At 64.2% G+C, this 54187-nt stretch carries 60 protein-coding genes (2 of these 60 only partly in view); 25 read left to right on the top strand and 35 right to left on the bottom strand.

The window, feature by feature from the left end:
• On the top strand, positions 1–277 hold the 3' portion of the coding sequence (locus AC1D10_RS31000) for a YHS domain-containing (seleno)protein (protein ID WP_477278607.1). 236 nt of this gene lie to the left of the window's left edge; the window shows 277 of its 513 coding nt (coding positions 237–513); the start codon falls outside the window, past its left edge; it ends in the stop codon at positions 275–277.
• Between the two features lie 42 nt (positions 278–319).
• On the opposite strand, the gene AC1D10_RS30995 is transcribed toward AC1D10_RS31000, so the two are convergent.
• The 3 genes from AC1D10_RS30995 to AC1D10_RS30985 form a co-directional block, all read right to left on the bottom strand.
• Positions 320–2509 carry a tetratricopeptide repeat protein gene (locus tag AC1D10_RS30995; RefSeq protein WP_477278606.1) on the bottom strand — a complete coding sequence of 730 codons (2190 nt, stop codon included), beginning with the start codon at positions 2507–2509 and terminating at the stop codon, positions 320–322.
• Between the two features lie 398 nt (positions 2510–2907).
• Positions 2908–4896: an AI-2E family transporter gene (locus AC1D10_RS30990; protein ID WP_477278605.1), complete on the bottom strand. Its 1989-nt coding sequence runs from the start codon at positions 4894–4896 to the stop codon at positions 2908–2910.
• Between the two features lie 104 nt (positions 4897–5000).
• Complete coding sequence (locus AC1D10_RS30985; RefSeq protein WP_477278604.1) at positions 5001–5933, bottom strand: LysR family transcriptional regulator; 933 nt, start codon at positions 5931–5933, stop codon at positions 5001–5003.
• Between the two features lie 135 nt (positions 5934–6068).
• Between AC1D10_RS30985 and AC1D10_RS30980 the strand changes: the two genes are divergently transcribed.
• Complete coding sequence (locus tag AC1D10_RS30980; protein ID WP_477278603.1) at positions 6069–6785, top strand: SDR family NAD(P)-dependent oxidoreductase; 717 nt, start codon at positions 6069–6071, stop codon at positions 6783–6785.
• A 30-nt stretch (positions 6786–6815) separates the two neighbouring features.
• Here AC1D10_RS30980 and AC1D10_RS30975 read toward each other — a convergent pair whose 3' ends face one another.
• Both AC1D10_RS30975 and AC1D10_RS30970 read right to left on the bottom strand, forming a co-directional pair.
• A complete protein-coding gene (locus AC1D10_RS30975) occupies positions 6816–7181 on the bottom strand; it encodes a DUF1048 domain-containing protein (protein WP_477278602.1) in 366 nt (121 codons plus the stop codon).
• Positions 7182–7183: 2 nt separating this feature from the next.
• Positions 7184–7513 carry a PadR family transcriptional regulator gene (locus AC1D10_RS30970; RefSeq protein ID WP_477278601.1) on the bottom strand — a complete coding sequence of 110 codons (330 nt, stop codon included), beginning with the start codon at positions 7511–7513 and terminating at the stop codon, positions 7184–7186.
• A 619-nt stretch (positions 7514–8132) separates the two neighbouring features.
• Between AC1D10_RS30970 and AC1D10_RS30965 the strand changes: the two genes are divergently transcribed.
• Both AC1D10_RS30965 and AC1D10_RS30960 read left to right on the top strand, forming a co-directional pair.
• Positions 8133–8252 carry a DUF982 domain-containing protein gene (locus tag AC1D10_RS30965; RefSeq protein WP_477278600.1) on the top strand — a complete coding sequence of 40 codons (120 nt, stop codon included), beginning with the start codon at positions 8133–8135 and terminating at the stop codon, positions 8250–8252.
• A 154-nt stretch (positions 8253–8406) separates the two neighbouring features.
• Positions 8407–8640, top strand: a complete 234-nt coding sequence (locus AC1D10_RS30960) for a DUF378 domain-containing protein (RefSeq protein WP_477278599.1) — start codon at positions 8407–8409, stop codon at positions 8638–8640.
• A gap of 114 nt (positions 8641–8754) precedes the next feature.
• Here AC1D10_RS30960 and AC1D10_RS30955 read toward each other — a convergent pair whose 3' ends face one another.
• The 4 genes from AC1D10_RS30955 to AC1D10_RS30940 all read right to left on the bottom strand — a co-directional run bounded on the left by AC1D10_RS30955 (position 8755) and on the right by AC1D10_RS30940 (position 11545).
• On the bottom strand, positions 8755–9285 hold the full coding sequence (locus tag AC1D10_RS30955) for a P-loop NTPase family protein (protein WP_477278598.1): 531 nt from the start codon (positions 9283–9285) through the stop codon (positions 8755–8757).
• A 63-nt stretch (positions 9286–9348) separates the two neighbouring features.
• Positions 9349–10422: a D-alanine--D-alanine ligase family protein gene (locus AC1D10_RS30950; protein WP_477278597.1), complete on the bottom strand. Its 1074-nt coding sequence runs from the start codon at positions 10420–10422 to the stop codon at positions 9349–9351.
• A 23-nt stretch (positions 10423–10445) separates the two neighbouring features.
• Complete coding sequence (locus AC1D10_RS30945; RefSeq protein WP_477278596.1) at positions 10446–11063, bottom strand: C39 family peptidase; 618 nt, start codon at positions 11061–11063, stop codon at positions 10446–10448.
• A 62-nt stretch (positions 11064–11125) separates the two neighbouring features.
• A complete protein-coding gene (locus AC1D10_RS30940; protein ID WP_477278595.1) occupies positions 11126–11545 on the bottom strand; it encodes a VOC family protein in 420 nt (139 codons plus the stop codon).
• A gap of 370 nt (positions 11546–11915) precedes the next feature.
• On the opposite strand from AC1D10_RS30940, the gene AC1D10_RS30935 reads away from it, so the two are divergent.
• Positions 11916–12170: a hypothetical protein gene (locus AC1D10_RS30935; protein ID WP_477278594.1), complete on the top strand. Its 255-nt coding sequence runs from the start codon at positions 11916–11918 to the stop codon at positions 12168–12170.
• A gap of 22 nt (positions 12171–12192) precedes the next feature.
• Here AC1D10_RS30935 and AC1D10_RS30930 read toward each other — a convergent pair whose 3' ends face one another.
• From AC1D10_RS30930 to AC1D10_RS30920, 3 genes are all read right to left on the bottom strand, one after another.
• Positions 12193–13392, bottom strand: coding sequence for an aminotransferase-like domain-containing protein (locus tag AC1D10_RS30930; RefSeq protein ID WP_477278656.1), 1200 nt, complete (start codon positions 13390–13392; stop codon positions 12193–12195).
• 143 nt (positions 13393–13535) lie between these two features.
• On the bottom strand, positions 13536–13988 hold the full coding sequence (locus AC1D10_RS30925) for an N-acetyltransferase family protein (RefSeq protein WP_477278655.1): 453 nt from the start codon (positions 13986–13988) through the stop codon (positions 13536–13538).
• Positions 13989–14105: 117 nt separating this feature from the next.
• Positions 14106–14582, bottom strand: coding sequence for a hypothetical protein (locus tag AC1D10_RS30920; RefSeq protein ID WP_477278593.1), 477 nt, complete (start codon positions 14580–14582; stop codon positions 14106–14108).
• 127 nt (positions 14583–14709) lie between these two features.
• Between AC1D10_RS30920 and AC1D10_RS30915 the strand changes: the two genes are divergently transcribed.
• Positions 14710–15306 carry a DUF922 domain-containing Zn-dependent protease gene (locus AC1D10_RS30915; protein WP_477278592.1) on the top strand — a complete coding sequence of 199 codons (597 nt, stop codon included), beginning with the start codon at positions 14710–14712 and terminating at the stop codon, positions 15304–15306.
• A 92-nt stretch (positions 15307–15398) separates the two neighbouring features.
• Here AC1D10_RS30915 and AC1D10_RS30910 read toward each other — a convergent pair whose 3' ends face one another.
• Complete coding sequence (locus tag AC1D10_RS30910) at positions 15399–15932, bottom strand: RBBP9/YdeN family alpha/beta hydrolase (RefSeq protein ID WP_477278591.1); 534 nt, start codon at positions 15930–15932, stop codon at positions 15399–15401.
• A gap of 108 nt (positions 15933–16040) precedes the next feature.
• On the opposite strand from AC1D10_RS30910, the gene AC1D10_RS30905 reads away from it, so the two are divergent.
• Positions 16041–16520, top strand: a complete 480-nt coding sequence (locus AC1D10_RS30905) for an Lrp/AsnC family transcriptional regulator (protein ID WP_477278590.1) — start codon at positions 16041–16043, stop codon at positions 16518–16520.
• A gap of 40 nt (positions 16521–16560) precedes the next feature.
• Here AC1D10_RS30905 and AC1D10_RS30900 read toward each other — a convergent pair whose 3' ends face one another.
• Entirely contained in the window at positions 16561–18093 is a 1533-nt protein-coding gene (locus AC1D10_RS30900; RefSeq protein WP_477278589.1) for an acid phosphatase, read from the bottom strand.
• Between the two features lie 246 nt (positions 18094–18339).
• Here AC1D10_RS30900 and AC1D10_RS30895 point away from each other — a divergent pair, with 246 nt between their 5' ends.
• Positions 18340–19545: a cytochrome-c peroxidase gene (locus tag AC1D10_RS30895; protein WP_477278654.1), complete on the top strand. Its 1206-nt coding sequence runs from the start codon at positions 18340–18342 to the stop codon at positions 19543–19545.
• Positions 19546–19738: 193 nt separating this feature from the next.
• Here the strand turns inward: AC1D10_RS30895 and AC1D10_RS30890 are convergent, their stop codons facing one another.
• Genes AC1D10_RS30890 through AC1D10_RS30880 form a run of 3 tightly spaced genes read right to left on the bottom strand, consistent with a single transcriptional unit; the run spans position 19739 to position 22010 of the window.
• Positions 19739–20797 (bottom strand): Gfo/Idh/MocA family protein, encoded by a 1059-nt coding sequence (locus AC1D10_RS30890; protein ID WP_477278588.1) that lies wholly within the window; start codon positions 20795–20797, stop codon positions 19739–19741.
• A 35-nt stretch (positions 20798–20832) separates the two neighbouring features.
• Positions 20833–21282, bottom strand: a complete 450-nt coding sequence (locus AC1D10_RS30885; protein WP_477278587.1) for a hypothetical protein — start codon at positions 21280–21282, stop codon at positions 20833–20835.
• 23 nt (positions 21283–21305) lie between these two features.
• On the bottom strand, positions 21306–22010 hold the full coding sequence (locus tag AC1D10_RS30880) for an SDR family oxidoreductase (RefSeq protein WP_477278586.1): 705 nt from the start codon (positions 22008–22010) through the stop codon (positions 21306–21308).
• A gap of 126 nt (positions 22011–22136) precedes the next feature.
• Between AC1D10_RS30880 and gcvA the strand changes: the two genes are divergently transcribed.
• Positions 22137–23036 carry a transcriptional regulator GcvA gene (gene gcvA / locus AC1D10_RS30875; RefSeq protein WP_477278585.1) on the top strand — a complete coding sequence of 300 codons (900 nt, stop codon included), beginning with the start codon at positions 22137–22139 and terminating at the stop codon, positions 23034–23036.
• A gap of 39 nt (positions 23037–23075) precedes the next feature.
• Here gcvA and AC1D10_RS30870 read toward each other — a convergent pair whose 3' ends face one another.
• The 3 genes from AC1D10_RS30870 to AC1D10_RS30860 form a co-directional block, all read right to left on the bottom strand.
• Positions 23076–23933, bottom strand: a complete 858-nt coding sequence (locus tag AC1D10_RS30870; RefSeq protein ID WP_477278584.1) for a sigma-70 family RNA polymerase sigma factor — start codon at positions 23931–23933, stop codon at positions 23076–23078.
• A gap of 204 nt (positions 23934–24137) precedes the next feature.
• Entirely contained in the window at positions 24138–24452 is a 315-nt protein-coding gene (locus tag AC1D10_RS30865; RefSeq protein ID WP_477278583.1) for an EthD family reductase, read from the bottom strand.
• Between the two features lie 189 nt (positions 24453–24641).
• Complete coding sequence (locus AC1D10_RS30860; RefSeq protein ID WP_477278582.1) at positions 24642–25103, bottom strand: Lrp/AsnC ligand binding domain-containing protein; 462 nt, start codon at positions 25101–25103, stop codon at positions 24642–24644.
• Between the two features lie 132 nt (positions 25104–25235).
• Here AC1D10_RS30860 and AC1D10_RS30855 point away from each other — a divergent pair, with 132 nt between their 5' ends.
• Positions 25236–26231, top strand: a complete 996-nt coding sequence (locus AC1D10_RS30855; protein WP_477278581.1) for an ornithine cyclodeaminase family protein — start codon at positions 25236–25238, stop codon at positions 26229–26231.
• Between the two features lie 156 nt (positions 26232–26387).
• On the opposite strand, the gene AC1D10_RS30850 is transcribed toward AC1D10_RS30855, so the two are convergent.
• Entirely contained in the window at positions 26388–26936 is a 549-nt protein-coding gene (locus tag AC1D10_RS30850) for a cytochrome b (protein ID WP_477278580.1), read from the bottom strand.
• A 70-nt stretch (positions 26937–27006) separates the two neighbouring features.
• Positions 27007–27474 (bottom strand): MarR family winged helix-turn-helix transcriptional regulator, encoded by a 468-nt coding sequence (locus tag AC1D10_RS30845; protein ID WP_477278579.1) that lies wholly within the window; start codon positions 27472–27474, stop codon positions 27007–27009.
• Positions 27475–27599: 125 nt separating this feature from the next.
• Between AC1D10_RS30845 and AC1D10_RS30840 the strand changes: the two genes are divergently transcribed.
• Complete coding sequence (locus AC1D10_RS30840) at positions 27600–28415, top strand: p-hydroxycinnamoyl CoA hydratase/lyase (protein WP_477278578.1); 816 nt, start codon at positions 27600–27602, stop codon at positions 28413–28415.
• A gap of 31 nt (positions 28416–28446) precedes the next feature.
• The gene (locus AC1D10_RS30835; RefSeq protein ID WP_477278577.1) at positions 28447–29967 is read left to right on the top strand and encodes an AMP-binding protein; all 1521 of its coding nucleotides are present in this window, start codon (positions 28447–28449) and stop codon (positions 29965–29967) included.
• 28 nt (positions 29968–29995) lie between these two features.
• On the opposite strand, the gene AC1D10_RS30830 is transcribed toward AC1D10_RS30835, so the two are convergent.
• On the bottom strand, positions 29996–30718 hold the full coding sequence (locus AC1D10_RS30830) for a 3-keto-5-aminohexanoate cleavage protein (protein ID WP_477278576.1): 723 nt from the start codon (positions 30716–30718) through the stop codon (positions 29996–29998).
• A 186-nt stretch (positions 30719–30904) separates the two neighbouring features.
• On the opposite strand from AC1D10_RS30830, the gene AC1D10_RS30825 reads away from it, so the two are divergent.
• The gene (locus tag AC1D10_RS30825) at positions 30905–31099 is read left to right on the top strand and encodes a hypothetical protein (protein WP_477278575.1); all 195 of its coding nucleotides are present in this window, start codon (positions 30905–30907) and stop codon (positions 31097–31099) included.
• 57 nt (positions 31100–31156) lie between these two features.
• On the opposite strand, the gene AC1D10_RS30820 is transcribed toward AC1D10_RS30825, so the two are convergent.
• On the bottom strand, positions 31157–33253 hold the full coding sequence (locus AC1D10_RS30820) for an EAL domain-containing protein (RefSeq protein WP_477278574.1): 2097 nt from the start codon (positions 33251–33253) through the stop codon (positions 31157–31159).
• Between the two features lie 270 nt (positions 33254–33523).
• Between AC1D10_RS30820 and AC1D10_RS30815 the strand changes: the two genes are divergently transcribed.
• Positions 33524–33973: an ester cyclase gene (locus tag AC1D10_RS30815; RefSeq protein WP_477278573.1), complete on the top strand. Its 450-nt coding sequence runs from the start codon at positions 33524–33526 to the stop codon at positions 33971–33973.
• A gap of 277 nt (positions 33974–34250) precedes the next feature.
• A complete protein-coding gene (locus AC1D10_RS30810) occupies positions 34251–35321 on the top strand; it encodes a phosphatase PAP2 family protein (protein WP_477278572.1) in 1071 nt (356 codons plus the stop codon).
• Positions 35322–35406: 85 nt separating this feature from the next.
• Here the strand turns inward: AC1D10_RS30810 and AC1D10_RS30805 are convergent, their stop codons facing one another.
• Both AC1D10_RS30805 and AC1D10_RS30800 read right to left on the bottom strand, forming a co-directional pair.
• Positions 35407–35943 (bottom strand): hypothetical protein, encoded by a 537-nt coding sequence (locus AC1D10_RS30805; RefSeq protein WP_477278571.1) that lies wholly within the window; start codon positions 35941–35943, stop codon positions 35407–35409.
• Between the two features lie 123 nt (positions 35944–36066).
• Complete coding sequence (locus AC1D10_RS30800; protein ID WP_477278570.1) at positions 36067–36393, bottom strand: DUF1330 domain-containing protein; 327 nt, start codon at positions 36391–36393, stop codon at positions 36067–36069.
• A gap of 178 nt (positions 36394–36571) precedes the next feature.
• Here AC1D10_RS30800 and AC1D10_RS30795 point away from each other — a divergent pair, with 178 nt between their 5' ends.
• The 6 genes from AC1D10_RS30795 to AC1D10_RS30770 all read left to right on the top strand — a co-directional run bounded on the left by AC1D10_RS30795 (position 36572) and on the right by AC1D10_RS30770 (position 41006).
• Positions 36572–37264, top strand: a complete 693-nt coding sequence (locus AC1D10_RS30795) for a winged helix-turn-helix transcriptional regulator (RefSeq protein WP_477278569.1) — start codon at positions 36572–36574, stop codon at positions 37262–37264.
• An 83-nt stretch (positions 37265–37347) separates the two neighbouring features.
• Entirely contained in the window at positions 37348–38484 is a 1137-nt protein-coding gene (gene ada, locus AC1D10_RS30790) for a bifunctional DNA-binding transcriptional regulator/O6-methylguanine-DNA methyltransferase Ada (RefSeq protein ID WP_477278653.1), read from the top strand.
• A 21-nt stretch (positions 38485–38505) separates the two neighbouring features.
• A complete protein-coding gene (locus AC1D10_RS30785; RefSeq protein ID WP_477278568.1) occupies positions 38506–38736 on the top strand; it encodes a hypothetical protein in 231 nt (76 codons plus the stop codon).
• A 140-nt stretch (positions 38737–38876) separates the two neighbouring features.
• A complete protein-coding gene (locus AC1D10_RS30780; protein ID WP_477278567.1) occupies positions 38877–39437 on the top strand; it encodes a methylated-DNA--[protein]-cysteine S-methyltransferase in 561 nt (186 codons plus the stop codon).
• Positions 39434–40177 (top strand): 2OG-Fe(II) oxygenase, encoded by a 744-nt coding sequence (locus AC1D10_RS30775; protein ID WP_477278566.1) that lies wholly within the window; start codon positions 39434–39436, stop codon positions 40175–40177. Before AC1D10_RS30780 ends, AC1D10_RS30775 begins: the two co-directional genes overlap by 4 nt.
• 358 nt (positions 40178–40535) lie before the next feature.
• On the top strand, positions 40536–41006 hold the full coding sequence (locus AC1D10_RS30770) for a nucleoside deaminase (RefSeq protein ID WP_477278565.1): 471 nt from the start codon (positions 40536–40538) through the stop codon (positions 41004–41006).
• A gap of 81 nt (positions 41007–41087) precedes the next feature.
• Here AC1D10_RS30770 and AC1D10_RS30765 read toward each other — a convergent pair whose 3' ends face one another.
• Positions 41088–41675, bottom strand: coding sequence for a dihydrofolate reductase family protein (locus AC1D10_RS30765; protein WP_477278564.1), 588 nt, complete (start codon positions 41673–41675; stop codon positions 41088–41090).
• Positions 41676–41830: 155 nt separating this feature from the next.
• On the opposite strand from AC1D10_RS30765, the gene AC1D10_RS30760 reads away from it, so the two are divergent.
• The 3 genes from AC1D10_RS30760 (at position 41831) to AC1D10_RS30750 (ending at position 44041) form a co-directional block, all read left to right on the top strand.
• Positions 41831–42247, top strand: a complete 417-nt coding sequence (locus tag AC1D10_RS30760) for a winged helix-turn-helix transcriptional regulator (RefSeq protein WP_477278563.1) — start codon at positions 41831–41833, stop codon at positions 42245–42247.
• 80 nt (positions 42248–42327) lie between these two features.
• Entirely contained in the window at positions 42328–43575 is a 1248-nt protein-coding gene (dinB, locus tag AC1D10_RS30755) for a DNA polymerase IV (RefSeq protein WP_477278562.1), read from the top strand.
• Between the two features lie 124 nt (positions 43576–43699).
• Positions 43700–44041, top strand: coding sequence for a hypothetical protein (locus tag AC1D10_RS30750; RefSeq protein ID WP_477278561.1), 342 nt, complete (start codon positions 43700–43702; stop codon positions 44039–44041).
• Positions 44042–44140: 99 nt separating this feature from the next.
• Here the strand turns inward: AC1D10_RS30750 and AC1D10_RS30745 are convergent, their stop codons facing one another.
• The 7 genes from AC1D10_RS30745 to AC1D10_RS30715 form a co-directional block, all read right to left on the bottom strand.
• Complete coding sequence (locus AC1D10_RS30745) at positions 44141–45745, bottom strand: FGGY-family carbohydrate kinase (RefSeq protein ID WP_477278652.1); 1605 nt, start codon at positions 45743–45745, stop codon at positions 44141–44143.
• Between the two features lie 206 nt (positions 45746–45951).
• The gene (locus AC1D10_RS30740) at positions 45952–46680 is read right to left on the bottom strand and encodes an SDR family oxidoreductase (RefSeq protein WP_477278560.1); all 729 of its coding nucleotides are present in this window, start codon (positions 46678–46680) and stop codon (positions 45952–45954) included.
• A gap of 22 nt (positions 46681–46702) precedes the next feature.
• Complete coding sequence (locus AC1D10_RS30735) at positions 46703–47962, bottom strand: sugar ABC transporter permease (protein ID WP_477278559.1); 1260 nt, start codon at positions 47960–47962, stop codon at positions 46703–46705.
• On the bottom strand, positions 47959–48780 hold the full coding sequence (locus tag AC1D10_RS30730; RefSeq protein ID WP_477278558.1) for an ATP-binding cassette domain-containing protein: 822 nt from the start codon (positions 48778–48780) through the stop codon (positions 47959–47961). The genes AC1D10_RS30735 and AC1D10_RS30730 overlap by 4 nt, the downstream gene beginning before the upstream one ends.
• Before the next feature lie 95 nt (positions 48781–48875).
• Positions 48876–49958 (bottom strand): ABC transporter substrate-binding protein, encoded by a 1083-nt coding sequence (locus AC1D10_RS30725; RefSeq protein ID WP_477278557.1) that lies wholly within the window; start codon positions 49956–49958, stop codon positions 48876–48878.
• Positions 49959–50206: 248 nt separating this feature from the next.
• A complete protein-coding gene (locus AC1D10_RS30720) occupies positions 50207–51091 on the bottom strand; it encodes a helix-turn-helix domain-containing protein (RefSeq protein WP_477278556.1) in 885 nt (294 codons plus the stop codon).
• 248 nt (positions 51092–51339) lie between these two features.
• On the bottom strand, positions 51340–51594 hold the full coding sequence (locus AC1D10_RS30715; RefSeq protein ID WP_477278555.1) for a hypothetical protein: 255 nt from the start codon (positions 51592–51594) through the stop codon (positions 51340–51342).
• A 412-nt stretch (positions 51595–52006) separates the two neighbouring features.
• On the opposite strand from AC1D10_RS30715, the gene AC1D10_RS30710 reads away from it, so the two are divergent.
• Positions 52007–53338, top strand: coding sequence for an APC family permease (locus tag AC1D10_RS30710; RefSeq protein ID WP_477278554.1), 1332 nt, complete (start codon positions 52007–52009; stop codon positions 53336–53338).
• Between the two features lie 71 nt (positions 53339–53409).
• On the opposite strand, the gene AC1D10_RS30705 is transcribed toward AC1D10_RS30710, so the two are convergent.
• Positions 53410–54187: the 3' portion of a helix-turn-helix transcriptional regulator gene (locus AC1D10_RS30705; RefSeq protein WP_477278553.1), read on the bottom strand. It continues 41 nt past the right edge of the window; the window shows 778 of its 819 coding nt (coding positions 42–819); its start codon lies beyond the right edge, outside the window; the stop codon is at positions 53410–53412.

Genomic DNA, 54187 nt, shown 5'->3' with positions numbered 1-54187 from the left:
CAGCGTCCAACACCGGGATGCCTTTGTTTCCGAGCCGGTGCGCTATGCCCCTCAGTTCGGCGGCTTCTGCACCGGGGGAATGTCAGTTAAGGAGGCATCCGCGAACCTTGACCCGGAAGCCTTCCGCATCGTCGATGGCAAGCTCTTCCTGTTCTCCGGAAAGGAGGGCCTGGAGGAAGACTTCGATGCCAACCCGGCGCCTGTCATTGCGAAAGCGGAAGCCGAATGGCCCGCAGTGGAGGCCAAGGAACTCGAGGCTAGAGCGGCCGCCAACTAGCTCCGGCGCGATGTCGTGAGCCCGCAAGTTGAATGGCGCCCGTCACGGAGACACCGAGAAATTCCAGACTGTGACGGAGTCCGGCCAAGCGTACTCGTCCTGCGTATCGCTGCTCCCGTTGGGATTGCGGTAGACCGGGCTGCAGAATTTGCGGCCGAGCAAAGTCGCTGAGGATCGCGTGCAGAACAGGTTGTCCTCTAGAGTGAACGCGCCGGCGATCATACTGTTTTGAGAGCTCAGGGCGAAGTCGCCGTTTGCATTCAGCTCCATCACAAACGGCGCACCATTATGTTGATGCCCGATCCATGTGTGGTTGATAGTCAGGGCCTGTATAGCAGAGGCGTCGAGGCGGTCCTCCGCCCGCCCGCGGAAGTCGTAGCTCCACTCCGGCATCCCCGCGGCGCGAAGAGCATCCAGCCGGTGATCGAGATCCTGTTGCCGCCGATGATGGGCGTACACGACGCGAAGGCCGGCGAGGTTCTGCTCGTGGGACCTTTCCAGCATTGCTGCGACCGCGTTGTGCGCTTCCGCCATTCGGCCCAGACGCGCGTTTGTCATGGCCAGCGTTTCAAGGCCGAGGTCGCTCCGCTCTTCCGGCTGGAGTTCGTGCAGCGCCTGGATGGCCTTCTCGTATTGCCGGTTCATGTAGAGCACTAAGGCATAATAATCGAAGACCTGCGCCCGCGGCTTGGGATCGAGTTGCAGCACGCGTTCCATGGCCGCTAGCGCCTCCGGGTTCTGACCGGCGTAGGTCAGTACGATCGCCAGGTTGAGCTCTGCCTCGGCACCATTCGGATCGAGTGCCACCGCCTTCTGGACCGACACGATCGCCTCGTCCATTTCGCCGTCGAGCATCTGCAGGATGCCGAGCACGGCATAGGCGCGCGGAGACTGGGGGTTGAGTTCCAGCGCTCGCCCCGCCGCTTCATAGGCGCGCTGGCGAGCGACGGCGCTCAGCATGATGAGCTGGTAGTCGAAACCCAGCACGTCCACGGTAGCCCGGGCGTAGCCCGAATAGGCGTCTGCGAACCCAGGATCGAGCTTGATCGCGCTTTGATAAAGGGCGAGAGCCTCCCCGAGAGACTTGTAGTCGAGTGCATACACTTTCTGCTCGGCTCGGATATAGAAGTCGTAGGCTTCCAGATTTCGGGTCGGGAGGCGCGCAATCTGGGTTCTCTCGCCCTCCGTCAGCCGTACCGAGAGGGCCTCGACGATGCGTCCGATCAGTTCGTCCTGCAGCGCGAATATCTTGGAGTAGTCGCGGTCATACCGCTCTGCCCAAACGTTGCTTCCCGTCGTCACATCGATGAGCTGCACGTTGATGCGAACTGCGTCCCCCTCACGGCGAACGCTGCCCTCGAGCACGTAACGGACGTTCAATTGCTCCGCGATCTGCCGGACGTCCAGGGTTCGATCCTTGAATGAGAATACGGAATTGCGAGCGATAACGAGCAGCCCGGAAATCTTCGATAGATCAGTGATGAGATCGTCCGTGAGCCCTTCGGCGAAATAGTCCTGCTCGGATTTGTCGCTGATATCACCGAACGGCAATACGGCGATGGAGGGCTTGCCCGCCGCCGCGCCGACAGTGGTGGGACTGTGGTCAGGAAGAAGTGCAGTCGCCTGCGGCCAAAGGAATAACACAACGCGGCCTACCGCTAGGAACACGAACAGTACCGCGGGGATCATGAACCATCGCCGGGAACGCAGCTTCTTGGGGATTGCGGTCTGCTCCAACAGGACCCGATAGACGCGGACTGGCTCGGCGATGTTCTTGAGGTGCTGTTCGCCCAACGACTTGAAGGCCAAGCCAAGCTTGTTCCTGGCTTGATCGTAAGCAGCTCCCGAGATGACCACGCCGCCTGGATCGCTGAACCCCTCCAGCCGGGCAGCGATGTTGACGCCATCGCCATAGAAGTCATCCCCATCGATGATCACGTCACCCAGATTTATCCCCATTCGGAAAACGATCCGGGAGTCCTCGGGAACATTAAGGTTCTGCTGCGCGGCAATTTGCTGAATTTCGACAGCGCATGCCACGGCATCAACGACGCTGGTGAACTCGACCAACGCCCCGTCGCCCATGAGCTTGACGACGCGGCCGTGGTACCCATTGATCAACGGTTCGATGAATTCGCGGCGAAATTCTTTGAGCCGAGAAAGGGTGCCTGTCTCGTCCAGGCCCATCAGGCGGCTGTACCCCACCACGTCGGCGGCGAGGAGCGCGACCAACTTTCGTTCCAGATGTTGACCCTGTTCCATTTCAGGCAGAACTATAAGGAAAGCGTAGTGGCAAGACCATACTCACTGGCTAGCGAGAGGTAGCAGCAAGCAGTCCCTTCTCCGATGCGGTACGTTACAAAATCGGCTGCGAGCGTTCGCCTTGAATTCCGAAAAGGTGATGTTCGACGGAATATCGGCTCCTGACGCAACCGCGACCTCCATCATGGTCACCCGCGATGTCTGCTTCCGGGCGCGGTTTGCCTCTATGGCCGACATAGAGGCGCATTGCTGCCATTCGCAACGCGGACAATGAAGGTCACCGTTGGGTCACATCGCATCATCCGACGCTAGCAACTGAACCTCCGCAACGGGCCGAACCCGGTCGTTGGAGTGATCGGGTTTTGCCCCTAGCTCGCAGCCGCTGCCGAGACCTTTTTGGGCACGGCCCGCTGCCGGCGCGGGCGGCGTTTGGCGGTCAGCTTGAGGGCAACCGGCGGCTCTTTTGACAGCGCGCCCAGCACGGCGGCTACCATGTCATGCGCGACGAAATCGGCGTTCATGTCATGGGCCAGCTTGGCGGCCGCTTCCTTGTCGTCATTGCCGGTCTCCGACCAGAACACGATGCCCACCCGCAGCGACGCCTTCGCACGCTTCAGCCGGCGAACCAGAAAACGGGCGTGCTTGACGGAATCCCGGTTGAGGAAGCCGACCACGACGCTGTCGATGGTCTCGAGCTCGAGGCGGCGGATGCTCGCCGGTTCCATCTCGGCGAAGCCCGCCTTCAACGCTGTCGCGCCCTGCACTTCCAGCACCTGCGCCAGCATCGCGGCTGCGGCATCGTCGAGTTCGCCACGCCCGCCGGAGCAAAGCACCGACATGCCGGTGCCATCGGGCAGCTCCGGCTCGTCCTCGCCGGCGGTATCGCCATCGTCGGCCGCCTCCCCCGCTTCGGCCGGGTCATCCTCTTCGGCCGCTTCCTCATGTGCGCTGTCGTCGAGGTTTGCCACCAAGGTCAGGGCACTGGCCGCCACCTGACGCCTTTGTGCGTCACCCATGACGCCGCGCACCCGGTCCCGCTCGCCCAGCAGCAGTGCCGGAATTGCCACCTTGTCGTAGAATTCGACCAGATATTTCTCTTCCAGCATCTCCTCGGCGTGGTCGGTGGCTTCCTCCGGATCACCGGCCAGCAGCCGCTGGTAGAGGCGCGCATGCGGTTCGAGTACGGGCTCGTTGCCGAACAGCACGTCGAGGAATTCGAACTGCGGCACGTGCCTGCCCAGCACCACCAGGCAGACGGTGAGCGGTGTTGACAGGACCAGTCCGAGCGGCCCCCACAGCCAGGTCCAGAAGATGGCCGCAACGATGATCGCCAGCGGCGACAGCCCCGTCCGCGACCCGTAGAGCCAGGGTTCGACGACATTGCCGGTGACCAGTTCCATCACCACGAACAGCGCGGCCGTCCACAGGACGAGCGACCAGCCGGGTGCCACGGCCAGCGCCAGGAACAGCGGCAGCAGCATGCCGATGGCCGGGCCGATATAGGGAACGAAACGCAGCGCCAGCGCGAGCAGCCCCCACAGCAGGGCATTGGGAATGCCGAGGATCCACAGTCCAATGGCAATGGGTATGGCGTAGACGATGTTGACGACCAATTGCATCAGCAGATAGAGGCCCACCCGCTTGCCGGCATCCCGAAGCGCCTCAGTGGTGCGGTGAAGGTCGCCGTAGCCGACGAGCCGGATGAAGCGGTCGCGCAAATCCTCCCGTTCGAGCAGCATGAAAATGACTACGACGATGATCAGCCCGGCCGATCCGAGCGGGCTTATCAGCGGGCCGACGATGTTCTGCAGGACTTCGAGCGGCCGTTCGCGCGCGACGATCTCGACGGGCACCGGCTCGCGCACCGGCTTGTCCGGCGTGGCGGCCGGCAGCGAAGCGTCCTGCCTGTTGATCTCCTGGCCGACGCGCTCGACCACGCGGCTCAATTTGGCAATGATGCCTCCCCCGACGCCGGTTTCCTTGAGCGAACGGATCTTGGTCAGGATGTTGGTCTGGTAGACCGGGATGTTTTGCGCCAGTTCGCTGACCTGGGTGACGACGATGAAGCTGAACAGGGCAAGTGCAGCGAAAGCGCCGAGCACGCTGGCAATGACAGCCGCAATCCTGGGAATGCCGACCCGTTTGAGCGCCGCGACGAGCGGCGCGAGCGCGAAGGTCAGCAGCAGCGCGATGGCGATCGGCAGGAAAACCTCGCGCCCGAAATACAGCGCCGCCACCGTCGTGACGGTGGTCGCCACGTTGGGCAACGACGTTCGCGGATGGGGCGCCGCGGCCGCAAGAATGTCCTCCAACCCATGAGCCGGAGACGCCGTGCCGTTTCGACGATTGGCCGCCACTTGGTCTCTCCCCTGCCAACCGCCATGATCGGGCATATTGAGCCGGCGTGCAACTTTCGCCAGTTGACGGGCTGGCTAGCGGGTTTTCGCGCCTCTGCGTAAGGTCATCGCCGCGGATACGCTGCCCTGCACACGGACATCACGGTGTCGCGCAGCCAGCGATGCGCCGGGTCGGCATCCATGCGCGGATGCCACATCGCCGATATTTTGAACTCCGGCACGGGCAGCGGGATTTCGAAGGCCGCAAGACCCGCCGTGGCGGCGTGGTCGCATGCCATGGTGTTGCCAAGACACGAACGCGGCACGGCCGCGACCAGATCCGACTGGCGTGCGATCCGCATCGCATCCGGGTAGCCGGGCACGATAACCCTTATTGCCCGTTTCAGCCCCAGCCTCTGCAGGGCGGCATCGATCGGCTCGATCGGATCGCCTTCCCTGCAGGCCACCACATGGTTGCAGGCCGCATAATTTTCGGGCGTCACCACTGTTCCCAGAAGGGGATGCCCAATCCGGGCGACGCCGACAAGCCTGTCGTGGAACAACAACTGAGTGCGTATCTCCGGCGCGGAGGTGCCAAGCACGCCGATCTCCAGATCGATCAGCCCCTCCCGTAGCGGTCGCGCATCCTTGTTGGGTTTGGCGACAAAGCGCAGGCAGATGCGTGGCGCCGCCTGCGTGACGGCGGTCACGACGGGGCCGGACAGAAATTCCAGGAAGGCTTCGCTGACACGTATGGTGAATGTCAGGTCGAGCGAGGTGGCGTCCACGTCGGTGATTTGCGGCCGCAGCACCGCTTGCACGTCCCGCGCGAGCTCATGGACGCGGTCGCGCAGCTCGGCGGCGCGCGGTGTCGGCACAAGTCCCCGCCCGGCGCGGACGAGCAGCGGGTCGCCCGTCGCTGCCCGAAGCCTGGTCAGGGTCCGGCTCATGGCCGATGTACTCAAGCCGAGACGACGGGCCGCACCGGTCACGCTGCCCTCGGCGAGCAACACATCCAGCGCTGCGAGAAGGTTCAGATCCACATCGGCATTGTCCATGCAATGAGCCTACCCCACTCGCTCCGTATGACATAGCGCCCGATGCAACTATACCTTGATTGTGATGCGTCTGGCGCCCGGCGTGTGGTTGCTTATATCCGCGGTCAACCCTCACCACCCGAAAGACATTCACCCATGCCCACAGCCGTTTTGAGCGATCGAGCCCGCACAATCCTCCTCATTGGCGCATCGCGTGGCCTCGGCCATGCCATGGCGGCCGAGTTCCTGAAGAAGGGATGGAACGTGGTCGGCACCATCCGTGGCGGTGGAAAACGGACCCTGTTGCACGATCTGGCGGCCGAGTATGGCGGTAGGGTCGAGATCGAGATCCTGGACATTTGCGAGCCCGATCAGCTCGCGGCGCTGCACGACCGCCTGTCCGGCAGACTGTTCGACATGCTGTTCGTCAACGCCGGCGTGAGCAACAACCCGTTCGAAACGATCGCGGATGTGACGACCGACGAGTTCGTCAGGGTGATGGTCACCAATTCGCTGAGCCCGATGCGTGTCATCGAAAGCCTGGAGCCATACGTTCCCGCGACAGGTCTGATCGGCGTTATGTCATCCGGGCAAGGCAGCGTCGCCAACAACGAGACCGGCCAGCGCGAGGTCTATCGCGGCAGCAAGGCGGCCCTGAACATGTTCATGAGAAGCTTCGCCGCCCGCCAGGCCGGCACATCGCGCGCCATGGTGGTGATGGCGCCGGGCTGGGTCCGAACCGATCTGGGCGGCCCGGACGGACGGCTGAGCATCGAGGAGAGCATTCCCAGCTTGGTGAACGTGCTTCTCGCGAAGCAGGGAAAACCGGGCCTGGAATATCTCGATTATCTCGGCCGTACGCTCCCCTGGTGACATTGTTCGAGATCAAGGCGCTGCATCCCGTTACGGTTCGTTGCTCGCGACACGATCAATGGCGTCGGTCAGCCGTTTCCGCTCCTTGTTGATCCACTGACCCTCCGAGTAGTTTTGGAGAAACGCCTCGGCGAACTCCACAGGATCCTCCCCGACGATCGCACGGATCGGGGTTCCGATGGCCGCGCTCTGCTCGAAGAGATCCGCGAGATCCTCCAGCATCGACACCAGGGTGTCGCCTTTCGTTATCGCCCCGAAGTACATCAGGTATCGATCCAGCGCATCGATCGCCGCGCGATAGTTCGCGGGAAGCTGTGCCGTGCGCGCCTTGTAGTGCCGGTAACGCTTCTTCTGCTCGATCGACACTGCGATCTGCTCAATCCACCCTGTGGCCATGTCTATTTCCTTTCCGTGTGAAGCTGCTCGAGCCGTTCCGCGAGGAAACTCCACGTCCTCCAGAACTCTTCGAGATATTCCCGTCCCCGAGCGTTGACCGAATACACCTTGCGCGGCGGCCCCTTCTCGGACGGGATCTTCTCCACGTCGACGAGGCCCTTTTGCTCGTTCCTGATGAGCAGGGCGTAGACGGTGCCTTCGGCGATGTCGGAGAAGCCCTGCTCCCGCAACCGTGCCGTGATCTCGTAGCCGTACGCGGGCTGCACGGAGAGGATCGCGAGGATGATGCCCTCCAGCGTGCCCTTCAGCATCTCCGTCATCTGCTTGCCCACGCAACATCTCCTGTAGCTACTAAGCGTTACTAACTACCAGTATATAGCAACACTGAATAGTGGCCGTCAACCCCCGTGCCCTCCAGATGCACTGACCCGGGGCAGACCAGCGCCTGACGCCCTGGCCATCGCCACCTTGGCCATCAACCGCCCGGTCCGTCGTCTCACAGGGGGGAGCGCAGAGCGTCATTTTCTCGAGGGCTGAGGTTTGCCAAAACGCGTTGCGCGCGGCTCCCCGGCCAGCGCGACAGCGGATGAGCGCCAAAAGGCCGCTCCAGGTGCTTTTGCACGTGGTGCGTCTCCACAGTAAATCGGCCGGCGATAATGTCTGGCAGCCAAAGTGCGTCAGGGTTGGCGTCAAGTCGCGTCGGTAGAAGGTCGCAGCGCGGCGCCAGCGGATGCGTCAGCCTCTGCCGGCGGCCACTCACGCTACAGTGATCGGCAGGGATGAAACCCCACGCTGCCAGCGGCGTTCTAACGCTGCAACGCAGTCGAGGTTTCCAATGCAAACCGCATGGTTCTCCAAACCCGTGGTGGTTTCCGTCGGCGTCACCGGTTCCACCCGCAATCTGTCCAATACCCAGCAGGCTTCACGACACATTGGCGCGACACAGGCAGCGTGAAGCATCAGTCCGCGCTGCGCGCCTGCCGCCGGGCGACCAGTGGCGACGTGTCCCCCGACATCGCCAGGGAGGCTTTTGTCGAGGCTGCGCGCGAGGCGCATATCCTGGTCGAGTAGGCCGGGTCGAGCAAGCCGGCCGCGTTCGGACCATGGCGGCCGTTCACATTTTCGTGATCAACGGAACCGGTTGAAACGGCAGGCGTTTTTTTGCAGGCGTCTTTTTCTCAGGCAACACTAGGCGCCTTTTCTCAGGCAACATCAGGAGGCGTTTATGCGCGTCATGAATCTCGCCACCCTCGCCCTCATCATCCTTGGCGGTCTCAACTTTCTGTCCATGGGTGTAACGGGCTACGACGTAATCGGCACGGTCCTCGGGGGCGCCATGCTGGCCCGCCTGGCCTATCTGGTCATCGGCCTTGCAGCCATATGGCAGCTTATGCCGGGCTTCCAGAGCTTGACGGTTGGAGAAGTCGATGCCGAACGGCATATCCATCATCATCCGTGACCGGTAAGGTGGGGGCGGCGGAAAATCCGCCGCCCCCATCGCATGAAGGCGATCAGGCGGCCGCCATCTGAAGCGCGGGGGCGAATTTCAAGCATTCTTCACGTCCTGCAAAAATCAGGAGCCTCGCTGGCGAGCAAGCGAATCCAGGACCTGGCTGATTTGACGGGCGCCACTCAAATTCACCACTGGCACCAGCGGCCCGCGGATTGCCCGCTCCGCCTCGATGGCAGGCCGGCTGTCGCGATCGAAATTCCAGATGTAGCGGAGAAACGACAGGTACTCCGCATCCAGCCGCTCGGTGCATCCGGCAGGCAGATCAGGCCGGGGGCGGTTCAACACGCTGCGCAGGACCACACGTCTCAGACAGGTGGTGCGAGGCGTGTTCAGCCAGACAACGAGATCGGACTTGGGAAGCCTCAAATCAAAGGTCTGCCGGTAGTAGTTTCCCTCACAGACCCAGCCGGCACCCGCAACCGCCGCGCCGACGCGTGCCCGGAAAACTTCGGGTTCGGGTTTGCTCCAGCCTGGTCCCCAGAAGAGCTTGTCGAGATGCACGACCGGCAAATGCAGCCGCTCACCGATCTGCCGCGCAAGGGTCGACTTGCCGCTTCCGGCGTTTCCGAGAATTACGATCCGCTGCATCATTTTGGCTTTGCGAGTTCCCGGACACAGTAGTCAACCTGGCGACTGAATTTCGGCCGGCCAGACTCAGACTGTTCGCGCCCCATGCCTGGCCAGCGCGTGCTCGATCAGCACGTCGATGGTCTGGCTGTAGCCTATGCCTGACGCCGCCAGCGCCTTGGCATACATCGAGATGTCGGTGAAGCCGGGAAGCGTGTTGACCTCGTTGACCAGCAGCGAACCGTCGGCACGCAGGAAAAAGTCGACGCGCGCCATGGCTTCGCAGCCGAGCGCCTGAAAGGCCTGCCGCGCCATCTCCCTCGCTCTGTCGGCGACCGCGGCCGGGACATCGGCCGGCACCTTGACCACCGCGCCATCGGCATCGAGATATTTGGCCTCATAGGTGTAGAAGCCGTGCTTGCCGGCCGGAATGATCTCGCCGGGCAGCGAGACCGTCAGCGTGCCGTCGGCCCGCTGCAGGACCGAGCACTCGATCTCGCGGCCTTCGACGAACTCCTCGATCAGCGCCTTGCCGTCATAGCGGAAAGCCGTTTCGACGGCCTGCCGGAAACCGTCCCTGTCACTCACCTTGCTCACCCCGAAGGACGAACCCTGGCGCGCCGGCTTGGCGAAGAATGGCAGGCCGAGCGCCCCTGCAATCTCCTGGAACGAACTGACATCGTTTCGATGCAAGGTGACCGAGCGGGCAACGGCAAGGCCGGCCTCGCGCATCAGCCGCTTGGCGACATCCTTGTCCATGGCGGCGGCCGAGGCGAGGATACCGCAGCCGACATAGGCGACATCGGCGACCTCGGCGTAGCCCTGCACCGAGCCGTCCTCGCCGAACGGCCCGTGCAACACCGGAAAGACGACATCGACGGGGTCAGGTTGCGTTCCATCCCGCGACACGGCGACCAGCCTGCCCCTGCCGCCGGGCAACAGCGCGACCTCCACACCGTCCTCGGATACCGGAGCCCCTGCCCCGTCGCCGGCGGCGGACTGTTGCAGCAGCCACCTGCCATCCCTGGAGATGGCGATCGGCACGATCTCGTAGCGTGTCCGGTCGATCGCCTTCAGCACATTGGCGGCCGAAAGACGCGACACGTCATGTTCAGCCGAACGCCCGCCATAGAGGATGGCCACCCTTGTCTTGTCCGTCATCGAAATCCCTCAACTGTCAAAAATCAAATGGCAACCGCAATGCCCCGATTGGCGAAGAAGCGGTCGAAATCGGCCGGCGCCAACTCTGCGTTTTCCTGTGTGGCGCTGGTATGGCCGGACGGATTGTGGAAGCGGAAACCCTCGTCCGACGCCGCGGTGACCAGCACCAGATGGCCGCCCTTCGAGGGCGGCTGGCGCTCGGGCCAGCGGATCGAGCTGCTGACCGAAGCGATGAAGAAGCGCGACCGCGCCAGGATCGCCGGAATGTCCGATGTCGCGACATTCGTCATCACCTCGGCTTGCAGTCCGAAAACCTCCTGCACGAAGCTGACGAAGGGCGCGTAGATCAGCCCCTTGATCGAACCTTCGGTGACGACATAGCCGCCATATCCAGCGCAGCGCCGGGCCAGTTCGATCGTCGGAACGATCTCGCCGCGCGTCGCCAGGATCATCTTCAGGCACGCCATGCCACAGATGTTGGCGGCCCAGACCGAGTACTCCTCAACTGTCTCAGCCCCCGACCGCTGCCACAGAGGATCGCGCCGGAGCGCGACTTCAGCGCCCTCGGCGAGCACGTCCATGGTCATGTCTGATGTTTCCCACTGGCTGAAGAACGGCACGGTTTCAGGCAGTGGACTCATGCGACTCCTCGATCGGTTTTCGGATTCTCGTATACGAGGATACGCGATGAGTGGAAAGCCGCTCAGAAGGTGATTTTCACCGAGGCGGCGCTGCGCTTGGCCGGCCCGTGATGGACGGCCTCGATGTTGTTGCCGTCCGGATCGAGCAGGAAGGCAGCGTAGTAGCCGGGATGATAGGGGCGTTCACCCGGCGCGCCATTGTCCGTGCCGCCGCCGGCGAGCCCGGCCTTGTAGAAGGCATCGACCATGGCATGGTCCCTTGCCTGGAAGGCGAGATGATGGCGGCCGGTGAGCTTTCCCTGCGCCGCCCGGCTGTCGGCACTGGAGACGAACAGTTCGTCGGCCCAGAAATAGTCGTCGCCGACACCACCGATCGGCACATCGAGCACCTGCAAGATCGCCTCGTAGAAACGCCGGCTGGCAGGCAGGTCCTTGACCACCAGCTGGATATGGTCGATGAGCCGGCCGCGATCCAGTTCCATGAAAATTCCTCCTCGCAAGGCTTTCGAATTTAGGTTCGGACGGCGGGCCGTCAATGCAGGGGCTTGCCAACCGCCAGTCCTGCCACACGCCCGGCCATGGCACCATCGGTCTGTCTCGAACAGAAAAAGCCCGCCGGGAGGGGGATCCGGCGGGCCTTTGGAAAGCTGATACCGAGCTTTCTGATGTCTGACGGGGGATCAGACATGGTGAGAACTTTTATGTGCCGCAGAGGTTCCACCGGAACGAAAAAAACCGCCAGCGAGTTTGTCGGTTCTCGGAAGCCGGACCATGTGTCAGGCGATCAATCCCGTTTCAGCTGGAACCTTTTGTTCGGAGCCAGGTTTCGTCCCGCAGCAGGGAGGAATCCAATTGGATAGTTTTCACAGGCTCGAAGCGCTGATCGACAGCGCCGGTGTCGACGATGTCAAAGAGGCAAACGCTTTGTTGCGTCGCTTCAAGGGCGGGTCGCAGGACGTCACGGCGGCCATCGACGAGTTCATGCTGGACTTCGTGACATTGGTCTTCGTCGTCGAGGTCGGCCAGGACGATTTCGAAAGACCGATCCGCAAGCTCGCCCGCACCAGTCTCTCGACTCTCAACCACCTGGTCAACGTGGCGGCGTAAGGACGCCGCTCCGGGCGCCGGGCTATCCCTTCAATATGGCAGCCAGCCTGGGGATGCCCTCGCTCACCGCGCGCCGGTCGGCGAGCGTGAACGATAGCCGCAGCGTGTTGCGCCCGGTTGCGTCGGCAAAGAACGCGCTGCCGGGCACGAAGGCGACGCGCGCCTCCTTCACCGCCCGCGCCAGCAGTGCGGTGGCGTCGGACCCTTCCGGCAGCGTCGCCCAGACGAACATGCCGCCTTCCGGGCGGCTCCAGGTCACGCCTGCCAGCATGTTGGCCTCGAGCGCAGCAAGCAGGCCGTCGCGGCGCTCGCGGTAGGCACCGATGAGCTTTTCCACCTGGTCGTCGAACACGGCTTCGGCGACGCGATGCATCACCACCTGGTTGATCGACGGGCTGTGCAGGTCGGAGGCCTGTTTCATCAGCACCAGCTTCTCGACGATGTGGCGCGGCGCGCACACCCAGCCGACGCGCATGCCCGGCGACAGGATTTTCGAGAACGAGCCGCAATAGAGCGTGCGCGCCTTGTCGATGCCGCCGGATCGGGCGCAGTCGAGCGCCAGGATCGGCGGCACGCCCTCGCCGTCATAGCGCAGCGCGCGATAGGCGGCGTCCTCGATGACGGCGATGTCGAGCTCGCCGGCGAGGTCGAGCACCGCCTCGCGCTGCTGGCGGTTCAGCGTTTCGCCGGTCGGGTTGGCGAAATCCGGCACCAGATAGGCGAACTTGGCCCGCCCGCCATTCGCGGCGGCGGCGGCGCGATAGGCCGCCGGCGTCATGTTGCCGCCGGCGACCGTCAGCCGCTCATAGCGCGGCTCATAGGCGTTGAACGCCTGCAGCGCGCCGAGATAGGTCGGCCATGTCACCAGCGCGGTGTCGCCCGGCGACAGGAACAGCTTGCCGAGATAATCCAGCGCCTGCTGCGAGCCGGAGGTGATGAAGATGTTGGCCTCGTCGCAGGCGACGCCGAGCTTGCCCATCTGCCCGGCCAGCCAGCGCCGCAACGGCAGATAGCCTTCCGAGACCTGGTACTGCAGCGCCGCCCCCGCCTCGCCGCCACCAAGCACCGAGGCATAGGCATCGCGGATCGCCTCGGCCGGAAACAGCGTCGGATCGGGAATGCCGCCGGCAAAGGAGATGATGTCGGGCTGGTCGAGCAGCTTCAGGAGTTCGCGGATTTCGGACGCCTTCATGCGCGACGAGCGCGAAGCCAGCAGGTTCATCAAGGTCAAGGCGCGCCTCCCGCGACAATTTTTTATATAGGTCAACCTGACTGACCTATATCAGCCCTTCCCGGCAATTTGAATAGAGCCTGACAGCCTTCCGGTATACGCCAGTCGGCGCCGGCCCGGACTGGTGACGGGCATTACAAGGTCTTCTTGTAGCCGAGATGGCTGCCGGTGAAGCCGAGCTCCTCATAGAAGCGGTGCGCGTCCGCTCGTGACCTGTCGGTGGTGAGCTGGACCAGGCTGCAGTTGCGCGCCCGGCATTGCGCGATCGCCCAGTCGATCATCAGCCTGCCGATCCCGCCCGAGCGCCTGTGGCCGGCGACCCTGACGGCCTCGATCTGCCCGCGCCAGGCGCCCTTGCGCGACAGGCCGGCAAGGTAGGTGATTTGCAAGGTGCCGATCACCTCGCCGCCGTCGACTGCCACCGCCAGCAGCTGGTTGGGATCGGCGTCGATGGCGTAGAAGGCATCGACATAGCCGCGCGCCAGCGGCACCGAGGCGTCCTCGCGGCCGGCGCCGAGCGGATCGTCGGCCAGCATCGCGACGATATCTGGCAGATCGGACGCTTGCGCCTTGCGGAAGGTGATCATGCTGTTGAGATACAGCCAGGCACCGGCAGCGGCAAGATGACGGCCTTTGGCCAGGGCTGGCGCAGCAAGCGTTCGAGGCTCAGCCACCCGGCTCTTCGAACCGCAGGGCCTCACCAATCAGTCCGCATCCCCATCCGCGGGCGCGGCCTTGCCACACTGCGCCAGCACCTTGCCTATGGCCCCGCTCGAGCCTTTCAGCGGAAAACTGGTCTGGCCGTATTTGGCGGCACCGACGCTGACATCGCCTTTCCCACGCAACAGGTCGAGCAGCGGATCGGCTTTGGCCAGGTTCACGACGAAGTAGTTGTACATGGCTTCGAGTTGCAGCGTCTTCGTCACTGTCTTGCCGCCGGCCTTGAAGTCGAACGAGCCGCTGATGCCGGGCTCCAGCTGCTGGCCGGTGGCGCCGAGGTCTAAGCTCAGCACCGGCGTGTCGAAACAGGTCAGCATCAGATGCGCATCGCCTTTCGGCCCGCCGCAGACCGAGGCGGTCAGCACGCTGCCGCCCTCGTCTTCCTCCATCTTCGCGTTCCAGCCGCTGCACGACGCGGCAAAGGCCGGCTGCGCGGCCTGCAAGACCGCCACCGCGCCCATGACGATGAGATATCTCATGACTTCCCCCTCAGACATTTGCCGCCGTACCCGCCGGCATTCTATAGGAAAAGCCGTTCGGTGGCATCGCCCGTTGCGGCGTCCCGTCCTGATTGTTCGGAGAGCGGTGTTGAGAGCCTGTGTTCGTCTGTGTCTGTCGTTGGCCGCCTGGCTGGCCTTGCCGCTCGCCGCCCATGCCGACTGGAAGCCGGTCGAGAAGGTCGAGACCTACGCCATTTCAGGCCAGTCTGGGCCGGAGCTCTACCGCTCGATCGGCGAGAAGGGTCCGAAGCTCGGCGTGGCCCGCGCCATCGCCCACACCAATTTCAAGCTGACCTGGACCAGGGACTATCAGGCGCGGGCCGGAGCCTGCGTGCTGGTCTCGGCACGGCCGAAGCTCATCATCACCTACACCTTGCCCAGCCCCTCCGCACCGCTGCCGCCGGCCATCGAGAGAAACTGGGAGGTTTTCATCGCGGGCGTCAGCGCCCACGAAAGAGTACATGGCGCCGATATCATCGACATGGTGCGCAAGATCGAGGCGGCGACCGTCGGCCTCAGCGTTGCCGACGATCCCAAATGCAGCAAGATCCGCACCGAAATGACGAAACGCCTGTCCGAACTGTCACAGGCGCAGCGGCAGGCGAGCCGCGATTTCGACCGCGTCGAACTCGGCCAGGGAGGCAATCTGCAGAAGCTGATCCTCGCTTTGGTCAATGGCGGCTGACGCCAAAGCAATTCCAGGAAAAATTGTGAAACGGTTTTCCCGGGAAAAGCGCGTAGCGCTTTCCCTTCGGAATTGCGTCAAAACAAAGGGCTCTAGGCTTCGGAAACCAGACCGTCGAGAAGCGCAAGACCTTCCGGCCAGTCGCCCAGGCCGCTGTCAGCATTGATGTGGCCGAACGCGCCGATGACGGCCATGCAGCTGCCCCACTGCTTCGCAATCGCCTCGGCATAGTCCGGCGCGCCATAGGGATCGTTGGTGCTGGTCACCACCAGCGAGGCAAAGCGCAGCCGGCCTTGCGGAATGTTGGCGAAAGCCATGCCGTATCGGGGGAAGAGCGCCGCCGTCGGATCGGGAACGCCGACCAGCAAGGCCGCTTTGACAGGGCGCGGTGAGATCTTCTGCCAATGGGCGATCAGCAGGCAAGACAGGCTGTGCGCGACCAACACCGGCGGCTCGGGCGCCTCGATCACGGCAGCCTCCAGCGCCGCCAGCCAGTCGGTGAAATCCGGCAGGTCCCAGCTCGACGGCTGGAACCGCCGCATCGCCGGATTGGCGCTTTCCCAGCGCGACTGCCAGTGCGCCGGGCCCGAACCGCCGCTGCCGGGCAGGATGATGAAATGCGTCATGTCGCCTTGCTCCTATCTATCGGAGCAGCATGGTGGCGTCTTGCTTCGCGGCGGAAAATGGGAAACCATCGGAAAAGTCGCTAGACTTCCGATGGATTCAAGGTGGCCATGAAAAACAGCGATGAGCGCGCGCCGCTCGATCCGACCGACATCGCCATTCTCGAAGCCATGCAGGAGAACGGCCGCATCGGCATGTCCGAGCTTGGCCGCCGGGTCGGCCTGTCGCAGCCGGCAACGTCCGAGCGGGTGAAACGGCTGGAGGAGCGCGGCATCATTGCCGGCTACACCGCGGTGATCGATCCGGCCGCACTCGGCCTCGGCATGATGGCGATCATCCGGGTGCGCACCACGCATGAGCACATCCGCCCCTGCCTGAAGCAATTCGCCGAGATGCCACAGATCACCGAGGTGCACCGACTGACCGGCGAGGATTGCTTCATCCTGAAAGTGGTCGTCCCCTCGCCGGCGCAGCTTGAAACCATCGTCGACGCCGTGGCCCGCCATGGCGCGGTCACGACGGCGCTGGTGTTGCGCAGCGAGACACCAAAGCCGATCGGCCGCGACCTGATCAGACGGTCAGGCGGCTAGACCAGAGCGGTGTCGCCGCACCGAGGTTCAGTCAGCCGCTCTACCGGCTCAGATCGAGCGCAGCGCTCAGGTCGCCCATCGGTGGCTGGTCGTTGTTGCGCAGCGCCTTGTCGCGGGCGGCGATGCCGGACAGCACCGGCAAATCGTAACGCGCGGTGATGAAGCGCAGGATCGACGTCGTGTCGTATTGTGTGTGGTCGACCGTGCCCATCTTCGCATAGGGCGAGATGATGAAGGCCGGGATGCGGTTGCCCGGCCCCCAGCGGTCGGCCTTCGGCGGTGCGACATGGTCCCAGAAGCCGCCATTCTCGTCATAGGTGACGACCACCAGCATGTGGCTCCATTGCGGGCTTTTCTCCAGATGCGCGACGATGTCGGCGAGATGCTGGTCGCCGCTCGTCACATCGGCATAGCCGCTATGCTCGTTGAGATTGCCTTGCGGCTTGTAGAAACTCACCGCCGGCAGCTTGCCGTCGTCGATCGTCTTGATGAATTCGGCGCCGTCGAGACCGCCATCCCTCAGGTGCTCGGCCCGCGCGGCAGTGCCAGGCGCGTAGGCGGCGAAATAGTTGAACGGCTGGTGGTGGAACTGGAAGTTCGGCACCGGCGTCGCGTTCTTGCCGTCGAGCGTGGCCTGCCAAGCGCCGGAATACCAGGCCCAACTGACGCCCTTCAGCGACAACAGGTCGCCGATGGTGATGTCGTGCTGCGGCGGCAGCGTGGTCGGCAGCGCCGGATCGGCCAGTGCCGTGTCGCCGCCTTCTGCCGGCTTGTTGGCGCTCGGCTGGTAGGGCGGCTGCATGGTGTTGACGGCATAGAAGTCGGGCGTGATGGCGCCGTCATTGACGAATTTCGGCACGCCGCCGAGCGCCGAGGCCGGCGAATTGTCGGCGACCTTCAGCGTCGTGCCATCGGCCTCAACGACGGCGATCTGGCCCTTGACCGGGCTGGTGTCGGCGTGGGGATAGACCGGCACGCAGGCGCAGGCGAGCATGATATGGTTGAGGAAGGAGCCGCCGAAGGCGCCCTGGAAGAAATTGTCGGCCAGCACGTATTTCTTCGCCACCGCCCACATCGGCAGGCTGGAGCCGTCATAGTGGCCCATCACCAGGCCGCCGGAATCGGCCCAGGCGACGAACTTGTCGTTCTTCCCGCCATCGATCTGCATCTGCTCCTGGTAGAAGCGGTGCCAGAGGTCGCGCGTGACGACGGAGGTCTTCTCGTTGAAGCCGCCGGCGTCGTCGATGGCGAAGCTGGCATTGCTGAGATGCGCCGATTGCGCCTCGGTCATCGGCGGCGTCACGCCCTTGGCAGTCAGGCCGCCCCAGGCCGGCGGCAGTTCGGTCAGCGGCTTGCCGTCGCGGTCGAGCTGGCGCACCTGGCCGGCCGAGAGGTTGGCCAGCCCATTGGCGCCGGGGAAGCCGCCATAGAGATTATCGAAGCTGCGGTTCTCGGCATAGATGACGACGACGGTGTCGATCTTGTCGTAGCCGGGCGGGGCGGCGTTGGCTGCAAGCGGAATCGAGGTCAGCACGGTGCCGGCCAGGCAAAGCGAGGTGAAAGGCCGCGTCATGGGAATTCCTCATGGCTGGGGTGGTGGCTAGAGGGGCAAATGCATGGCCGCGAGCGACGAGCCATGGGCGAACGCTAGGTCGACGCCTTGTCACCTTTGTGACATTTTCTGGTCCTGCAAACACGGTTGCGTGAGCGAGTGAGCCGGTCATCAATCCGCAGCAGTACGGTCTTAACTCCGGGGCGGAAAAACGGACCGGACGACATGACAGCGGGACAATGGAAGAAATGCGCCATCGCCGCATCGATGCTCGGCATCGCCGCGATCCTTTCCGCAAGCATTGTCAGCGCACGCAGCGTCCATCCAGGGCCGATGTCGCGGGCGGATGCCTTCGCGCGGGCGCAGGCGCTGACGGCGCTCGGCCGCAAGATGTTCTTCGACCCGTCGCTGTCGGCCTCGGGCAAGCAGGCCTGCTCGTCCTGCCATGATCCGCACCATGCCTTCGGCCCCGGCTCGGCCGCACCGGTCGAGATGGGCGGGCCGCATCTCGACCAGCCCGGACTGCGCGCCGTGCCGTCGCTGCGTTACCTCCAGGCGGTGCCCGCCTTCACCGAGCATTTCTACGATTCCGAGGATGAAGGCGACGAGAGCATCGACAACGGCCCGACCGGCGGCCTGACCTGGGACGGCCGCGTCGACCGCGGCCGCGACCAGGCCAGGATCCCGCTGCTGTCGCCGTTCGAGATGGCCAACAAGGATGCCGCCGCCATCACCGCCGGATTGCGCAAGTCGGCATACGCCGATGACTTCAAGGCCGCTTTCGGCGACACCGTGTTCGACCACCCGGATGATGCCTTCGACGCCGCCGCAGAGGCGCTTGGCACCTTCGAGCAGAGTGCGCCCGACTTCTATCCCTACTCCAGCCGCTACGATGCCTTCCTCGCCGGCAAGGCGACGCTGTCGGCACAGGAATTGCACGGCCGCGCGCTGTTCGAGGACGAGACCAAGGGCAATTGCGCCTCCTGCCATCTAAGCGAACCCGCCAATGACGGCGAGCCGCCGCAGTTCACCGATTTCGGCCTGATCGCCGTTGCCGTGCCGCGCAATCCGGCCATCCCGGCCAACACCGACCCCGCCTATTTCGATCTCGGCCTGTGCGGGCCGCTGCGCACCGATTTTCACGGCCGGGCGGAGTATTGCGGCCTGTTCAAGACGCCGACGCTGCGCAACGTCGCGCTGCGAAAAAGCTTCTTCCACAATGGATATTTCCACACGCTGCGCGACGCGGTCGCCTTCTACGCCAGCCGCGACAGCGATCCCGGCCACTGGTACCCCAAGAACGCCGACGGCACGATCCGACAAAACGACGATTTGCCAAAGGCTTACTGGCACAACCTCAACCAGGATCCGCCCTTCGGCAAGAAATCCGGCGACAGGCCGGCGCTGACCGATCCCGAGATCGACGACATCGTCGCCTTCCTGCAAACGCTGACCGACGCGGATCAGCAGTGACTCGCGCCTTCCCTTCTCCCCCTGTGGGAGAAGGTGGATCGGCGCGCAGCGCCGAGACGGTTGAGGGGCGCTGGACGGATCGCCGTCGTTGCCAAGCCGGAACACCCCCCATCCGACCTCGCTTCGCGAGGTCGCCTTCTCCCCCTGTGGGAGAAGCGAAGGCGCCGCCAACCACCGGCCCTTGAATCCACCCTCACTGCGTATCCGCGTGTGCCCTCAGCTCCGCCCGCTTCTCGTCCGACACCACGGCGAGGTCGAGCACCTTTTGCAGGCCGGCGGCGTGGCGGAAGCTGGGCTCGGTCTGCACGCCGCTGGTGACGGCATCGACGAAGCGCTGGTAGTTGGTCGGCACCATGCCGGCGTCGAGCTCTTCCCATCTGGCGTTCTCGACATTCTCGCCGACGCAGGCCTTGAGCACCGAGCCGTCGAGATTGTGCACCACTTCGAGGCTGCCCTTGTCGCCATAGATGCGCAGACGCAGCTCGTTGAGATGGCCGGTAGCCCAGCGGCTGGCGTGCACCACGCCGAAGGCGCCATTGGAAAAATCCAGCGTCATGGCGAAGCTGTCATTGGCGTCGAGCCCGTAGTCGCCGATGCGGTTGCCGGGCGCCTTGTCGAAGGCGCGCAGCCGGCAGAAGACATGGTCGACGTCGAGAGCCGCACCATAGCTGGCGAAATCGAGGATGTGGATGCCGACATCGCCGAGCACGCCATTCGAGCCGTGGCCGCGCGACAGGCGCCAGAGCCATTTCGGATCGGTGCGCCAGTCGCCCCAGAATTTCGACACCAGCCAGCTTTGCAGATAGGACGCCTCGACATGCCTGACCGTGCCGATTTCGCCCGCCTGCACCATCTGGCGGGCCTTCTGCAGCGCCGCGACATTGCGATAGGTGAGGTTCACCATGTTGACGAGGCCGGCAGCCTCGGCCGCGTCGGCCATCTCGGTGGCCTTGCCGAAGTTCTCGGCCAGCGGCTTCTCGCACAACACCGGCTTGCCGGCGGCGATCAGCGCCATGGTGGTCGGATGATGGATGCGGTCCGGCGTGACATTGGCCACCGCGTCGAACTCCCCCCATGTCAGCGCCTCCTCCAGCGAAGTGAAACGGTTAGGGATGTTGAAGCCGTCGGCGAATTCGCCGACGCGCGCCGCATCGACATCGACGGCGCCGACGATGTCGACGCCCTCGATGGCGCTGAAGCGCCTTGCATGTTCCTGCGCCATCCAGCCGGTGCCGAGTATCAAAAGCCGCATTTTTTGCTCCTTGGGGATTATTGGAATTCGCCGTCTCAGAGATGCTGCCAGATCGCCTTCAGCGGCGAGCCCATGGCTTGCTCGATCGTCCGCAACTGCTTGCTGGCCAAGGAGGTCACTCCCGGATCGACGACCGTAAGCGCGCAGACTCCGAACGCCGCGGGCCAGATATAGCGCAGATCGTTCAGCGACGCGGGCTTATGGCAACACGGCGTGGTGACGGACAGGTCTTCGAAGCGCGATGCTGCAGCTTGGTCCATCGCGTCGCCCCACCATTCCTCGATGTCACTGCCGCAAAACGGACAATGGATGCTTTCCGTGTTTGCTCCGGCGTCAAAGAACGTCACGCCTTCTTCCAATTCGACGGCGATATGCTCGGCCAGCGGGAACAGTTCACGCGCAACCTTTATGGCTGCGGCGGCCGCCGGCTCGTCGGGGTGCCAGTGCGGGTCATATGGCACGAAACGCAGATAGGTGTCGGACATGGCTCCTCCCCCGGGTCGACGCCTCAGATAGCGCGGATGATGCCGCCGTCGACACGAATATTCTGGCCGGTAATGTAGCCGGCGCCTTCGGACGCCAGGAAGGCGATGGTCGCGGCGATCTCTTCCGAGGTGCCGTAACGCTGCATCGGCACGCTGTCGCGGCGCTCCTCGGTGGCCGGCAGGCTGTCGATCCAGCCGGGCAGCACGTTGTTCATGCGCACATTGTCTGATGCATAAGTGTTGGCGAAGATCTTGGTGTAGGCGGCGAGCCCGGCGCGGAACACGGCGGAAGTCGGGAACATCGGGCTCGGCTCGACCACCCAGGCGGTCGAGATGTTGATGATGGCGCCAGCCTTCTGCTTGACCATCTGCGGTGCGACGATGCGAACCGGCCGGATGACGTTGAGCAGGTAGACATCCATGCCGGTGTGCCACTGCTCGTCCGTGATCTCGAGGATCGGCGCGCGCGGCCCGTGGCCGCCGCTGTTGACCAGCACGTCGATGCGGCCATAGCGCTCGAGCGTCTGGTCGACGAGACGCTGCAGATCCTCGTTCGACTGGTTGGAGCCGGTGACGCCGAGCCCGCCAAGCTCCTTGGCCAGCGCCTCGCCCTTGCCCGACGAGGACAGGATGGCGACCTTGAACCCATCCGCCGCCAGGCGCTTCGCCGCCGCCGCACCCATGCCGCTGCCGCCGGCCACGACAACAGCTGTTTTCTCTGAACTCATTGGATTTCCTCTCGGGTTGGCAGGACTCTGCAAGCAGTGTTTTCAAGCTTCGGGCGGTGATATAGCTGGTTTCCACGGCTGGTTCGAACCAGAATGCCTGAAATCAAGCTGTAGAAAAACTACTGCATGCCCGAAGCCTTCCTGAGCCTGCCGCCGTTGAATGCGCTTCGCGCCTTCGAAGCCTCGGCGCGTCATCTCAACTTCCGCATCGCGGCCGAGGAGTTGAACGTCACGCAAGGTGCGGTGGCCCAGCACATTCGCGGGCTGGAGGCCGATCTCGGCGCAAAACTGTTCGAGCGGCTGCCGCGCGGCCTGGCCCTGACCGATGAGGGCCGCGCCTATGTGCCCAACATCCGCCGCGCCTTCGACCTGATTTCGGAGGCGACGCTGCTGTTGCGCCCCGAGCCGGCGCGGCTGACGATCAGCGTGACACCGAGCTTCGCCACCAAATGGCTGATCCCGCGACTGCAGGATTTCGTGGCGCACAATCCGCTGGTCGATCTGCGTATCCTGGCCAGCGAAAGCCTGTCGAGTTTCCAGGCCGATGGCGTCGACATTGCTGTCCGGCAAGGGCGCCCGCCGTTCGGCGCCGGCCTGATTGTCGACCTGTTGTTTCCCCAGCAGATCATCGCCGTCTGCAGCCCGGCCCTGCTGCCGGCTGGCGCCGGTGAGATCGCGGCGGCTGAAATCCAGTATCATGTCCTGCTGCACGACACGCATAATCTGTGGCCGGAATTCATGGAAAAGGCCGTCGGCCTGAAGATGACGACCGAGCTGAAACGCATGCGTTTCAACCAGACCGGGCTGGCCATAGACGCGGCCGTCGCTGGCCAGGGCATCGCGCTGGCCAGCCGCTTTCTGGTCGCGGCCGATCTCGCCGCCGGCCGGCTGGTTCAGCCGGTCAGTGGCGAGATGCGCGGCACTCAGGATTTCTACATCGTGATGCCGAGAAAACAGCGGCATCCCGAGCCGACGCAAGCCGTGCGGCAATGGCTGCTCGATGCCGGAGCAAGACCACCAGTCTAGTTCAGCGGATGAATTGCAGGTGGCCGCATGGGTTGGGCTTTAGCCTAACCGTACCCAATCTATGGTTTCCAGCACATAGGGAGCGAACAGGAAATCTCGGATCTCGATGATCCGGCTTTCCGACCAGTCGATCAGGACAAAATGCGCAGGTTTTTCCATCAGGCTGGTGCTGTCGAAGACCAGCATGGCCGGTCGTCCTTCAACTGCGCCGAGGGCGAACCGCCATTTCGTCACTTCCGCATAGCGCGTGAAATATAGGCCAATCTTGTCGCGCCCTTCCAGTTGGAGCCGGTTCACCAGATCGAGCTTTACGTCATCGGCGAGCATGGCGCGGATTGCGTCGAAATCGCCGCTCCGAAACAGGTGGACATAAGCGGTGATCTTCCGCCGGTCCGCATCGGACATCAGCGGCAGCCTTATGTCTTCAGGCGCCTGAGCCAGTTGCCGCAGCGCAACGCGCCCGCGCTGAAGCGCCGATTTGGCGGCTGTCGGAGAGCACCCAGCGATGCCTGCGATCTCGTCGACCGAATGACCCAGAACATCCTTGAGGATCACCGCGCAGCGCTGAAGTTCAGGCAGCCGCAGAAACGTCTGAAAGCTGATCGCGACGATGTCGGCCTCGGGTATGGGCGCCGCTTCGACGTCCTCGGTGAGCGGAACGACCATGTTCCGGGACCTGTCGCGTAGGAAATCGAGGCTCGCATTGTGGGCGATGCGAAACAGCCAACCCTCGAGATTGTCCACCGCGGCGCCCTGGGCTCGCGCGTGAAGGGCCTTGACCAGGGTATCCTGCAATACATCCTCGCCATTGACCGCCGATCCCGTCATGCGCGCGCAGTAGCGATGAAGGCGCGGCCGCAGCGCTTTCAGACGATCCTCGAATTCGTTCGTGTTCATGTTTCGAGACCTACAGCGCTTCCGCGCTCTGTTTCGCCAGGGATCGGACACAAATGTCGATGAGAATCTTCGACAGAGCGGCCGGTTGTGACATGAATGGCGAGTGGCTGCTTTCCAATGATTTTTACGATCTTTACGACCTGTATAAGCCGCGGCCAGCCATTTTGTGCCCTCGCCCGCCGAGACGAACGAAGGGGAATGGGTTCAAACTTCCCTGTCGTCGAAAAGGAACATCTGAACGCCCGAGTCGTCAGGCGCAAAAAGTCGGCGATCCGCCCCGGTCGCCTGTCCCTCCACGCTGGCAAACGCCTTTTCGATCGCCGCAAGGTCGTCGAAATGCAGGATTGCGATCCGATGAAGGTTGAAGGTTCCCACAGGCGTTGCGATGGGGCCGTCGCTGATCTCGTATTTCCTCAGACCCGGAATCTTCTTGGCGAGGGGCACGTGGATTTCAAAGTAATGTCGGTCAAATGCCTCGACGTCCTTCGGTATCTGGTAAATCACCACCATCCGAGCCATTGCGGTTCTCCTTTGTTACTTGTGTGATGCAAACTTAACTGTGTTTCGCCCTCACCGGATTTCGCTCAACACCGCCGAGCTCACGACACCAAGGACGATCCGAAGGGCGGAAACGGATCGCGACGTAGAAGATTTCTTGGAAAATGCGTGTGCATTGCAACGCCAGTTGCAATGACCCTATGCAGCCAGCTAGATCGGCAACAGGGCGTCGGGCTTCACATTGGCGATCGAGGCGTAGGTGTGCGTTTCCCGGACGCCGGGCAGCGGCAGGATGACCCGCTGCAGGAAATCCTGGAACATCGCCATGTCGGCGATGCGCGCCTTGACCAGATAGTCGAACCCGCCGACCACCATGTGGCACTCGATGATCTCGGGCGCCCGCAAGACCGCCTCGGCGAAGCGGTCGAAGACATGCGGCGCCGTATGGTCGAGCCGCACCTCGATGAAGACGAGCTGTGCCTGCCCGATCCTGGCGGGATCGAGAACGGCTCGCACCGCGCGGATGAACCCTTCGGCGAACAGCCGCTTGACGCGTTGCGCCGCTCCTGTCGGCGACAGGCCGACCCGCCGCGCCAGATCGAGGGTCGTGCGGCGGCCGTCCTCCTGCAACAAGCGCAGCAGCGAGCGATCGATACGGTCGAGATCTTCCATTTCAGGATTCACACTTTTGAACCGGAACAAGCGTGATAGTCACGCCAAAATCGCAAAAACAGCATATTTCATCACGCCATCAGATCGCAATACCGTTGCCGTGCACTCCTGCCGACAGCGAAAGCGAACCTCATGACATCAGCCCTATCGATCTCCCGCAGCGCCCAGACCAAGGGCGATACACCGGTGCTCATTCTGAGCGAAGTCGAGGTGAAAACATGCGTCGACCTTCGCCAACTTCTCGACGCTCTGGCCGGCGGCTTCAAGGCGCTGTCCGGTGGGAAGATCGTCAGTCCGGCCCGGCCGCAGCTCGATATTCCGCAGGCCGGCTATTCGCTGGCGATGCCGGCCTGGGCGGCGGACATGCATCTGACGGTCAAGATCGTCAACGTCTTCGAAGGCAACATCGCCAGGGGCATCCCGAGTCATCTCGCGACGATCCATCTGTTCGACCCGCAGACCGGCATGCCGGTCTGCATCATGGACGGCACCTACATCACCGCCGCCCGCACCTCCGGCTCGGCTGTGTTGTCGGTGCGCGAACTCGCCCGCCGTGACGCCAAGGTCGTGACGGTGGTCGGCGCCGGTGTGCAGGCCAGCCAGCACCTCAAACTTCTGCCGCTGGTGCGCGACTTCGCCGAGATCCGCGTCGTCTCCAAAGAGTTCGCGGATGCGCAGGCCCTTGCCGTGCAGCATCCCGGCGTCGTCGCAGCCAGCGATATCGAGGCCGCGGTGCGCTCGTCGGATGTCGTCTGCCTGGCGACGCATTCCTACCAGCCGGTGATCTCGGCCGACTGGGTGCGGCCCGGCACCCACGTCTCGTCGGTCGGCGTCGCACCGCCCGGCGGCGAACTGCCGGTCGAGCTTGCCGGCCGGGCCGGCCTGTTCGTCGAGACCAGGGATGCCTTTGCCCCGACCCCGGTCGGCTCCTGCGAACTGGCCGGTATCGATCCGCAAACCGGAATGGAACTCGGCGAAATGCTGCTCGGGCTGCGGCCGGGCCGCGTCGGCGCCGACCAGGTCACCGTCTACAAGGCGATGGGCGTTGCCATGGAAGACATGGTGGCGGCCGACCTCGCCTATCGCGAGGCGGTTCGCAGAAGAATCGGGCGCATCGTTGCGCTGTAGGAGGTTGGCCAAGTTCATTGTTCAAGTCGGCGCTGCCAACGTTCGGACCAAGGGCATTGGAACCGAAGCAATGGTCTGCTCGACAACCGGAGCGGAGCGGACATTCGAGCCCGTGGGAAGCACAAAAGGCCGTCGTTTGCAGGCCAGCTGAATTTGCTAACGCACCCTAGGCAAGCCAGGCAGCATCTGGCTCAGTACCCGATCCCGCAGGACGACGTGATGGAAGATGGCCGCGGCGGCGTGCAGGCCGGCGAGCCATAGGATGATATCGCCAAGCGTGCCGTGGATCTCCGCCAGCGGTGCGCCCCAGGTGCCGGAAAACGGCCCGATCGCTCCCAGGCCGTAGACCGTCACCGGGTGGCCGCCGAACCATGCGCCGAGCATGGCGGTCGCCGGGACCGCGAACAGAAGCGCATAGAGCGCCCAATGCGTTGCCTTCGAGGTGACGTCCATCCATGCCGGCATCGGCGGTGTATCGGGAACACGGTCGAACAGGCGCCAGATCAGGCGAATGACCAGCAGCCAGAAAACGGTGAAACCGAGCGATTCGTGAAGCAGCAGCGTCGAGGCGCGGGCGTCGGAATAGACCCGCGTCGGCGGGCCCCCTTCGGAGACCAGGAAGGCAATGAGGACAAGCAGTGCCGTCAGCCAGTGAAATGCCTGGGCGAGGCTTCCGTAGCGGGTTGTCGTACCGGACAGCGACATGCAAAAGCTCCGTTGGACAAAATGCCCCGCGCCTGAACGTGCCCTTATTTCAGTTGGTCCTCAATGGACATCAATCCTCGTCGGTCCAGATCAGCCGCAGCAGGCGCAGCAGCGTTGCCCGCTCCTTTTTTGTCAGCCGCTGCAGGAACCGATCCTCGTGCCGGCGAACCTTTTGCCGCCATCCGGGCATGGCTTCCCTGGCAGCTTGCGTCAGGGCGAGCGTCTGCACGCGTTTGTCTTCGGCATGGTCGTCGCGCTCGACCAGCCCGCGCTCTTCCAGTTCGGCGAGCAGCGGCGCCATGTTGGCGCTCTTCATGCCGAGCAGGCGGCAGAGTTCGGCGGCGCGGATGCCGGGCTTCTCATCGATCAGCGCCAGCATACCGTAGGTGACCGGGCGCAGCTCCGCCTCTGCCAGCTCGACCGCGAAATCGTTGAGCGCAAAGGTCGAGGCGCGTTTGAGATTGTAGCCGACCTGTGCGTCCAGCGCGTCTTCGGGAGCCGTGCCTGGCGCGCTGCGACTGGTATGAACCTCATCCATGTTGCAACCGATCGCCGCGATCAAGGCCCTTGTCAAGCGAAAAAGACTATGCGACATAGCAAACAGGATAGCTATGCCACATAGCAGTTTCCATCAATGCTGAGGCGAAACGGGAGGACCTGCACATGACCGAAGAGACCGTTGCCTTCGACGTCGAGAACGGCATCGCCTGGGTGCGCTTCAACCGGCCGGACAAGCGCAACTGCATGAACCCGGCGCTCAACCGGCGGATGATGGAGGTTCTCGACCAGCTGGAATTCCGCGACGATGTCGGCGTGCTGGTGCTGTCCGGCGAAGGCAGCGCCTGGTCGGCGGGCATGGATCTCAAGGAATATTTTCGCGAGACCGAAGCCAAGGGTCTTGGCGCCATCCGCAAGGCGCAGTCCGAAGCCTATGGCTGGTGGCGGCGGCTGCGCTGGTACGGCAAGCCGACCATCGCCATGGTCAATGGCTGGTGCTTCGGCGGCGGCTATGGCCCGCTCTTCGCTTGCGACCTCGCCTTCGCCGCCGACGAGGCGCAGTTCGCCCTGTCGGAGATCAACTGGGGCATCCTGCCCGGCGGCGGCGCCACCAAGGTGGTGGTCGACCTCCTGTCGATGCGCGATGCCATGTACCACGCGCTGACTGGCGAACTTATCGACGGCAGGAAGGCCGCCGCCTGGAAGCTGGTCAACGAAAGCCTGCCACTGGCGGATCTCAAGGCGCGTGTCACCGAGGTCGCCACCCTCCTGCTGAAGAAGAACCCGATTGCCCTGAAGGCGACCAAGGACGCCATCCGCCGCGTCGCCGAGATGACCTACGACAACGCCGAGGATTATCTGGTGCGCGCCCAGGAGGCAGCCAACTCCCACGACAATGAGGGCCGCAAGGAAGGCATCCGCCAGTTCATCGACGAAAAGAGCTACAAGCCCGGTCTCGGCAGCTACGACAAGGCCAGGTGACCTGCAAGCATAACGCAACCCTGGGGAGGAGATGCAGATGCCGGCCTGGACGACATCGGACCCCGTGGCCCTGCACGCCAGGGCGCAGCCGGATCGCGTCGCCTGTGTCGACCTGGCCACCGGCCGGCGCTGGACTTACGTCGCACTCGACGCGGCCATCCAGCGCGCTGTCGGCGTTCTCGAAGCCGGCCATGGCATCGGGCCCGGGCAACGGATCGCGACGATCGCCCGCAACAGCGCCGACTTGCTTGTCCTGCAGCAGGCCGCGATGCGGCTCGGCGCCATCTTCGTGCCGCTCAACTGGCGGCTCGCCAGCGCCGAACAGAAGACGATCCTCGAAGATTGCGATCCGGTGCTGCTGCTGCATGACTCGCCCCTCGATATGCCGCCGCCCAAAGGCTGCATGCCGGTCGAAGTCGCTGCCTTCGCGGCGGCGGTCGAGGCGCATGCACCGGCGCCGCACCGCCTGTTGCCAGCGGACGGTACGCCGTCGATCATCCTCTACACGTCAGGCACGTCTGGCCGGCCGAAAGGGGTCATCGTCACCGAGCGCAACGCCTTCGCCACGGCGATCAATTTCGGGGTGCTGGGGCGGGTCGGCAATGCCAGCATCTTCCTCTGCGACACGCCGATGTTCCATGTCATCGGCCTCATCGCCAGCTTGCGTCCACCGCTGCTGCAGGGCGGCACGGTGTTGATCTCGCCCGGCTTCGATGCCCGCCTCACCAACCGTCGCCTCGCCGATCCCGCGCTTGGCGTCACCCACTATTTCTGCGTGCCGCAAATGGCCAGAATGCTGCGCGACGATCCGGGTTTTGCGCCCGCGAACTGGACCTCGCTCACCGCCATCTTCACCGGCGGCGCGCCCAATCCGGCCGCCGACATCCTCTGGTGGCTGGCACAGGGCGTGCGCATGGTCGACGGCTTTGGCATGACGGAAGCCGGCACCGTGCTCGGCATGCCGGTCGAGGCCGACCAGATCGCCCTCAAGGCGGGCTCGGCGGGTCTTGCCGCACCGACGATCGGCCTGCGCATCGTCGGCGGGGATGACCGCGATGTCGCCGCCGGCGAGCCAGGCGAGATATGGCTGTCAGGCCCCAGCATCACATCAGGCTACTGGAACCGGCCGGAGGAGACAGCGCGCGCCTTTACCGCCGATGGCTGGTTCCGCACCGGCGACATCGGGCGGCGGGACGACGAAGGCTTTGTCACCCTCGTCGACCGCCGCAAGGACATGTTCATCTCCGGCGGCGAGAACGTCTACCCGGTCGAAATCGAGATGGCCCTGCTCGACCACCCTGCCATCGCCGAGGCGGCCGTGATCGGCGTCGCCGACCAACGCTGGGGCGAAGTCGGGCGCGCCTTCGTCGTGGTCAAACCCGGCTGCGTCGTCGATCCGGCGGATCTGGCAAGCCACTGCGGCAGCCGCATCGCCCGCTACAAGGTGCCGAAGGAGTTTTTGCTCACGCAAGCGCTGCCGCGCACCGCATCCGGCAAGATCCAGAAACACATTTTGCGCAACTGGACGGCATCGGTCAACGGGCAAGCCTGAGGCAGACAAGCCTGAGGTATGCGGCTGTTCAGCCGGTGGGCACGGCGCGAAAAATCGCGGCGGCGGCCGCAACGATTGCCGCATTGTCCTGCGCCATCTTGCCATCTGCGAGCGTCTTGCCGTCTTCCAGCCCGACCCGCGTCGACCAGCGCTTGCGCCGCGCAAGCGCAACGAACGGCCAGACCGTGGCGTCGGCGCCGTGCAGCAGGATCGGCCGCCGCACCCCGGCGCGCTCGAGCACGGCGGCGATGCCATGCGCCTCGTCAAGTGCTGCGGCCAAGTCCTGGGTGTCGATCTCGATCAGGATGCGCAACACCCGGTCGTGGCCGGCAAGACCGACGAAGCGCTCGGCATCGGCGACGGTGGCAAGCCCCGCCTCGATGCCGACGCCGCGCTGGCGCAGCAATTCCATCACGGCGGGCGCGTCGGCCTCCGACAGATTGACCGAGGCATAGTCGGGCAGTTCCCGCCAATCGGCAATCGCCGCGCGGGTCCGTTCGACATCGTTCTCGATCCAGGCGCCGGTCGACACGCCGATGAGCGTGCCCGGGCAGGCCTGGCGCACCGCCAGCACGGTGGCATCGACGGCCGCCAGGCTTTCGCGCCCGTCGTCGCGCGGGTGGATATGCAGTTCGGCCGCTCCGGCGGCGACGCAGGCCGCGGCGTCGCTGGCCATCGCCTGTGCATCGAGCGGCAGCCTGGGGTGGAAATCGCGCGGACGCGCGCCGTTGATACAGGCCTGGACGATCATCGATCTCACCTCGGACAAGGACGTCACAGTCTAGCCGTGCAGCAAGAGGCGGCAAGGAGTTGGGCGAAGTCTCTGCTGCAGCGCGGGCAAGATTGGCAGCATTTGAATAAAAGCCGCCTGTGGATATTTACCCCGCGTTCCGCCAGGCCCGGCAAGATACATTAGGGCGGGATCATGGAGAGACGATTGACCAGTGATTTTTCAGCCGCCCGCATCCATCTCGAACGCGCCTATCACTATCTGCGTGGCAGTGACGAGACGAGCCGCACGGCATGCGACGCCCTCGATCTGTTGATCGAAATGGTGGCGGAAGCACAGCACAAGCGATCCGAGGCTGGGGTGCTGGAGTTTCCGCAATCGACGGCGCGGCGAACCGCCTAGGATGTGACGAGATTCAGGTCAGGCCGGTCGGCCCGGCCTGGATCTCGACACCCTGGATCACGATGCCTTGCGGGCCGCAACCCCTTCGGTGGCGCGCATGACGATCTGGTCCAGCGGTTCCGGCCGGTGCAGCAAGAACCCCTGGCCGAAGGCGACGCCCATGTCGCTCAGCATCGTCAACGTGTCCTGCCGTTCGATCTTCTCGCCCACAACATCGCAGCCCAGGCTGCGGGCAATGCTGGTGATGGCCAGCACGATCTCGCGGTCGAAGCGGCTTTGCGTGATGTGCTCGATGAAGGAGCCGTCGATCTTGATCGTGTCGACGGGGAAGCGCCTGAGATATTCGAACGAACTCATGCCGGCGCCGAAATCGTCGAGGCTGACCCGGCAGTGCCGCTCGCGCGCCTTGCGCACAAATTGTTCGGCGGCGTCGAAATTCGTGACCGCGGCGGTCTCGGTGATCTCGAAGCCGATGCCCGAATGCGGCGCCCCGGTCTGCTCGATGACGCTGTCGACGAACTCCCACAGCTGCGGATCGCTCAGCGTCTGCGCCGACAGGTTGAAGCCAAGCGTCAGCGTGCCCGCGCGCAAGGCCGCGCCATGCCGCGACAGCGCGGTGCGGATGATCCAGCGGTCGAGCCTGGAAGCGATGCCGAACCGCTCGGCCACCGGAATGAATTCGCCGGGCGGCACCAGCCGGCCATTGCGCGCGGAGAGCCTCGCCAGCACCTCGACATGGCGGCTTTCTTGCCAGGGTCTGCCCAGCAGATGGATTTCCTGGCCGAACAGTTTCAGCCGTCCGTCTTCCATGGCGTCGACGGTGTCGGCGGCGATGCGCGCTGCATTCAGCCCGCCCGACCCCGATTCCGCGGTCGCCGAGAACACCGCGAAACGGTTGCGTCCGGCGGCCTTGGCCGCGTAGCAGGCGTCGTCGGCGCAGGCGAGCGCGTCGGCCACCGTGGTGCTGGCGTCATCGACGAAGGCGATACCGATCGAGGCCGCCAGCTTGCGCGTCGACGCGGCCAGGCCGAGATCGGCTTCGCGCACCGCGCCAAGCACGGCAGTTGCGATCCGCTCGGCCTGCGCGGCATCGCAATGCGGCACCAGCAGCGCGAATTCGTCGCCGCCCAGCCGCGCCGCATGCGCCGATGGCGGCAGGCAGCCGCGAATGCCGGCGGCAACGCTCTTCAGCGCCATGTCGCCGGCGGCGTGGCCGGCGAAATCGTTGAGCGCCTTAAAGTAGTCGAGATCGACATAGAACACCGCCAGCGGCGCACCTGCGGCGATATGGTCGGCGAGTTGCCGGTCGAAGGCGGAGCGGTTCCACAGGCCGGTCAGCGCGTCATGGCGGGCCTGGTAGGCGAGCTCCTGCTCGCGCAGCTTTTCCTCGGTGATGTCTCGTACGGTGCCCAGGATCTGGCCCGCGGCACCCGCGGCGGCGATGAAGCGGACCAGCGATTCGACATGGCGGAGCTCGCCGTCGCGCCTGATGATGCGGTATTGATTGGCGATGACGCCATCCGTTCCGACTGCCGCCTGGTGGGCTCGCTCGGTGACCTCCTTGTCGTCGGGATGCAGATAGGTGTGCCAAAGGTCGGCCGTCACCTCGTCGGTGTCTGCAACGAGGCCGAATATATCCCTGGTTCGGGTGTCCCAATAGCTCTTGCTGGTGGCGATGTCGTGGTGCCAGATGCCGGTGCCGCTGGCGGCGAGCGCCAGGCGGAAGCGCACATTGACCTGTTCAAGCTCGGCTTCGGTCGCCTTCTGCCTGGTGATGTCGGTCTGCACGCCCATCAGCCGCAGCGGCCGCCCGTCCGCGTCGCGCTCGACGATGCCGCCGCGATCGAGCACCCACACCCAATGGCCCAGCTTGTGCTTCAGCCTGAGTTCGGTCTCGATGGCGTCGGTCTGTCCGGCAATGTGGCGGTCGCCGCTGGCCAGCGCGCGCTCGCGATCGTCGGGATGGGTCAGCTGCAGCCACAGGTCGCTGGCGTTGGCAAGTTCGCTTTCATCATAACCCAGCATCCGCGCCCAAGTCGCGGAATAGAAGCAGTCGCCGGTCGCAAGATCCCAGTCCCAGACGCCAAGATGGGCGCGTTCCAGGGCCTTGGCCCAGAACGTTCCATTGCGACTTTTCTTGTCCTGACGCGTCATCGTCTGTTTCGCTCATCCCCGCCGCGGAGCAATCTGCAGCAAAACCAGAGAAGAAACAGTTACCGTTGGAGGGCCGGCCGAGAGCGGTGATCCGGCATTGCCAAATTATCGGCAGCATTCCCAATTCCTGCAACGACCTTCCCGCCTTTCGATTGGCCGGCAAGAAGCGGAGTTTTGCGCCCGCCGGATCGTCCTAGTGCTTGCCCCAGGACACCGGCCAGTCCGGTGACCCCCAAGACAAAGACAAGCAAACAACAAGAGGACGTCCCAATGACCAAACAGGAAGACAACAAGGCCGTCGTCGTCAGATGGTTCACCGACTTCTGGGGTGAGATCGGCGATCTGTCTGTGGTCGACGACATCGCCGCGCCGGACATGCTGCTCAAATACTCGCTGCATGAGCCGCGCCGTGGCCGCGATGACATCAAGGCCTTCATGACCGACTTCCGCGCCGCCTTCCCGGACCTCAACTTCTGGGCCACCGCCGACCTCATCGCCGAGGGCGACTACGTCGTCGGCCAGTGGGAGGGCGGCGGCACCCACACCGGTCCGGCCTTCAGCGATTTCCTCGTCGGTTCGCTGCCCGCCGCCACCGGCCGCACCATGCGCTTCACCGGCACCACCGTGCTGAAGGTGGTCGACGGCAGGATCGTCGAGGAGATCGGCCTCGACGACGGCGTCGCCGCCCTCACCCAACTCGGCCTGATCACGGCCGCCTGATTGCAGGGCCATCGCCATCCAAGCGATGGCTCTCTTTCAATCCAGCCCAAGCCCGACGACAAGGTAGCCTGCAACAATCGAAAGCCTCGGATGGCGGCGAATGATGCTGCAGCGTCGCGGCGCAACATCTTCGTCAACGAATCCTTGCCAACAAATCGCGCATTATAACTGTATAATTTTTATGATTTTACTTTGGTGAAAGTGTAAACCAGGCGGTAATACATTCTCTGCGAAATACTCCATACAGTTTTCTGGGCAGCTGGCGGGATGTCCTTCTATGAATGCGCACAACGGGCAGAGTAGCGGTAATCGCCGCTCAGTTGCCATTTTTGACCTGGACATCGCGGCAACCAGGAGCGGCTGGCTGCTGACTGCCCTGTGTCTGGCCTATGCCGTGACCGCGCTCTACCTGGAGCCGGATCGCTATCTGCATCTGGCGCATTCCTATGCCAGGCCGTTCGTCTTCTTCCTGCCCGCGCTTCTGGCGGCGGGGCTCGGCCTGGTGGCGCTGACATTTGCCAGGCACAACCCGACCAGATTCATGCTCGACACGCTCAGGCAGCGTTGGCTGGCAGCCGCACCCGTCATCCTTTTGTTCTTTCTCGGCATCACCGCCTTCACTACCTTGAAGGTCGCCATCCCGGACATCGTGCCATTCTACGCCGACCGCGTCCTGGCGGAGCTTGATGTTCGGCTGCACGGCGCCGATCCCTGGACATGGGCGCACAGCGTCGTTCCCGAACCGGCTTCAGCCGTCATCTTCGCCGGCTACGCATATGTCTGGCATGTCCAATGGTTCGGCATTCTGCTGTTCGTTGCCTTCTGGAACGATCCGGTCAGACGCTTGCGCTATCTATGGGCGTTCGCACTGACCACGATCCTGTGCGGCACCGTTCTTGCGACCCTGCTGTCGTCCACCGGCCCGATATTCTATGACCAGTTCTACGGCGGCGACCGGTTTGCCGGACTGCAGATCGCCCTGGCGCGGAACGGCTACTCCGCGTCGATCGATGCCTATGCCAGCTATCTCTTTGCGGCCTACGAAAGTGGTCGCCCGGAACTGGGTACCGGCATCTCCGCCATGCCGAGTGTGCATGTTGCAATCGCCACGCTCAATGCGTTCTTCCTGGCCGGCTTCGGTTGTCGGTGGGCTATCATCGGCTGGTCCTTCGCGGCGCTGATCCTGTTCGGCTCGGTTTACACCGGCTGGCACTATGCCGTGGATGGCTACCTCTCGATCCTTGTCGTGTCGCTGCTCTGGTCCCTGACGGGGCGTTTCGTCCTGCCGCAAGCGAGCCGGGATATCGCCGAGGTGGGATCGGCGATTCCGGATCCGGCGCCACAATGACCGGGCCCGACTAAAGCCGGGCAACCGCGACCCCACAGCTTCGGACGAGTGGCCAGGCGGCATTGGCGCCGCCTGGCTTTGCCGGCTACTGGCTCGGCGCCATCGCGTGTTCGCATGACACGTTCGGGTTCATGTCGGCGAAGGTGCCGGTCGGGTTGCCCTTCCAGGCCCAGACATGCAGTTCGTAGAACGCGCCCAGGCCGTAGCGATTGGGCGCGCTGTTGAAGTTGAACAGCTGTCCGTCCAGCGACGCCGGCCCCTTCGAGGTGATGTATTCGACCGCCACCAGCTTCAGCGTGCCGTCGTCCATCGGCTCGTACATCACGGCTTCGGGACGGGCGATGTCGATCTTGTCGTCCTTCAGATACCGGCCGTTGACGTAGTGGATGCCCATTGCGCCGCCGGTGATGCCGCTGGCGCAGGGAATGGGCGCATAGCCCTCAGCCATAGCTGCCTCGAGGTCGACAAACCGGCTGTTGGCAGCCCGTACCTTGTCGGCCAGCGGATTGGGCTCGGACGCAGGTGCAGCCGCTTCCTGATGCGCCTGCGCGAACGCTGTGCAGACGGCCAGCATGGCCCCCGCAATGAGAAGCCTGTTGCGGAAATTGAGTGTCATCTTCATTCCATTCTTCTTGAAAAAGCACAGATGGCCGGCCGCCGAAAAAATACGGAGGCCCGACACGCAAGCGCTGTGACTGTTGTTGCTTGGATATCCCGCGATCGATGCGACGAATGCCGGGAACGGTCATCCTTTCGGCAGGTACGGGATCGTTCCGGCCAGATCGGTGTTGTCGATCATCTGGAAACGGCTGTCGCTGCCATCCTGACGGGCCGTGACGAACGGCGCATAGGCCGGATCGCTGGTGAAGGCGCGCGCCGCCGCTTCCGACGGGAACGCCATCAGGGCGATCAGCGTGGTGTCGAGCGGCTTGCCTTCAAGCGTCTTCACATTGCCGCTGCGCGACAGATATCTGCCGCCATGCTTATGGACGAGATCGTGCACCGACGCGGCGTAGGCCGGTATCCACCGCGGGTCCTTCACCTTGATGTCTGCGATAATGTAGGCGGTCATGGGTCGTCTCCTGGTTTGCTGTGCAAGGGGTATCCCCTGCAACCGGCCAAAGGGCTCGCATGTCAGGGCACTCGCCAGCCAGTCCGCGATCTGTACCGGGGCAGTACAGTTTCCGTACTGGCCGCTTCATTCATGAAGGCCTAATATTCAGCCTAGGTTCGAGGGAGAGGCCGCAATCATGACCCAGCACGGATACAAGCAGTTCTGCCCGCTATCGATGGCCGCCGAGGTGCTCTGCACCCGCTGGACGATGGTGCTGCTGCGCGAACTGGTGGCGGGCTCGACCCGCTTCAACGACCTGCGCCGCGGCGTGCCGAAAATGTCGCCGACCCTTCTGTCGCAACGGCTGAAGGAGCTCGAACTGGCGGCGATCATCGAGCGCAAGGAAGTGCCGGGCGAGAAAGGCATCTTCGAGTATCGGCTGACGGAGGCTGGTCGGGATTTGCGCCCGGTCGTCGAGGCGATGGGCTTCTGGGGACAGAAGTGGGTCGAGTCCCGCCTGTCGCTGAAAAACCTCGATCCGTCGCTGCTGATGTGGGACATGCGGCGCAATCTGAACCCCTCGCCGCTGCCCGAGGGGCGCACGGTGATACAATTTCTGTATCATGAGCTACCGGCGTCCAAACGGTCGTGGTGGCTGATCGTCGAAAAGCACGGCGAGGTCGATCTGTGCTGGTACGATCCGGGCTTTGACGTCGATCTCTACGTCTCGACCGACCTGCACACGATGACGGCGATCTGGATGGGGTTGATCACGGTCGAGAAGGCCGGGGCAAAGGTCGCCTTGACCGGCGATCAGGACATCGCGCGGAAGATGCAGACATGGCTCGGGCTCAGTCCGTTCGCGATCGAACCCAAGCGGGCGGCATAGCAACGACGGCTCAGGGACGACGATCGGCGGCGCTTGGCAGGAAACGGGTGGCGGGGCCGGTTTTTGGCGGCTTCAATGCGGCCATGTTCATCACCCTGGCCAAAAATCTGAAATCCACGCCGCTGCCGGTTGCCGACGATCCGCGCTGGGCGCGCATCGTCGCGCGCGACAAGGCGGCCGACGGGAAATTCTGGTATTCGGTGGCGACGACCGGCGTCTATTGCCGGCCTTCCTGCCCGTCGCGGCGCGCCAACCCGAAGAACGTGCAGTTGCACAGCACGCTGGATCAGGCCAAGGCAACCGGCTTTCGCCCGTGCCGGCGCTGCAATCCGAACGGGCCGTCGCTGGAGGCCGGCAACGCGGCGATGGTTGCCGATGCCTGCCGCAGGATCGAGCAGAGCGAGGAAGAGCCGTCGCTCGGTGAACTGGCGGCCGCCGCCGGCCGCAGCGCCGGCTATTTCCACCGCGTCTTCAAGGCGGTCACCGGGCTGACGCCGAAGGACTATGCCGCCGCCCACCGCGCCGCAAGGGTCCGCCAGGGCCTCGAGGACGGCAGCAGCGTGACAGTGGCGATCTACGATGCCGGCTTCAATTCGAGCGGGCGTTTTTACGAGAAATCGACCGGCATGCTCGGCATGACGCCGACACGTTACCGCGCCGGTGGCGCCCATGAAGAGATCCGCTTTGCCGTCGGCGAATCCTCACTCGGATCCATACTGGTCGCCTCGAGCCAAAAGGGCGTCGCCTCGATCCTGCTTGGCGACGACCCCGACGCGCTGGTGCGCGACCTGCAGGATCGTTTTCCCAAGGCACGGCTGATCGGCGGCGACCGCGACTATGAGGCGCTGGTCGCTCGCGTCGTCGGCTTCGTGGAAGTGCCGGCGCTCGGCCTCGACCTGCCGCTCGACGTGCGCGGCACCGCGTTCCAGCAGCGCGTCTGGCAGGCATTGCAGGATATCCCGGTCGGCAGCACTGTTTCTTACTCTGAAATCGCACAGCAGATCGGTGCGCCAAAGGCGATCCGCGCCATCGCCGCCGCCTGCGCGGCCAACACTCTTGCCATCGCCATTCCCTGCCATCGCGTGATCAGGAAAGATGGTGCCTTGTCCGGCTACGCCTGGGGTGCGGAGCGCAAGCGCGCGCTGCTCGACCGTGAGACGTCCGGCGGATCGGGCACGGTGAAGGTGCCTGACACCGCATACCGGTCTTCGCGGGCCTGACGGCGGGAGGACCTGGCGGCAATGCGCGCGATGGCAAGGCCTCCCACCACCGATGCGAAGCCCCGCGGCAACGGCACTGCCGCCACCCCACGGTCCCAAGACGCGAAATCGCTGGTGATGACCGCCATCGGCGAGCTGGTCGATGGCGGCAAAGCCGAGTGGAATTTGACCACGAGCGGCGAGATCGAGCTGCGCTTGTTCACCGGCGAGGTGTTCCTGCTCGGCGAGTTCTCCGTCGCCCGCCTCGCGTGACGAAGGGTGAACGGTTCAAAATCAGCGCCCTACGGCGGGCGCTTCTTCACAGGCTGCGATTTGAATTTGAAAGCAAGCACCGGAGTGAGGACCGGACGCCGTCTCGGTAGGGTTCGGGCACAGACAAAGGAGTGAAGGCAATGAACCTCATGCAAAGCCAAATGACCGCACCGGCGGCGATAGCCCGCAACGCCGCCCTCGACACCATCGCCTATGCCATCGGCCAATCCGCGATCGGCAGGATCCTGGCGGCGCGCAGCGCCATCGGCGTCTGCGCCATCCTGATCGACTCGAACGCCGACGCGCTGGAGCGGGACCTCGGCAACCGCTTCCCCGGCGAGATGCTGGTCGAAGACGGGGCCGGATTGCGCGACGATCTCGCGGCCATAGCGCGCTTCATTGAAACGCCCAGCGTCGGTCTCGATCTTCCGCTCGACATGCGCCACGGCACGCCATTCCAGCAGAGGGTGTGGGACATGCTGCGCACCATTCCTTGCGGCGCCACCATCACCTACACCGCATTGGCCCGCCGCCTCGGCCAGCCGAACGGCGCCCGCGCCGTGGCGACGGCCTGCGCCACCAACGCGATCGCGCTCGGCATTCCCTGCCACCGTGTTGTCCGCGCCGACGGCACGCTGGCAGGCTACCGCTGGGGCGTCGAGCGCAAGCGCGCCCTGCTCGACAAGGAGGCCGCTCAATGAACGCCCACGCCAAGGTTGCCGCATCCGTGGTCGAAGCCGCCGAGGCGCGCGTCGCCGGTTACGACTGGCCAGCCCTTGCCGCCGATCTCGACGGCTTCGGCTGCGCGGTGATCGAGAAATTACTCTCGCCCGAACAATGCCGGCAGATCGCCAGTCTCTATCCCCAGGAACAGCATTTCCGCAGCCACATCCATATGGCCAGGCACGGCTTCGGCAAGGGCGAGTACCGCTGTTTCCGCTACCCCTTGCCGGACCTGCTCGGCGGTCTGCGCAGCGCGCTCTATCCCAGGCTGGCCGAGGTCGCCAACCAGTGGAACGAGCGTATGGGGCAAGCCATGCGCTACCCCGCGACGCATGCCGAGTTTCTCGAACAGTGCCACGCCGCCGGCCAGACGCGGCCGACGCCGCTGTTGCTGCAATATGTGCCCGGCGACTTCAACTGCCTGCACCAGGATCTCTATGGCGACCTCGCCTTCCCACTGCAGGTGGCGATCCTGCTTTCCGAACCGGGCAAAGATTTCACCGGCGGCGAGTTCGCGCTGACCGAGCAGCGGCCGCGCATGCAGAGCCGGGTCGAGGTGGTGCCGCTGCGCCAGGGCGACGCGGTTGCCTTCGCCGTCCACAACCGGCCGGTGCGGGGAAGCAAGGGCAATTATCGCGTCAATTTGCGTCACGGCGTCAGCCGGCTGCGCTCAGGCATGCGCCACACGGTCGGCATCATTTTTCACGATGCCAAGTGAGCATGGTCTCCCGGACAAGGAGGAGCACAAAATTCATCCAGCGTCGGCGGATGCCATGTCCAGGATCCACGGGCAGGCATAATAGTCGGCAATATGGTCGATCACGCCGCCATCGGCATGGATCCAGATACGCCGGCCGCCAGACATGGCCTTGCAGCCTGTCGACGACCACGATTTCCCCGCCGATCGCGCCCCGCCGCATGCGCTGACACCGAGCTTGCAGCAGGACGCTCACAGCGACGGCTCGGTCTTGCCAATGCCGTCCTTTGGTAGCAATCTCAGCTCGGGATCCGGGCGACGACGGCGCTCGGCGCGGGCTCGGCTGAAACAAACGTCACGCCGTTGAGGGGAACCGATCATGACCCGCGACCAGATGCTCGCCCACCTCCGCGCCGCCGACGCCGTCGCGCGCGAAGCGAGGGCGCATGGGCATCATCCGTTCGGGTGCGTGCTGGTCGGGCCCGACGATCGCGTGCTCATGCGGCAGGGCAATCTCGACACCGTGCGCCATGCCGAGACCGAGCTCGCCCGCCGCGCTGCGGCTGCTTACGAGCCGGAGTTTCTCTGGCAATGCACGCTGGTCTCGACCTTCGAACCATGCGCGATGTGCGCCGGAACGATGTATTGGGCGAACATCGGGCGGCTGGTCTACGGGGGCGATGAGACCAAGATCCTGGCGCTGACCGGAGATCACCCGGATAATCCGACGATGAGCCTATCCTCGCGTACCGTGTTCGGCTCCGGCCAGAAAAAGATCGAGGTCTTTGGCCCCTTCCCCGAAATCGAGGACGAGCTGCACGAGCCGCACCGCGATTTCTGGCAGCGCTGACGCGGTGGCTGAGGAAAGGTCGCGTCTGCAACGATCCCGGGCACGAGGCAGCAGAATCCATCCTGCCAGTCGATCCGGTACCTAGACCGCCGGCGCGTAGCGGTTGACCACCATGCCGCAGGCATAGGCCTTCGAGCCGAGCAGGCGCAGGGTCTTGAAACCGCCCTGGTCGAAGATCCGCCGTCCCGCACCCAGAACCGCCGGGTTGACGAACAGTTGGAACTCGTCGACCAGCCCGGCCGCGATCAGGGCGGAAGCGAAACCGGCGCCGCCGAAGACGGCCATGTCGCCGCCCTCGCCCGCCTTCAGTGCGTTGACTTCGCGCGGCAGGTCGCCGCTGGCCACCGTCGTGCGCTCCCATCGCGAGGCTTTGAGCCTGTCGCTCAGCACCACTTTCCGCGCATCGACGATGCGCTGCGCGAAGGCATAGAACGGATCGCTCGCAGATTTCTCCGCCGCCTTGCCCCAATGGGTGAGATACCCCTCCTCGGCCATCTTACGGCTGAGCAGGATGGTGTCGATGCTGGCGAAGACGGTGTTGAAATCCTGCTTCAGCGCCTCGTCCCAGGCGCAGCCGTCGCCCCATTCCCACAGCTGCCAGTGATGGTCGTCGTCGGCGCCGACAAAGCCGTCGACCGACATCTGCATCTGCAGGATCAGCTTTTTCATCGTCATTCTCCTCGGTTGTCCGGCTCAAGGATGCGGGCGAAAGCCTGCGCCAAGCGCGCTGCCATGGTCAGCATGGAATACTTTACATTTGGAACCATTGACGCAAGATAAAAATGATGTCAATTGTAAAGTGATTTAAAAATGGAACCATAGCGATGTCGACCAAGGGAAAGTCCGGCTGTCCGATCAACCTGTCGCTCGAACTGCTCGGCGACCGCTGGACACTGCTCATCATCCGCGACCTGATCTTTGCTGGAAAAAAGCATTTTCGAGAATTCCTGCAGTCCGACGAAGGCATCTCCTCGCGCACGCTGGCCGAGCGGCTGCAGACGCTGCAGGACGAAGGCATCCTCACTCGCAGCGACGACCCGACGCATGGGCTGAAGACGGTCTATCGCCTGACAGAGGCCGGCATCGACCTTTTGCCCGTGCTGGCGACGCTCGGCGCCTGGGGCAGCAAGCATCGCAAGGCCGACGACAAGCTCGCCCGGACCGCCGACGAACTGGCAGTCGGCGGCGAGGTCGCGCTGGAACAGATGAAAGCGGCGTTGCGAGCGGAGCATAGCGTTTAGGTGGCCGCGCCGGCTTGACAATTATCCCCTTTTGTTCTCTATTTGTTCGCGTCTATCAGCAATTTCGGATGTGCGGACGGATGGAAACGACAGCCACCATCCTGCATGCCGATCTCGACGCCTTCTATGCCTCCGTCGAGCAGTTGCTCGACCCGTCGCTGCGCGGCAAGCCGATCGCGGTGGGCGGTGGCGTCGTGCTCGCCGCCTCCTATGAGGCGCGCGCCTTCGGGGTGCGCGGCGGCATGCCGGGGCGCAAGGCGCGCGAGCTCTGCCCGCAGCTGATCTTCGTCGGCGGCAAGTTCAGCGACTACCAGCGGCTGGGCGACGCGGCGATCAAAGTGCTCGACGATTTTACTCCGCTGGTCGAGCGCATCTCCATCGACGAGGCCTTTGCAGACGTCTCCGGCTGCACGCATCTGTTCGGCTCGCCGCGAGAGATCGCCACGACGATCCGCCGCCGCGTGCGGGCCGAACTCGGCCTGCCGATCTCGATCGGCGTGGCGCGTACCAAGCATCTGGCCAAGATCGCATCGCAGGTCGCCAAGCCAGACGGGCTGGTGGTGGTCGACCCCGGCACCGAGATCGCCTTCCTGCACGACCTGCCGGTCGGGCTGATGTGGGGCGTCGGCCCGGCGACCAAAGCGCGGCTGGCCGAAATCGGGATTGAGACCATCGGCCAGTTGGCCAGGACGCACAGCGGCGCGCTGACGCGGCTGCTCGGTCCCGCCGCCGGCGAAAAGCTGTCGGCGCTGTCGTGGAACCGCGACCCGCGCAGACTGGAGACCAAGCGCCGGGCGCATTCGGCCGGCGCGCAATCGGCGCTTGGGCAGAAACCTGCCGTGGCGCGGGTCATCGTGCCCACTCTGCTGCATCTGGCGGACCGCGTCGCCAGTCGGCTGCGCGCCAAGGCGCGGCCCGGCCGCACGGTGACGGTGCGCGTGCGCTTTGCCGATCTCAGCGCCGTCACACGCTCGATCACGCTCGACCAGCCGATCTCGGCTACCACCATGCTGGCCGAGATCGCCGGCGACCTGGTGCGCGGCGTGCTTGCCGACCACCCGCACGAGAGGACGATCTCGCTGCTGGCGATCTCGGTCTCGCACCTCGAGGAAAGCGCCGAGCTCCAGCTCGAACTGCCGCTCGGCCTCGCCGACGAGAAGCGGCGACCGGGCACGCGGAAAGGCCTGGCGCGCTTCGGCGCCGACCGCGCCATCGACAAGATCCGCGAGCGCTTCGGCAAACAGGCGGTCGGCTACGGCACGGTGGCGCTGGAGGCGGCACGCTCGGTCCCCGACGAATTCAGGGAGTTGGCGGAGAAGGGGCTGTAAGCGCAGCGGAAGCTATTCGACTCGTGCATGTGACCGCGCAAGTTATAACTGAGGGCGGCAAAGAGTGACTTGATTTCCGCCCTGGCTATTCGAGTAAGGTAGCGGCCACAAGGCATGGAATCCGATGTTCGCAGCCTTCATCGTTTGCGCGTCAGTCACAGCCCTCAGCGCGGTTGTCAGTCTCGGTTTCTCCTTGGCTGCCGCCATGAACGAGACCGGCAACGCCCGGACAATAACACTGTACGGTTGTGCACGCAGCGTGGCTTTGGTGGTCGCAAGCGCCGTGCCATTTTTTACAGGTTCGACGGAATGGCTTGAAGCCATCGCCTGGATAATGATCCTTGTGCAGGCTGGAGATGCGGTCATAGGCACCACGATCGATGATCGGACGAAAACCTTCGGCCCGGCCTGCGCCTCGCTCGCCAACCTTCTGGCTCTCCTATGGCTCATCCAGTCTGTTCAGTGAGACCACGACAAACAGCCTCAGCGCACGGTCTCGCATCTCGAGGAAAATGCCGAGTTGCAACTCGAACTGCCGCTCAGAGCAGAATCCCCAAACAGTCGATCAACCCCTGATCGCCTTGCCGGCTTGCTGCAGCAGCTCGAATGCTGCGAAGCGCTTGGCGTGCCAGCCGGCCAAAGAACCGTCGGGATGATAGACTTCGCCAAGTTCCGACATGCCGGCCATGGCTGTCACCAGATCCTGGTAAGCCCCGGCGGCGACGGCGCCCAGCATTGCCGAGCCGAGCAGCACCGGCTCCGGCGAGATCGACGCCACCACCACCATGCCTGTGGTGTCGGCCAGCAGCTGGCGCACCAGCGGGCTTTGCCCGGCGCCGCCGCTGACCACGATGGTGTCGACGGGAATACCCTTATCATGTTCGGCCCGCACGATCTGGCGCGCGCCGTAGCCCAACCCAGAGACGCCGGCGACATAGAGTCCGACCAGGCTGTCGAGGCTGGTGTCGAGATCGAGCCCGGCAATCAGCGCACGCGCATCCGGATCGGCGAACGGCGCGCGGTTGCCGAGAAATTCCGGCACGACATGGATATCGCCGACAAGGGCCGGCGTCGCAGCAGCACCCCCACGGCCTTGCGCCTGCAGCGAGAGCCAGGCGCTGAGGCTGACGCCCTCGGCCTGTGCCTTGGCCGCCGCTTCGCCAGCCGCCGGGTGCATGCGCACCAGATGGTCGATGGCCGCGCCCGCCGCCGATTGGCCGCCCTCGTTCAGCCATAGGCCCGGCACCATGGCCGAGAAATACGGACCCCAGACGCCGTCGACGAAGGCGGGTTCGGCGGTCGACGACATGGTGCAGGCCGAGGTGCCGAAGACATAGGCCATGCGTGACAAAACACTGCCGAAGTCGCCGCGCGCACCGACCGTGCCGACGCCACCGGCATGCGCGTCGATCAGCCCGGCCGCCACCGCCGTACCGGGAACAAGGCCAAGGTCCGCCCCCGCTTGCGCGGTCAGCCCGCCGCCGAGAGCGGCACCCGCCGGCACGATCTCGGTGCCGATGCGCGTGAACGCCTCGTCGGCCAGGCTGCCGAGCCCGATGGTCCGGAAATAGGTCTCGTCCCAACGGCTCTCATGCGCCAGATAGGTCCATTTGCAGGTTACGGTGCAGACTGAGCGGGCAAGGCTGCCCGTCGCCCGCCAGGTTAGGAAGTCGGCGAGGTCCATGAACTGCCAGGCGGCATTGAAGGTGTCGGGCCTATTTTCGGCCAGCCACAAAAGCTTCGGCGTTTCCATCTCCGGCGAGATGACGCCGCCGACGTAGTTCAGCACCGCCTCGCCGCTGCGGTTGATGCGGCGCGTCTGCTCGACCGCACGATGATCCATCCAGACGATGATGTTGCGTTCGGGATTGTTGGACGGGCCGACCGGCAACGGCACGCCGCCCTCGCCCAGCACCACCAGCGAACAGGTGGCGTCGAAGCCGATGCCGGCGATCGCTTCGGGCGCGATGCCGGCTTCGGCCACGGCGGCGCGAGTGGCACGGCACACCGCCCGCCAGATGTCGTTGCTCGACTGCTCGACGATGTCGCCGGGCTCGCGCCAGACCTCGATGTCCTGCTTGGCCGAGGCAAGCAGGTTTCCCATGTGGTCAAACACCCCGGCCCGCGCGCTGCCGGTGCCGACGTCGATGCCGAGGTAGTGGGGCATAATGGAACCTTCGGTTCAGGGGAGTAGGCAGTAGGCAGTAGGCAGTAGGCAGTAGGCAGTAGGCAGTAGGCAGTAGGCAGTAGAAGATTAGCGAGTCAGGCTAGAACGCAGGAAGTGCTTTTTTTCGACCGGAGGTCGGACAGTAAAGGTGTCTACATCTTCCCCTACTGCCTACTGCCTACTGCCTAATACCTACTGCCCTACTCCCCTCACAAATCATTGCTCTGCGGCAGGATCACCAGATCCCGGATCGTGACGTTGCGCGGCCGGGTAAGCATAAACATCACCGCCTCGGCCACCTCGCGCGGCTGCATCAGGCCGCCGGCGGCAAGCTCTTCCTCGAGCTTGGCCTTCGGCCAGTCGCTGACCAGCGCCGTCACCACCGGGCCGGGCGCCACCGCGCCAACGCGCAGGCCGTGTTTCGCCACCTGCCGGCGCACCGTGTGGACGAAGGCCTGCACGGCGTGCTTGGACGCGGTGTAGATCGGCTCCCAGACCACCGGAACCAGCCCGGCGATCGAACTGGTGACGATGATGTCGCCGGTCTTACGTTCGACCATGTGCGGCAGCACCGCGTGGATCGAGCGGAAGACGGCGTTGATGTTGAGGTTCAGCATGCGGTCCCAGGCGTCGGGATCACCGGTCAGCACCTCGCCGCCGACATAGGCACCGGCATTGGCATGGAAGATGTCGAGCTGGCCGGCCTTTTCCAGGATCTGCGGCATCATGGTGGCGACGCTTGCCGGCTGCATCAGGTCGATCACCAGCGGGATCGCCTTGGAGCCGAGTTCGGCGCACAGGCTGTTCAGCGTCGCCTCGGCGCGGTCGACCAGCACCACGCTGGCGCCCGCCGCCAGCATATATCTGGCGCATTCGAGGCCGATGCCCGATGCGGCACCGGTGATGGCCGCAACTTTTCCGCTCAGTTCCTGACTCATTTTTCTCTTCCTGTTGATGGGTTCAGGCCCGGCCATGGGAAACACGCGAGCGGCGGGCCAGCGAGTCGACGATGACTGCGATGGCAAGCACGGCGCCTGTGATCATGTACCGAAGCGACGAAGACAGATCGAGCAGCGTCAATCCGCTGGCGATCGACTGGATGACGATGATGCCGAGCAGTGCCGAATAGGCGCTGCCGCGGCCGCCGAACAGGCTTGTGCCGCCGATGACGGCCGCCGCGATGGCGTTGAGGTTGACGTCGCCCGTACCGGCCTGCTGGCTCGCCGAAGCCAGCCGCGCCGCCGACAGCACGCCGCCAAAGGCGGCCAGCATCGAGCACAGCACGAAGGCGCTGGAATAGATCAGCCGCACATTGATGCCGGCGCGCCGTGCCGCCTCGCGGTTGCCGCCGACCGCCGACATCGAGCGGCCCCATTTCGTCCGCGTCAGCGCGTAGTGCATGGCGATGACCAGGCCGACGAACAGGCCGAACATCCACGGAATACCGCGCGCCTGGTTGAGATAGAAGACGATGAGTTCGATCACGATCGTGATCGCCACCGCGCGCGTCACGAGACCGCCGGTCGAGGGCGCCGACAGGTTGGCGGCGCGGCGGCGCGCAACGGTGCGCAGGCCGGTGACCAGCATGACGATGCCCGGCACCGCCGCCAGAGCGAACGACACGAATTTCGGCATCACCAGCAGCTGGCCGAAGTTCACCAGGTTCGAGCCGTAGGGTAGGTTGATCGAGCCAGTCGAGCCGAGGATGTAGAGCTGCAGGCCAAGCACCGCCAGCAGGCCGGCCAGCGTCGAGACGAAGCTCGGCATGCCGAGCCGGTTGAACAGCAGCGCATAGAGCGCGCCGATGAAGCCGCCGACGGCGATCGCGGCGAGGATGGCGAGCGCCACCGGCCAACCCTGGTTGACCCACAGCGTGCCGACCAGGGCCGAGGCAAAGCCGCTGATCGAACCGACCGACAGGTCGATCTCGCCGACCATCAGCACGCAGACGATGCCGAGCGCAATGACGCCGACGGTCGAGGAATCGAACAGCAGGTTGACCAGATTGCTGCTCGATAGGAAGATCGGGTTGATGCTGGCGAACACAGTCCAGATGATGACCAGCCCCACGATGACCGGCAGCGAGCCGAGATCGCCCGAGCGCACCCGGTCGAAGAAGGCGCGGATGGCGCCGCTCAAGCCGGCCTCATGCTTGACGCGCACATCGGCGCGGTCGAGCTGCGGCGGCACCGGCGCCGTCTGTTGCACGTCGCGGCTCATGGGTGTGGCTCCTGGGTTTGATCCTGGCGTGCTTGCCTGCGCTCGGCGCGCCGCGACACCGAATTGTTCGACGCGCCGGTGATGGCGCTGACCAGCTCCTGGTTCGAGGCGTCGGGCGTGAAGATGCCGTTGTTGCGGCCAAGCCGCAGCACGACGATGCGGTCGGCGACGGCGCGCACGTCTTCCATGTTGTGGCTGATGATGACAACGCCGAGGCCGCGGTCGCGCACGCGCTCGATCAGGTTGAGCACTTCCGCTGTCTGCGCAACACCGAGGGCCGCCGTCGGTTCGTCGAGCAGGATGAGCTTGGGCTCGAGCAGCAGCGAGCGGGCTATCGCCACCGTCTGGCGCTGGCCGCCCGACAGCGACGCGACCACTTCGCGCACACTTGGGATGCGTGCCGACAGCTCGTTGAGCAGCGTCCAGGCGCGCACTTCCATCGCCACCTCGTCCAGCCGCAGCGGGTTGAGCTCGCGGCCGAGGAAGATGTTGGCGACGATGTCGAGGTTCTCGCACAGCGCCAGGTCCTGGAACACGGTGGCGATGCCGAGCGTCAGTGCCGCACTGGGGTCGGCAAGCGTCACCTGCTTACCGCGAAAGCTGATGGTGCCAGTGCTTGGCTGATGCACGCCGGCGAGAATCTTGACCAGCGTCGACTTGCCGGCGCCATTGTCGCCGACCAGCGCCACCACCTCGCCGGCATGGACATCGAGATCGATGTCGGTCAGCGCCGAGACGGCGCCAAAATTCTTGGAGATGCCGCGTAGGCTGAGCACCAGCTCGCCTGTCGGAACCGGTCCGTCCGGGGTATCGATCATGCCTGGAACACCTTTCAAAAAACCGGTTCAAAAGCGGTGAGCGCTGCCTGGCCGCCGCGTGGGCGGCCAGGCAGCGGAGCGGGCAAGGGTCGCGGTCAGCCCCCGATGCCCAGCTTCTTGCAGCCTTCCGCGTAGCGATCGACGCAGAGTTCGGCCGCGGTGTTGATCTTCTTGTCGATGATCTCGGCCTTCAGGTTTTCCTGCGTCACCACCGCCGGCGTGAACAGCTGCGAGGGCGTGTCGTACAGCGTCATCTCGGCTTTCGGCGTTTCGCCCGAAAGCAGCTTGATGGCGACGTTGGCGGCGGCCGCGGCCACGATCTCGCTCGGCTTGGAGATGGTGTTGTACTGGTCGCCGGCGATGATCAGCTGCAACGCGGCGATCGTCGCGTCATTGCCGGTCACCGGCGGCACCGGATCGACGCCGGCCGCCTTGAAGGCGGCGATGGCGCCACCACCGGTGCCGTCATTGGCGGCGACGACACCGAGGATCTTCGGGCCGAAGCGAGTGATCTGGCCGCCGGCCCATTGCTGCGCCTTCGGCGGCGCCCATTCCGGCGTGTCGTATTCGGCCAGGATCTGGTAGCCGCTGTTGTCGAGGCCTGCATGGATACCCTTCTTGATCAGGCCTGCCGCCGCGTCGGTCGGCGAGCCGTTGATCTGCAGCACGCCGCCGGTGGCCGGATCGACCTTCAGCGCCTTCAGATGCTCGACCAGCGAGTCGGCGATCGCCTTGCCGATGCCTTCATTGTTGAACGAGACATAGAAGTCGGCCGGCGCGGTCGGGATCGGCCGGTCATAGGCGATGACCTTGATGCCCTGGCTCTGCGCCAGTTTGACCAGCGAGGCGGCGGCGGTCGAATCTACGGGATCGAGCACGATCGCCTTGGCGCCCTGCGAGATCACCGAGTTGAACTGCTGCTGCTGGCGCGAGGCGTCGGCATCGGCGTTCTGGTAGAGCACCTTGCAGCCCGGGCACAGCTTCTTCATCTCGGCGGCGAAGCCGGGATAGTCGTGCTGTTCGTAGCGGGTCGAGGCCTGGTCGGGCATCAGGAAGGCGACGGTGGCGTCGGTGACTTCGGCAGCCCTGGTGATCGCGGCGGTGCCGGCCAGCAGCGACAGCGCAAGGGCTGCCATGCCGGCGGACTTCCCAGCGGACTTCATTGAAAATCTGGTCATTCGGTCTTCTCCGTTTCTGGATATGGTTGTAAGAAGGTCGTTGACTGCTGTTGTGAAGACGCGCCTCCGCCCCGCCCCAACTGCAATTGGGAACCAGGGCTCGGCGCCGGCCTTTCAAGCCGCGCCGACATCCTCCGCTGACGAAGGATTTTCGGGACAAGCGCTCTCCATCGCGGACCGCGTCATGCGGGCCACGTTGTCATGCGAAGAATTGTGTTTCCTCCCTTGGTTCCTTCCTGGCTCCTCCGTTAAGCGGCTTTTCCCGCGTTGATGTTGTCGGCCAGCAGGCGCCTGAAACGCGAGGGCGGCATGCCCTTCTCGGCCAGGAACTGCCGGTTGAAATTCGACAGATTGTTGAAGCCGACCTCGTAGCAGATGTCGGTGATCGAGGCCTGCTCGTCGCTCATCAGGATCTGGCAGGCGAGGTTGATGCGCAGCCGCTTGACATACTGCACCAGCGACATGCCGGTGTGGCGGCGAAACGAGCGCGAGAAGGCGCCGGTCGATTGGCCGGCGATAGCCGCGAGATCCGCCTCGTCGAACAGCTGCGTCAGGTTCTCCCTGATATAGGCGAGCGCCTTGTTCATGCCGGCGGTCATGTAGCCCGACGGATCGGGCCGGTAGCTGGCGCTGGCCAGCAGCTGGAACTCCTGCGCGCGGCTGAGCAGACCGGCAATCATCATGAACAATTCGATGCGGCGCACGCCTTGCGCCTGCATCATCTCTTCCATCAGCGGCGCCAGCTCCTTGCTGGTGCGGTTGGAAAACAAAACGCCGCGCCGCGATGCCTCGAGCAGCGGCCCGAGCCCCGCCAGTTCCGGCAGCACATGCATGGCGTCGCCGATGAAGCTTTCCGAAAACTGGATGATGCGGCCGCGCAGCGGGATGGAGCTGTCCCTCGGGATATCGCTGACCCAATTGTGCGGCAGGTTCGGCCCGGTCAGCACCAGATTGCCCGGCTCGAATTCGCCGATGAAGTCGCCGACGAAATAGCGCCCGTTGGTGAAGATCACCTGATGCAATTCATATTCGGGATGGAAATGCCAACGCACCGTGTGGAAAGGGTAGCCATGCGACCACGCCTTGAAGGACTCACCGCGTCGTATCTGGACAACTTCCAGGTCCGGTTCCATGTCCGTTTCCTCCCGGGCCGGCACGGATCGTCGCCGCGTTCGGCCCACATTCCCTAAACCGGCCGAATTGGTTTCGGCTCTGCATTTCGAGACCACGGTACCGGCTCATGACAGTAGGCGCCACCACGATTCAGGGCAACGGATGATACTTTTTTAACCGGGAGAGGATGCGGAGAGGCGATATTCGGGCAGGATGGGGTCAGCGCTTCCGATTGGGCTGGCTGACGCGGATGCGTGGCGGGTGGTGGTCACACGCCCACTCTGCGTCCCCCGCATATCAGAAAGTAGCAATCTTCGTAGCGAGTGCGTTCAGGGCCGGATTCCGGCATCGTCCTGCTGCCGTCATGATAGCTTTGAAGAAGGCGCGAGCATTGCGCCACCTTGATCACCCTGACATTGGGAAACAAGGTAACGGCGGCTTCTGACCGCGCCAGAGAAACGGCCGTGAGGACGAGACATTCGAGCCCGAGACTGGCGGCAAGAAAAAAATCGACGTTGCGCATTGGCGTTCCCGAATACGTTCGGGCGATGTTCCTGACAACGCAGAACCCGCGTCATGATTAACATGTGGATAGCGGCACCCTCCTATCATCGAGTGCGATCTGGCGCTTGGCGAACGAGGCCTCATCACGTGATAACGGCGACCGGCCCTTCTTCTGGCGTTCCGGATGCCAGGTGAACTCGCCGGGCTTGAGATCCTTGATATCCTGAAGCGTTTCGGCGGCGAAGCTTCGCGCCGCTGGCAACAACGCCAGCACATACCCCTTTGGGGTTATGGTCGCCGCGCGCCGGCTAAGTCATGTTTCCCTTCATCTTCAAGAAATGCGAACGGCAGCCCGCGCGGAACGGTTCGATCTCAAGCCCGCCCTGGTCTCCAGAAAAAGCATCGGACACAACCTTCCCGGAGGCGGAACAATGAAAGACACTGTCAAACTCGACCGCGCGCTCGGACTCTGGTCCGTCGTGCTCTTCGGCCTGGCCTACATGACGCCGATGATCGTCTTCGGCACCTTTGGCGCGCTGGCGGCGACCAGCCAGGGCACCACCGCGATGGCCTATCTCGTCGCGGCCGCGGCCATCCTTCTCACCGCCATCAGCTACGGCGTCATGGCGCGCGTCTATCCCGTCGCCGGCTCGGCCTACACCTATGCCCGCCGCTCGATCAACCCGAGCGTTGGCTTCCTCGTCGGCTGGGCGGTCCTGCTCGACTATTTCTTCCTGCCGATGGTGATCTGGCTGATCGGTGCTGCCTATCTCACCTCGGCCTTTCCCGCGGTTCCGGCCTGGCTGTGGATCGTCGGCTTCATCGCGCTGACCACGCTGGTCAATGTCGTCGGCATCGCCTTTGCCAACCGCGTCAACTTCATCCTGATGGTGGTGCAGCTCGGCGTGCTCGTCGCCTTCCTGGTGCTGGCCGCCCGTTATGTGGTGGCGCTGAACGGCCCTGGCGGCCTGCTCTCGGTCACGCCCTTCTTCAAGACCGGCGTGCCCTTCTCGGCCTCGGTCGCGGGTGCCGCGATAGCCGCCTATTCGTTTCTCGGCTTCGACGCCGTGTCGACCCTGACCGAGGAGACCAGGGACGCGCGCCGCACCATGCCGAAGGCGATCCTGATCATCGCGCTTGCCGGCGGCCTGATCTTCATCGCCTCGGCCTATATCACCCAGCTTGCCCATCCAGGCGCGGACTTCGTCTCGGTCGACGCCGCCGCCACCGAAATCGCCAGGGCGATCGGCGGCGACCTGTTCGTCACCATCTTCCTGGCAACACTGGTCGTCGCCCAATTCACCTCCGGCCTTGCCGCGCAGGCCAGCGTCGGCCGGCTGCTCTACGCCATGGGGCGCGACACCGTGCTACCGACCTCGTTCTTCGGCAACCTGCATCCGAAATGGCACACGCCGATCCTCAACCTGATCCTTGTCGGCGCCGTCGGCCTCGCGGCACTGACCATGGACGTCACCACCTCGACCTCGTTCATCAATTTCGGCGCCTTTCTTGCTTTCACCGCCGTCAACGTCTCGGTGATCGCGCTCTATCTGAAGCGCGACCAGCAGGTCCATCCGCTCGGCGTGCTGATCGGGCTGGTCATTCCGGCGCTGGCGGCGGTCTGCGACCTCTTCCTGCTGTGGAACCTCGACGAGAACGCCAAGGTCCTCGGCCTCGTCTGGCTGGCGGTCGGCGTCGCCTATCTCGCCTACCTGACCAGCTTCTTCCAGGTCGCGCCGCCGGAAATGGACTTCGCCGAATGAGGCAGACTTAAAGCGCGTCGCGTTGAATCGGATTCATAGCGACGCGATTTAAGCCTCTGTTTTCATGCATGTCACTGTCCCAAACCTGGGCCACCTGTGTGTGCGACATGCTCTAGGAACAGCCGGAACAGCTCTGCCTGGCTGGAAATGGCGAGCTTCGAATAGATCTGCCGGCGATGCACCTTGACTGTGTTGGGCGACAGCGAAAGGACCGCGGCGAGCGAGAGGTTGGAATGTCCCTTGAGCACCAGAGTGACGATTTCAAGCTCGCGCCGGGTCAGCAACGGATGCTCGATCCTCGCCGTTGGTCCCGCATTCTTGAGGTCGAGCGAGAGGCCGGGGACATGAAACCAGTGTCGCGCCGCAAGCGCGCAGACGACTGGCGCGCCGGATCTGAGCCACGCCAGCTCGTCCCCGGCAAAAAGCGGCGCCGCACCAGTTCGCGACAGCGACAGGACACCGGCAAAGCCGCTTTCCAGCTTCAGCACGAAACCGATCTCGTCGACGATCTCGGTCGTGGCGTAGTGCTGCCGATGATATTCGCTCTGCAGGAAATCGTCGGGCGCCAGCTCCCGCATCACGATCATGCGCTCGGTGCCGTCGCCTCGAACCGCATCGTAGAACGGGTCCAGCACAAAGGCGCCTGCGAGATAACGGTCGACAATGATCGAGCGCGCGGCCACGATCTTCTCATTGTAGAGGTCGAAGGCACGACCGCCCGGCGAATAGAGAAAGCCGTTCATCATCTGGAAGGGGGCAAGCAGGCGCAGCGCCGCCGCCAGCGCATCCGGAAATCCGCGCGAGCCGATCGCGTTGGCCGCCGCGCCGAGGCCGGCATTCCAGGCATCG

It is taken from the genome of Mesorhizobium sp. P2_A8, assembly GCF_056404935.1.
Note: the sequence above shows the minus strand (reverse complement) of the source record. Positions and strands in the feature narration are given on the sequence as shown.

Coding starts and splice junctions, on each gene's coding strand:
- AC1D10_RS30815 (WP_477278573.1), top strand. CDS start 33,524: ATGACCAAACAGGAAGACAACAAGGCCGTCGTCGTCAGATGGTTCACC.
- AC1D10_RS30720 (WP_477278556.1), bottom strand. CDS start 51,091: ATGGAACCGGACCTGGAAGTTGTCCAGATACGACGCGGTGAGTCCTTC.
- AC1D10_RS30865 (WP_477278583.1), bottom strand. CDS start 24,452: ATGGCTCGGATGGTGGTGATTTACCAGATACCGAAGGACGTCGAGGCA.
- AC1D10_RS30760 (WP_477278563.1), top strand. CDS start 41,831: ATGTCGACCAAGGGAAAGTCCGGCTGTCCGATCAACCTGTCGCTCGAA.
- AC1D10_RS30715 (WP_477278555.1), bottom strand. CDS start 51,594: ATGCGCAACGTCGATTTTTTTCTTGCCGCCAGTCTCGGGCTCGAATGT.
- AC1D10_RS30725 (WP_477278557.1), bottom strand. CDS start 49,958: ATGACCAGATTTTCAATGAAGTCCGCTGGGAAGTCCGCCGGCATGGCA.
- AC1D10_RS30860 (WP_477278582.1), bottom strand. CDS start 25,103: ATGGAAGATCTCGACCGTATCGATCGCTCGCTGCTGCGCTTGTTGCAG.
- AC1D10_RS30955 (WP_477278598.1), bottom strand. CDS start 9,285: ATGATGCAGCGGATCGTAATTCTCGGAAACGCCGGAAGCGGCAAGTCG.
- AC1D10_RS30840 (WP_477278578.1), top strand. CDS start 27,600: ATGACCGAAGAGACCGTTGCCTTCGACGTCGAGAACGGCATCGCCTGG.
- AC1D10_RS30750 (WP_477278561.1), top strand. CDS start 43,700: ATGTTCGCAGCCTTCATCGTTTGCGCGTCAGTCACAGCCCTCAGCGCG.
- AC1D10_RS30975 (WP_477278602.1), bottom strand. CDS start 7,181: ATGGCCACAGGGTGGATTGAGCAGATCGCAGTGTCGATCGAGCAGAAG.
- AC1D10_RS30985 (WP_477278604.1), bottom strand. CDS start 5,933: ATGGACAATGCCGATGTGGATCTGAACCTTCTCGCAGCGCTGGATGTG.
- AC1D10_RS30980 (WP_477278603.1), top strand. CDS start 6,069: ATGCCCACAGCCGTTTTGAGCGATCGAGCCCGCACAATCCTCCTCATT.
- dinB (WP_477278562.1), top strand. CDS start 42,328: ATGGAAACGACAGCCACCATCCTGCATGCCGATCTCGACGCCTTCTAT.
- AC1D10_RS30820 (WP_477278574.1), bottom strand. CDS start 33,253: ATGACGCGTCAGGACAAGAAAAGTCGCAATGGAACGTTCTGGGCCAAG.
- AC1D10_RS30930 (WP_477278656.1), bottom strand. CDS start 13,392: ATGAACCTGCTGGCTTCGCGCTCGTCGCGCATGAAGGCGTCCGAAATC.
- AC1D10_RS30895 (WP_477278654.1), top strand. CDS start 18,340: ATGCTCGGCATCGCCGCGATCCTTTCCGCAAGCATTGTCAGCGCACGC.
- AC1D10_RS30910 (WP_477278591.1), bottom strand. CDS start 15,932: ATGACGCATTTCATCATCCTGCCCGGCAGCGGCGGTTCGGGCCCGGCG.
- AC1D10_RS30810 (WP_477278572.1), top strand. CDS start 34,251: ATGAATGCGCACAACGGGCAGAGTAGCGGTAATCGCCGCTCAGTTGCC.
- AC1D10_RS30740 (WP_477278560.1), bottom strand. CDS start 46,680: ATGAGTCAGGAACTGAGCGGAAAAGTTGCGGCCATCACCGGTGCCGCA.
- AC1D10_RS30940 (WP_477278595.1), bottom strand. CDS start 11,545: ATGGAACTGGATCGCGGCCGGCTCATCGACCATATCCAGCTGGTGGTC.
- AC1D10_RS30890 (WP_477278588.1), bottom strand. CDS start 20,797: ATGCGGCTTTTGATACTCGGCACCGGCTGGATGGCGCAGGAACATGCA.
- AC1D10_RS30920 (WP_477278593.1), bottom strand. CDS start 14,582: ATGGGCGCGGTGGCGGTCTTGCAGGCCGCGCAGCCGGCCTTTGCCGCG.
- gcvA (WP_477278585.1), top strand. CDS start 22,137: ATGCCCGAAGCCTTCCTGAGCCTGCCGCCGTTGAATGCGCTTCGCGCC.
- AC1D10_RS30885 (WP_477278587.1), bottom strand. CDS start 21,282: ATGTCCGACACCTATCTGCGTTTCGTGCCATATGACCCGCACTGGCAC.
- AC1D10_RS30805 (WP_477278571.1), bottom strand. CDS start 35,943: ATGAAGATGACACTCAATTTCCGCAACAGGCTTCTCATTGCGGGGGCC.
- AC1D10_RS30900 (WP_477278589.1), bottom strand. CDS start 18,093: ATGACGCGGCCTTTCACCTCGCTTTGCCTGGCCGGCACCGTGCTGACC.
- AC1D10_RS30780 (WP_477278567.1), top strand. CDS start 38,877: ATGAACCTCATGCAAAGCCAAATGACCGCACCGGCGGCGATAGCCCGC.
- AC1D10_RS30870 (WP_477278584.1), bottom strand. CDS start 23,933: ATGAACACGAACGAATTCGAGGATCGTCTGAAAGCGCTGCGGCCGCGC.
- AC1D10_RS30960 (WP_477278599.1), top strand. CDS start 8,407: ATGCGCGTCATGAATCTCGCCACCCTCGCCCTCATCATCCTTGGCGGT.
- AC1D10_RS30945 (WP_477278596.1), bottom strand. CDS start 11,063: ATGAGTCCACTGCCTGAAACCGTGCCGTTCTTCAGCCAGTGGGAAACA.
- AC1D10_RS30800 (WP_477278570.1), bottom strand. CDS start 36,393: ATGACCGCCTACATTATCGCAGACATCAAGGTGAAGGACCCGCGGTGG.
- AC1D10_RS30880 (WP_477278586.1), bottom strand. CDS start 22,010: ATGAGTTCAGAGAAAACAGCTGTTGTCGTGGCCGGCGGCAGCGGCATG.
- AC1D10_RS30835 (WP_477278577.1), top strand. CDS start 28,447: ATGCAGATGCCGGCCTGGACGACATCGGACCCCGTGGCCCTGCACGCC.
- ada (WP_477278653.1), top strand. CDS start 37,348: ATGTTCATCACCCTGGCCAAAAATCTGAAATCCACGCCGCTGCCGGTT.
- AC1D10_RS30925 (WP_477278655.1), bottom strand. CDS start 13,988: ATGATCACCTTCCGCAAGGCGCAAGCGTCCGATCTGCCAGATATCGTC.
- AC1D10_RS30785 (WP_477278568.1), top strand. CDS start 38,506: ATGCGCGCGATGGCAAGGCCTCCCACCACCGATGCGAAGCCCCGCGGC.
- AC1D10_RS30770 (WP_477278565.1), top strand. CDS start 40,536: ATGACCCGCGACCAGATGCTCGCCCACCTCCGCGCCGCCGACGCCGTC.
- AC1D10_RS30775 (WP_477278566.1), top strand. CDS start 39,434: ATGAACGCCCACGCCAAGGTTGCCGCATCCGTGGTCGAAGCCGCCGAG.
- AC1D10_RS30830 (WP_477278576.1), bottom strand. CDS start 30,718: ATGATCGTCCAGGCCTGTATCAACGGCGCGCGTCCGCGCGATTTCCAC.
- AC1D10_RS30845 (WP_477278579.1), bottom strand. CDS start 27,474: ATGGATGAGGTTCATACCAGTCGCAGCGCGCCAGGCACGGCTCCCGAA.
- AC1D10_RS30950 (WP_477278597.1), bottom strand. CDS start 10,422: ATGACGGACAAGACAAGGGTGGCCATCCTCTATGGCGGGCGTTCGGCT.
- AC1D10_RS30730 (WP_477278558.1), bottom strand. CDS start 48,780: ATGATCGATACCCCGGACGGACCGGTTCCGACAGGCGAGCTGGTGCTC.
- AC1D10_RS30765 (WP_477278564.1), bottom strand. CDS start 41,675: ATGAAAAAGCTGATCCTGCAGATGCAGATGTCGGTCGACGGCTTTGTC.
- AC1D10_RS30795 (WP_477278569.1), top strand. CDS start 36,572: ATGACCCAGCACGGATACAAGCAGTTCTGCCCGCTATCGATGGCCGCC.
- AC1D10_RS30855 (WP_477278581.1), top strand. CDS start 25,236: ATGACATCAGCCCTATCGATCTCCCGCAGCGCCCAGACCAAGGGCGAT.
- AC1D10_RS30735 (WP_477278559.1), bottom strand. CDS start 47,962: ATGAGCCGCGACGTGCAACAGACGGCGCCGGTGCCGCCGCAGCTCGAC.
- AC1D10_RS30905 (WP_477278590.1), top strand. CDS start 16,041: ATGAAAAACAGCGATGAGCGCGCGCCGCTCGATCCGACCGACATCGCC.
- AC1D10_RS30850 (WP_477278580.1), bottom strand. CDS start 26,936: ATGTCGCTGTCCGGTACGACAACCCGCTACGGAAGCCTCGCCCAGGCA.
- AC1D10_RS30710 (WP_477278554.1), top strand. CDS start 52,007: ATGAAAGACACTGTCAAACTCGACCGCGCGCTCGGACTCTGGTCCGTC.